The sequence below is a fragment of the Kluyvera sichuanensis genome (assembly GCF_014218705.1).
GTDB classification, from domain to species: Bacteria; Pseudomonadota; Gammaproteobacteria; order Enterobacterales; family Enterobacteriaceae; genus Kluyvera; species Kluyvera sichuanensis.
Genome location: NZ_JABBJF010000004.1, coordinates 286,791 through 338,731, shown reverse-complemented (window position 1 = coordinate 338,731; position 51,941 = coordinate 286,791). Strand labels below are relative to the sequence as shown.

Sequence of the window (51,941 nt, the reverse complement as noted above, 5' to 3'; positions counted from 1 at the left end):
GTGGGCATGCGGTAATGGTGCCATATGCCGCAGGACACTGGTTTAACAAGACGGCGATTTTGGAAATGCTCGCCGCCGCTGGCATCCAGGTTATCAAAGGAGAAGGACAATGAGCAAAGCTATCGAAAAAATTGTAATGATGGATAGTGATGAAGCCGCCAGCATCAAGACTTTAACTGGTTGGGTTGACCGTCATGGGCGATTCTGGGGCGATGATGAATATCAGGCTCGTTGGTGCGGCGCAACACATCGCAAATGCAAAAATAAGCCAGATGAGCACCCGATTCACAGTACCCATGGTTATTGCGAAGAATGCCATCGCGAAAGCCGCCAGGCTAAATTTGCTGAAATTGAGCGCGCGGTATGGGCTGGTGAGCCACTAGTTTTATTCGACGATGACCATTACTTCTTCGATGTCGAATCGTTGGCTGACTACTGCCTGGAGCACTCCGTACTACCTAGAGAATTGCAGCTGCTTATCTGTGAGCCGAACTATCCGCCAGAGTTCGACATTGAACAGCATTGCGAAGAGATAATTCCAGACGGCGGCGATTACTACTCACTTCCGCAAGCTGTTCTTGATGCTGCTGATGCGCTAAATAAGGCCATCAAAGAAAGCGCGGCTGTTTCCTGGAGCGGCGGTAACCGTGTGGCGATTGTGTCTGATGACATTCTCGACGATGAGCAGAAAGCAGAAATCATGGCGGAACGTGCAGCATGACAATCAACTTAACAGACCCAGCTAACCACCCGGCAAACGGGCCTCTCACGGCTGAGCGTATTGAACGCGTTCGTGACGAGCTGCAGCGTTCCATTCAGTACCAGAACGGTGGTGATATGGCATACGTCATCGCTGATGCAATTAAAGGGCTAGAAGAGCTGCTGGTGAGTCGGGAGGCGGTGCCGGTGGCTCAAGAAGACCTGCTTCACATGGCCGCATCAGCGATAGAAGACTTGCTTGACCATTGTGACCCTAATACTGATTACTACTCTGGCGTGTGGGCTGATGTTCCGGAGAAGTTGCGCCGCGCCGCTATGCTTCAGGCTGGGAATCCTCCGTTGTGGGTTGGTGTAGATTGGGCTAAAGGGTGCGAGCCTGGAAACTCTCCGGTAACTCCGGATGGTTGGATTCCGGTAAGCGAGCGGATTCCGGAACGCGATGTTGATGTGCAGGTTTACTGCGCTGATAAGAAAGAGCAGATGGTTGGCCACATGGAACTAAATGAAACAGAGGGGTGGTTTAGGTTTGCATCGCTTCCGAATGGTGGGGGCGTTTATTGCAAGCCAACTCACTGGCAGCCACTGCCGGCAGCACCGAAGGAGGTGAAGTGATGGGCAAGTTAACTTTCGTCATTGAGTTTAAGGATGGAGAAGAACCGGCAGTACATGCACACATGGAAGCGTTCGGCGGCAAGGTTGTTGCAGTTGCATTTCGTGATGCTCTGGTAGATGTTGAGCAAGTTCAATACAGTCATGAACCGCTCAACGGTATTCGATGCTATCTCTGCAATGGGCATCATCCTGTAGGTGTGGCGTGTCCGCTGAGCAAGATTACATCGGTGATAAGTAATGCCTAAATCCTCCGCAGAACGCAAAGCGGCGCAGTGATGTATAATGCCTGGAGTAAAATTATGGTGAGAATATGAATAACTGGATAAAAGTGGAAGACAAGAAGCCAGAAAATGAAGTCGATGTCCTGTGCTTCGACGATAGTTCTGGAGAGCAATACGTTGCGAGAATGTATTTTGGTGGCTGGTCTATTTTAAGCGGCGTTCATGTTGTCAGCGATTCATATGAATGCCAGCCAACCCACTGGATGCCGCTACCTGAATCTCCGGTGAAATAATTCTCAACGTCACGCAACATCGTTTGATTTAGTCATATCACTGGTTATAATTGCATTGCCGTCGGAGTTGAACGCCCGGCGGTAATGCATCCGGCGCATTAATGGGGACATTAATGTGCACCAGTACTACGAAGTAACATATCACCTGTCACAGATGCTTTTCGGCACCTGTGCTTTTCTGCATTCTGCGTTTGACCTCTGCGGAGGTGAAGCGTGAGCGTAAAATTCTATCTTCGTGACGAGCAGATTCGTCGCAACCTCATCGACTACATCAACAAACAGCCTGTAAGTGATTCTATGCCGCTTGTGGTTAGCTTTGCTGACCCTAAGCGCACTCTTCCTCAAAATGCTTTGTTCCACGCTCTGTGCGGCGATTTTGCGAAAGCAAGAATCCGCTGGGCCGGTTCTGCATGGTCACTTCCATCGTGGAAATCAATTCTGGTATCCGGGCACTCCATCGCTACTGGCGGGCAGGGAAAGGTTATCGCTGGCCTTGAAGGCGAGCTTGTAGCTATCCGGGAAAGCACGTCATCAATGGGCGTGAAGCGCATGAATAGCCTGATTGAGTACACCCAGGCATTCGCAGTAAGTCAGAATATCCAGCTTCGTGATGTGCGCTACCGCGGTGACTACTTCGGGAGGGCTTCATGATGCGTAAACCATCCCGCCGAAGCTGCAAAATCTGCAAGACCAAATTCACCGCTACCTATGACAACGTCTGGTGGTGCTGTCCTGAGCATGGATTCGAGTACAGCCAACTCCTGTTAGCCAAGAATAAACTGGCGGCAGAGCGAAAGCGCAAGCAGGAAGCGCAACAGGAGCGCCGTGAACTGAAAATTCGCAAGAAAGCCTTGCAACCACTTAGCCAATACCACAAACGCGCTCAGGCAGCGTTTAACGCGTTTATTCGCCAGCGTGATGCAGGTCAGCCTTGTATCAGTTGCGGTCGCAACTCCGGAGCGAAGATGAACGCCGGTCACTTCCGTACTGTCGGCGCATCGCCAGAAACCCGCTACGACGAAACCAACTGCCATATCCAGTGTGAGGCCTGTAACTCCTACTTGTCAGGGAATATCGGCGAATACCGTCCACGGCTGATCGCAAAGATTGGTCAGGCCGCTTATGACCGCCTGATGGGTCCGCACGAAGCAAAGAAATGGACACGTGAAGAACTCGACGCACTGGCATCGCACTACCGCGTAAAGCTCAAAGAACTGAAGCAGGAGATTGCAGCATGAATAAAATCCATTACCCATGTGAAACGGCGGCAATCTTCCAGGATGTGCTTTTCGTTATCCGCGTTAATCACTACTCAGAGCTTCTGTGTGCCTCTGGCAGGGCGACTGAGTTCTATCTGGACTACTTCCCTTATGCAACGCTAGAAAGCATCCGTGAAGGCATCCTGTATAGCTTCGGCGGCCTTTACCTGAATGACTTTGAGCTTATCAGGGAGACCGCATGAGTCATCACAACACACTCGCATTGCTCAACTGGTACCGCAGCAAGAACGTAGCTGCTGTCATGACACCTGCAGGGATTGTTTTCATGGGCATGAGAAACATTACCGCGCAGCAGCGCGAAACACTTCTGGCGATACCACAGACGGAACTCGAATCAGCGCTGAGGTGGCAACAATGACCCCACAGCAAAGAGAGCGTTACGAACTCGAAAGCATCAGGCGAGCCAGTCTTAAGCCGATCGCAAAGCACAGCAAACCGAAGCAAGCCAAACAGCCTGAAGGAACATCAGCATGAATCTCGAAAACACAGTGAAATATCACTTCGCTAAGTCAACGATGATTAGCGATTCTCCCCGCGCTACGGCATCAGAATCTTTAACCGGTACCGATATCATGGCAGCCATTGGCATGACGCAGAGCCGAGCATCTCTCGGGTTCAGTGCATTCCTCGGGAAGATGGGTATCAGCGATTACGATCGCTCCCGCGCCATTGAACTGCTCACCCAACACGCCCTGACTCACTGCGACAAGATAGCCGCCATTCGCAAGCTTGAATCCGATGTTAAACCGAAGGTGATTCAAGCGCTCGCAACCTTCGCCTTTACCGACTACTCACGCAGCGCCGCCAGCACCAGAACGTGCGATTGCTGCGGTGGCAATAAGTTTGTCGAAGCCGAAGTGATGACCATGAAGAGCATTGGCCGGCCACACATGGAAGAGCGCAAAGAGACTGTTAAGGCTCTCTGCCACAAATGCAAAGGGAAGGGCGTATTAACCAATGCATGCCAGTGCAGCGGGAAAGGTGTTGTTTTAGACAAAGAGAAAACAATTCTCCAGGGTGGCGTTCCGGCATATAAAACCTGTTCACGCTGCAGTGGCAGAGGCTACGCCAGATTGCTTCCAGATAGCGTACGTCAATACATCAGCGCTACTATTGTAGATATCCCGGAAACCACGTGGCGTAGGTCTTACAAGGACTTCTTCGAGAGTTTGGTTGGTGAGTGCATTAAGCAGGAAGAGTATGCAAACCAGATGTTGAGCAAAGTCACACGATAATAATGATTTTCTACAAATTAGGATTAATGGAGAAAACGTGCTTTACAAAGTGGCGATATTTGCTTAATCTGAACTCAATGATGGAGTAGTGCATTCATTCGACGGCCCTGAGTTAATAGCTCGGGGCTTTTTTGTATCTGCAATCCGGTCAGGGCTTTTGAGTGAATACGTGCTGCACGACACGTTGAAGCTCATACGCGAGAGCCCTGAGCCAGATTGATACTGCACAACAGGTAAGAGCATTGAACAAGGCGAAAACCGGTAGACGCGACTAAAGCCACCCGGGCAGCCAGTGCTCTTTCCGTTGTGGTGAAAGAACATATCGGCTAATACCCGGCCAATAACATAGCGGAGCGAAACCTCCGATTGATGTTAGCGAGAGATGGGCGCTCGCCACCACACACCAAATCCCTACCAGGACCATAAGAGCGAAAGCTCAACTCAACACCCTCATATTGCCAGCCTTCGTGCTGGCTTTTTTATTTTCAGGCTCCGGGAAAAATCCTCGACGTGTGTTGTTGTTAAATCAGCCCGAGAGCCTGAACCCCTTTACACACAGCACCCCGTAGCTCCGGAGGTGTGGAATGCAACGTATGAACCCGACAGATGGACATAACCTGCCGTACTGGTGGTCAACCGCTCTGGGGGTATTTTCCTTGCTCAGTTTACAGGACTACGTATTTATCCTCGGCGCACTGATATCGGCGTACTTCACGATAAAGACCTATTACGCGAAGCGCAAAGAAGAGCGGGAACGCCTCGAAGAAGAAAAGAAACGTACACAGCTGCTGGCTGATTACCTGGCTGATGTGAGTCAAAAACCACACTCTGATCGCCCGGCGTCCGCTGAGGTGGTGACGGAGGCAATGCGGAGAATTACCAGTGGCCCAGTTGAAGCTGAGTAAGAAAAGCGGTGCGGTGGGCGTTGTGTGTTCCGTCGGTACCATCATTGCCATAGTGCTGAACGCCGGTCATGTGCGTACGAACGAGAGAGGCCTCGAGCTTATCGGCAATGCTGAATCCTGCCGCCGCGATCCTTACGTATGTCCGGCTGGTGTGCTGACTGACGGCATCGGAAATACCCACGGCGTTGAAGCTGGTGTCCGCAAAACGGATGAGCAGATCGCTCGCGACTGGGAAATGAACATTCTTGAAGCGGAGAAATGCGTTAACAGCTACGCCAGCGGTAAGCGGCTCAGCGATGACACATTCTCCGCTGTCACCTCTATCACCTTCAATGTCGGCTGCGGCGCGATGCGGAAATCCACGCTTTACGCACTGCTGCGTGACGGTCCCGCAGCGTGGCCTTCAGCCTGTAACCAGTTTACGCGGTGGGTATACGACGGAAAGACCATTTTACCGGGCCTCGTTAAGCGCCGTGACGCGGAGAAGCAACTCTGCATGGATGGACTGAAATGATCACGCTGGCGGATTTGAAAATCGGCTGGCGCGCTATCTTGCTGGTGGTCATCGTAACCATCATTGCGGTGCTCTGTGTGCTGCTGGTGCGCAGCAATGCGGCACTGAATACATCCGAGAGTGAAAACCAGGTGCTGCGCAGCGACAACGCACTACAGGCGACGGTAATAACCACTCAAGCCTTCAACTTTAACCGGTTTAACCAGGTGGCGGAGAACGCCAGCCGCCTCAACTCGCTGATAGATGCTGGTGCCGAGAAAACTGTCATCGAATACCGGGAGATTCTACGCCGTGAAAAAACCTGTGATCTGCCTGTTCCTGCTGATGTCGCTGGTGGGTTGCTCAACTACGCGAACCGTTTACGTGCCAGCGCAATGCACACCGATACCGGGAACGCTGACACAGCCAGTGATAGCCCCGCTACCGCCAGCTCAATAACGTACTGCCAGGCTGTTCTGTGGATTAACCCGCTGCTGTCAGCCATTGAGAAGGCGAATAACCAGTTGGCGGGGATACGGGAAATCGAGAATATCAGGTCCGCGCAATAGCGGATCTTAATATCACCACTTAGAGGTCATTATGGAAGAGAAACAAACCAGCTTCGAACAAGCAGCCGAACCGCTGATTAAATGGCTGGCGGAAAACGTTCACCCACACCACACCGTCATTGTTACTGCTACCGGCGCTGAGTTACTGGAAGGCGAGATGTGCCACAAAACTGACAAGTTCCTGGTCGATTGACATTACAGAGGCCATTCACTGAGTGGCTTCAATAATGACAACCTGAGGAAACAGTAATGGCAAAACCGGACTGGGGCGAGCTTCAGCAACGGTTCCTGTCCGAACATGCCAAATCCGGCATTTCCCCAAAAGAATGGTGCGAAGCGCAGGGACTGAATTACTCGACCGCAAAGCGCTACATAAAAGTTACGAATTACGGTGCGAATTCGCAGAAAGTAAGCGCGAAAAAAAATGCGAATTCGCAGAAGGGAAAGAGCAATAAGCAAAGGTCATCAGCAAAAGCAGATAAACCAGCAAATCGCAGCAAACCCTCAAATTCTCCAGAAACGAAACCGATACGTGGCTCCAGGCGGTCACCACCAACAAACCCATTCCAGCCCGGTAACCAGCATGCACTGAAACACGGTGGCTACGGCCGCCGCATGCTGCTCTCTGATGCTGTGACGGAAGATGCTCAAGCGCTGACGCTGGATGATGAGTTGTTCTGGCTGCGAGCTGCGAGCCTCACCGCTGCGGAGAATATTGGCCGCTGGCGAGAAGAACTGGAAGGTAAGGATGGCGATGAAGCCAAGGCGCTGCACGACCTTATTTCTTCCGCTGAGAAATCCATGCACCGAAACACGGCGCGCATTGAATCCCTCGAGTACACGAAGGGGAACCTCGCGAAGATGCAGGTTGATTCAGCGTACCGAGAAGCAGCTACTGAGAAAATAGAGCTTGAAGTGGGCGTGTTGAAAGACGGCGGCAGCGATAACGCGATCGTCGTGCATAACGCATTGCCGATACCGGGAAGATGATATGGCTGATATTCACCTGCCTACGCTGCATGACGGGCAGCTGAAAGTCTGGTCTGATGCCTGGGATTACCCACTTAATGCAGTTCGCTGCGGAAGGCGTTGGGGTAAGACCTTTATGCTTTCCAGTGCTGCCGTTACGTACTCCACCGCGCCATTTAAACGCCCGGGAATGGATATTGAGCTCGGCGGCCGGGTGGGTATTTTCACTGCTGAATATCGTCAGTATCAGGAGATCTACGACAAGCTCGAAGAAATCCTGCTCCCCCTGAAGAAAAGCTTTAGCCGGCAGGAAAAGCGCCTGCTGCTGAAGAACGGCGGAAAGGTCGACTTCTGGGTTACCAACGACAACAAACTGGCCGGGCGCGGTCGTGAATATGATCTGGTTCTGATTGATGAGGCCGCATTCACCAAATCGCCAGAAATGCTCACGGAGATATGGCCTAAGTCCATAAAGCCGACGCTGCTGACGACAAAGGGCCGCGCCTACGTATTTTCTACGCCTGATGGTGTTGATGAAGACAACTTCTTCTACGCCATCTGTAACGACCCCAAGCACGGATTTCATCAGCACCACGCGCCGACATCTTCAAACCCGTTTGTTCCTCCTGATGAACTGGAGAAAGAGCGGGAGCGATGCGAGCCTCGAGTATTCCGCCAGGAGTTTCTCGCGGAGTTCGTAGACTGGTCCGCTGATGCTCTGTTTGACGTGAGTAAGTGGTTTGTCGACGAGCAGCCGGTTGATTACCCGGAAATGTGCCAGGCGGTATTTGCCGTCATGGATACTGCGGTTAAAGGCGGTGCTGAGCACGACGGAACCGCTGTTGTCTATTACGCCGTTGATATGCGTCCAGGGCTGATGCGCCTAACCATCCTTGACTGGGATGTGGTACAGATTGATGGCGCGCTGCTTGAAGTATGGATGCCTTCAGTGTTTGAGAGGCTCAACGAGCTTTCAGGCCAGTGCGTGGCCGTCAACGGCAGCCTGGGCGTTTTTATCGAAGATGCCAGCATGGGCAGCATCCTTCTGCAAAAAGGCGAAAGCCTCGGGTGGCCGGTCAATAAAATTGAATCAGCACTAACCAGCAAAGGGAAGGACGAGCGCGCCATTATGGCATCCGGTTATCACTACCGTGGGCTCGCGAAAATATCCCGATACGCCTACGAGAAAACCGCCGTATTCAAAGGTGAGACCGCAAATCACTTCCATAAGCAGGTTTCCCGATTCCACCTGGCCGACAAGAAAGCACAGAACCGCGCTGACGACCTGCTCGATGACTACACCTACGGGCTGATCATCGCGTTCGGTAACGGCGACGCACTCTGACGAGAAAACCAATGAACGAAGATGATTTCGAAATCGGCAGCAGTTCGCCGGAGCTTGTCACGCTCCTTGAAAGTGATGACATCCAGCCGGGGATGACGGCGGGCTATCAGACCTGCAAAACGATTTACCTTTATCACCCGCTCGGCGGGAAGATGGTCGACCGGCCGGTTAAGATGGCGATGAATGAGCCGCGTACCGTCCACATCGCTGGAACGTACTCGCTTGAGCAGCGCCTGCGGGATGCATTTGAAAAAGAGTGGAAAGCTCTCGGCGCGGATCGTCACATCGCTAACGCGTCGCGCATTGCTCGTATTTACGGTACTGCGGCAATCGCGATGCTGGTGGATAATCAGGAGCCATCACAGGCTATTGACTTTACCACTCTGTATAAGCACAACGTCAGCTTCAACATTCTGGACCCTCTCAACACCGCCGGCAGTATCGTGTTGAATCAGGATCCGAATGCTCGCGACTTCCAGAAAGTTGATGGCATTACCGTTGCCGGGAAGCCGTACCACAAATCGCGATGCGTCGTTATTCAAAACGAAGACCCGATTTACCTGGCTTACAACCCGGCTGCATTCGGTTTTACCGGGCGTAGTGTCTACCAGCGCGCTCTGTTCCCGCTGAAATCGTTCATCCAGACCATGCGTACCGATGACATGGTTGCAGTGAAAGGCGGCCTGCTGGTTACCAAAATCAAAGGTCCAAGCTCTGTCGTCAACAACATGATGCAGAAGCTCAGCGGCATTAAGCGCATGATGCTGAAGCGCGGGAAAACGGGGGAGGTTCTGCAAATTGGCGATACCGATACGGTGGAGTCAATCGACCTGAGCAACCTCGAAAAACCGCTCGACTCAGCACGTAACCACATCCTGGCGAACATCGCCGCCGCTGCTGACATGCCAGCAATCATCCTGAATAGCGAAACCTTCACCCAGGGGTTTGGCGAGGGTACGGAGGATGCCAAGGCTGTCGCCGTGTACATCGACGACATGCGCGCCTGGATGGAAACTTTGTACAACTTCTTCATCCGCATTTGCCAGTACCGGGCATGGAGCTTTGAGTTCTTCCAGGCTCTTCGCGCTGAGATGCCGGAATTGAAGGTTACGTACACCGCCTGCTTCACCAAGTGGATAAACAACTTTGAATACCGCTGGCCGTCCTCCCTGAAAGAGGCGGAAAGCGAGAAGGTGAAAGTTGATGAGATTCGCTTCAAAGCGATTATCAGCATGGCTGAGGTGTTGCTTCCTCAGTTGAAGGATGACCCTACGAACCGGGCAGACCTCATCGAGTGGATGCAGCAGAACGCCAACGCGAACGAACGTCTGTTCCCGCAGCGTTTGGGTCTGGATTACGACTCCCTCGAGGCAAATCCCCCAAAAGGGGAACCAACAGAGACTGAGCCCGGCGGCGGGATGATGCTATGAACACCTTCACCAGAACCGTACGCGATGCGGTGAAGTTCTTTCTGCGTAATGGGTATTCGTCGCGTGAAGAACTGGAACGCTGGCAGGCTCTAATCCGGCAGGCTGCTGAAGGGGAAACGGCTGACGATTACCTTGCGATGGTCACCAGGAGTCTGACGAAATCCTACGACCTGCAGGTTACCCGAGCGGGGGCACTGAAGCGGCACAAGGGGTTAACGCGTTTCACGATTAACTACCTTGAGCCGAAATTGCGCGCCGAGCTCGACCGCCGGATACTTTCCAGCATCGACCTGATTCAGCTCAACCGGCGCAAGGCCATCGACACCACGCTATCCCGCTTTAGTGGCTGGGCGAGCAGTATCCCTACGGCTGATTCCATCGCTCTGACGGGCGTGCAGGGAACCATGCTGGATACCGCCCAGCACATTCAGAAGTCTGCCGAACAGGTCGACTTCGAAGCGCGGCGGGTGATGATTGACCAGAACCATAAGCTGATAGCCAACATCGACAACGTGATCGCAACCAGTAATAACGCGATCGCGGCGATTTGGCACAGCCACTGGCGGCAGTCCGGGTATGACTTCCGAGAAGACCACAAAGAACGTGATCAGTTGTTCTATCTGATACGCGGAAACTGGGCGCAGAAAAACGGATATGTGAAAGCCGGTCCTGCGGGTTATCTCGACGAAATCACGCAGCCAGGTGAAGAAGTCTTTTGCCGCTGCTATGTCACCTACATCTACAACATCCGCAGTATCCCTGAGTACATGCTGACCCAGAAGGGTAGCAAGTTTATGGAGTCGATGAAGAAAGCAGCATAGGAGCATTGAATCGTGGCTATTTTCGCTAGCGGTATCATGTTCCGGCAGGGGAAGAAGATATTTCTCATCCAGCGCTCTGACGATGGCACCTGGTGCCCACCGGGCGGAAAGATTGAGCCTGGAGAAATGGCAGCTGACGCGGCAAGGCGTGAGGTGATGGAAGAAGTGGGTTATCAGTACGATGGCCCTCTGACACCGTACAGCGCTGCGAATGACTATCTCACCTACCGGGCCGACATTGGCACCACGTTCGAACCAACCATCAACGATGAATCTCTGGCCGCTGGCTGGTTTGACATCAACGATATGCCAAAACCGTTACACCCTCCATTTGCAGAGGTGATGGCGGCGCAGGCGCTCAATGAAACGCAGGTGGCGGCGCTTATTGCCGACGGTACGCTGAGCAGCCCGCAATTCTTTACCAACATGTGGATGTACGCCATTCGGGTGACCGGAACAGGCGTTACCTGGCGTTCCGCAGACCAGCAGATGGCATTCCGTAACCCGGATGACTATCTCACCCCCGAATTTCTCCAGCGCGTGGCCGGTGTTCCGCTTATCTGGCTGCATCCGGAGAAAAACAAGCTCGATAGCGATGAATTCGCCAGACGTGTAATCGGCACCCTGACTAACGCCTGGGTTGCAGATAACGGCGAGGTGTGGGCGATCGCCCGCGTGTATGACGCTGAAGCCGCCGAGATTATGGCGACCAGGCAACTGAGCACATCACCGACGGTCACGTTTAGTGAAGTGCCAGATTCAATCATCAAAGTCGACGGTCAGCCTCTGCTGGTGGAGCCATCCCCTCAGCTGCTAGACCACGTTGCAATTTGTGAACAGGGCGTATGGGACAAACTCCTTGACCCCACCGGCGTTAAATCTGATTCCATACCTAGTGAGGCTGAAAAGATGGACGAGGAAAAAATCGTAGCGCTTATCAACAAAGCGATTGATGCGCGAATGGCTAAGGCAGACGAAGAGAAGGATGCCAAAGCCAAAGCTGATGCAGAGGAAGCCGCCAAGAAAGAAAAGGCTGATGCAGAAGCGAAAGAGGCTGAAGAAGCCAAGGCTAAGGCCGACGCAGAAGCCGAAGAGAAAGCGGCAAAAGAAAAAGCCGACTCCGATCTTCGTCGTGAAATCGCCGAACTGAAAACGCGCATCCCAACTGAGTTGAATGATGAAGAGCGCAACGAACTGGCTGATGCACAGGTGAAAGCGGACAGCGTATTTGCGGCATTCGGCAATCGCGCCCCGCAGCCGCTGGCTGGCGAAAAGCCGATGGCATATCGCCGCCGCCTGATGGTTCAGTTGCAGGAACACTCTGCTGACTACAAAGGCGTTGACCTGTCATCTATCGCTGATGCTCAGGTGCTCAAAATTGCTGAGAAGCAGATTTATGCGGATGCGCAGTCGGCCGCAAGCCTGTCTGTTGGCCCTGGCCAGCTTCGTGAAATTAAACGCGCTGACGCCACCGGCCGCCAGATTAGCACCTTTGAAGGTGATCCGGCTGCTACCTGGGCACCCTTCCAGTCTGGCAAGCGCCAGGTAACCCGCATCAACAACCAGGCTTAATGGGAGCTTTAAAGCATGGCTAATTTATCACTCAACCCGATGACCACCACGAATGCACTTGGCTCATTTAGCGTGCAGTCTGACGGTTATATTCAGGGCGTGGCCCTGGACGATCCTGCAAACCGTTTCAACCTGTCCTCCGGTACCGTCGTATCAACGGAAACGAAACCCATGTGGGGCGGCCTGGCTATCGCCGAACTTTTGCCTGGCAACCAGTCAAGCCCGCGCGGCTCGAATATCCGCCGCGCAGCATCTGTCGATGAACTGGAAGGGTTTACGGTGTTTAACCAGGCACATAACGGCCTGACCACGCCACAATCTCCGGTGCCTCAGTTCGCATCCGGTATGAGCGTGTCTTACTACCGACTCGGTTCTAACATGCGCGTCCCGCTTAAAGCGTCTGCTCAAGTCGTTGCGCTCGGCACATCTGGTGCCTCGGTGCGTACTCCGCTGGCATGGAACTTTGTGCATGACGAAGTGACTACCGCTGCGGCTGCTGGTTACTCAGGCGCTGATATCGACACCACAGCCGTGGCATACGCTTCTGGTGTAGCGACTGCAACCACTGCTTCCGCGCACGGGTTGACCGCTGGTCAGTACGTAAAAATCAGCGGCGTGGTACCGGCTGCCTATAACGGCACTGTCGTTGTGTTGTCGGTCCCATCCACAACCACCTTCACCTACGCACCGGCAACTGCACCAAGCGGCGCAGCCACGACGCAAGGCACGATTGGCGCAGTAGATATTGCAGACATCACTCTTCCTGTGAAGCTGCTCGCCGTTGGCACGGAAAACGCTAAAACTGTCAGTTATGACAGCACTACCGGATTCCTGACCTGGGGCCACAACGACAGCATTGCGCTGGTCTTACTTTAATAGGGAGTTGACTTAAATGGCTGCAATTACCCCCAGCTACACCATCGTCAATCCGTCGTATGTTGCGCCGGAATTGATCATCAGTTACCAGCAGGCGTCCGGCGCGTTTGAAACCATCGCAAGTGGTAACCCGCAAGTTCGCCTTGGAACTGGCGACCAGTACGTTTACATGCGCAGCCTGGATATCCGCACCCAGGTTACTTCCAGCCAATCTGGTAACGGCAACCAGTTGCCGAGCGTGGCGCTGGATGCGCGCATGATTTCCACGCCAACCTACATGTTCCGCGCCCGCGGTATCTATGATCATCACGATACTGCCGCCGCTGGTAACTGGAATGTGGCATTACCCGAGGCTCAACGCCTTGGCATGCGTCAGGGCATCTTCCAGCAGCTCCGCAACGCGCTGCTGTTTGGTATGAATCCGGCAGGTGGCGAGGGTATGCTCAATACTGTTGGCGCAACCACTGAAACACTGCCGGCTGACAGCGACGGCAACACCACCGTTCTGACCTATGACCATGGTCAGATGGCGGTTTACCTGCTGGGCCATGTGCAGGCTGCGCTAACCCGCACCATGCAACTCGGCCGCCAGCTTCGCGTCGTCATCCTCGGCCCTCAGCGTGTGCTTGGCGCTATGGAAATTCAGCAGATTGTCCAGCTGACTTCATACCAGCGTCCTGGCGGCGGTACAGCGACCGTGAAAGGAACCATGGCTGGTGTGCTCTCTGATGCCGGTATTCAGATTGACTGGGTATATGACGACACCCTGATTGGCGCCGGTGCTGGTGGCACTGATGCGGTGATGATTACCATCCCTGAAGTTGAGGTGCCGGAGGTTAACCCGACCATCAACACGAACGAATTTGCGAAGCTGTCTCCATCTCTGGCGGCAAACGCACTGATGTTCTGCGATATGGCAGCGCCTCGCGAAATCCCGACGCCAATCCCTGGCGGCGCGGTGGATGTTCTTTCTGAACTGCGCTCCACTTCTGGCTGGGCTGTTCGTCCGGAAGCTATCACCATCCTGTCGATGGCCTATCAGTAATAATACAGTCGCAATCAAAGAGCTCCTTCCGGTTCCCGGAGGGGGCTTTTTTTTGAGGGAAATCCAGTGAAACTCTATATCGCCAATACAACCAAGCAGCGCCATATCTTCACCTTCCGCGTTCTGGAATCAGGCCGTCTGCGCCAAATCCCGATTACCCACGGCTCACAGATGATGGTGCATGACGGTTCCACCGAAGAACTGAATGCCATCATCAGCCACCATGCTGTTTACGGCCTGGTTGATGCGTCGAAAATCGACCAGAACAAAGAATTTATCGGCCTGTGCTACAGCATCGACAAGCCGGTTCCAGCGAATCTCATCGAAAAAGCGCTGCGTGATAACGACAGCTTCCTCACCCGCAACGCGCATAACCGCCGTCAGGCCTCCGTAGCGGCGTTGGATAGCTCTCTGCGTGAAAGCGGTACCGGTTACTCTGGCGACATGGAAATCAGCGCAGAGCAGACAAAAGGGCGTGACGATACCGACGATACCCCTACGGTGAGCGAAACCATCGCGACGGAGAAGCGGGGTAAAAAATAATGACCATCAGTCTGTCGGGTTTTATCGAATTCGTTCGAGCTGACATGGGGATCACTCCTGACCAGGTTCCCGACGACTCGCCGTCATTTTCTTTGGCATATGGCGGCGCGGTTGAGTGGGTTAACCAGGATATCGCGATCGTCATGCCGAACTTTTACACCGTTGCTGTGTACAACCTTGGCGCTTCGTTCCTGGTTAACTATGGTACCGAATCTGTTTTCGCAGAGTTCAGGAAGCAATACGGCCTCAATGACTTTAAAGCTGGTGTCATCACTGGCGCTGGTGATAACTCAACGAGCTCGCAACGCCTGGTCCCTGATTTCTTCAAAGACCTTTCTCTGGCGGATCTGCAGATGCTGCAAGACCCATGGGGCCGTCGTTATCTGATGATTGCGCAGCAGTTCGGCAGCTTGTGGGGGCTCTCATGATCACCCTGCATCTCGGTGTAATGGACATTCCCTACGAGGACGAGAACACCACCACTGGTGATGTGGCTGAGTTCCTCGAGGGGAAGTACAAAATCATGCAGACGTTCTTTGACCGACACGGCCAGGATATTGCTGCGCTGATGGCTGATGACCTGGCTGGTGGTATGGAAAATATGCTGGCCGGCGCACCGACGCCGCGAGATCCGTTCGCTGAATCGATGTCTCGCGTGCATGACCTGTTTGTCGCGTTCCTTGATAACGAAGAGCTGAACGGAATTGATGGTGTTCCAACCCGTCGCGCACTACTGGGCATCAGCAAGCGATTCAAGAGTAAAAAAGGTAATCCGAGACCCTCATTTATCGATACCGGAACATACCAGGCAGCGATGCGCGCCTGGGTAAGCGGGGTGCTGAATGCCTTCCCTCAGTGAACTGCAGCAAACTGCTAAGACCGAGCTTAACGCCGCTCTGACGCAGGGACTTGACGATCTAAGCCGCTATGAGGTGGTTCCCTTCACGAAGTACATCCGCAAGGTATTGCCGCTGGATGGCTTCGTTTTCTGGGTAAAAGCCTCTGTGCTGACTGATGATCCTGACCCGGCGCCGGATACGAAGGATGTTAAGGGCTTTTTGCACCTAACCACCGAAAGTATTCAGGACGACGAGCAGCTATACGACCGCAACGTGGTGACGTTTACCGCGCAATCGGATATCGACCCGTTCAATGACATTGGCGGCGACGTTCTCTACATTGGCGAGTTCTTTGGCATCCAGTTCTCGTTCTCCCGGCGTACTGGTTTGAATGAGTCGGCTGGACTTTTCCACTACACCGGCGAAGCGATTTTCCCGCATATGCGGTCGCAGATTATCAAATCTGCAGACGACATCGATCTAAGTGATGTTGTGGTGTCCAGTTCATTGCCTATCTGGTTGGCTCTCAACAAGTATATGCCCATGTACCCGGCCATGCTGTCGTTGCAGAACCTGACGCCGCCTTACGCAACCGTGAAGTGCTCAAACCCTACTGGTGTGGCCTCTGGCGCTTACATGGATGATTACTCAAGCCAATGGCAGCTCGTCAGCGAGGAAGTGACGATTTCTATAACCGGGTTGAGAAATTCCGCTGCGGAAGATTTCCTGACGTACGTTCACCAGTACACCATGAGCGATAGCGCTGAAATGGGGGTGATGAATATCCCTGTAATTCAGGATGACCGCATTACCCAGAACGAACTGAACATCATTGCGATGCGTAAAACCATCAAATTCACAATCAACTATTGCCAGCAGCGGATGCGAAACGTCGCGCGCCAGGTGATCGCTAAGTCAATTCCGTCCATTTATCCGGAGAGTTAATTAAATGGCAATTGTTAACATCAACGTATCGGTAACCAATCCGCCGAAGCCGCCCCAATTGCTGAAGTCCGGCGCGCTGGTCTCGGTCGGCGGCACCACACTAACAGCGGGCAGCTACCAGCTACTTTCTACGAAAGATGACCTGAAAAGCATTCTTGCTCCGGCGAAAACCATCACAGCTCTTGCCTGGGCGACGAACGTGGTTACGGTTACGCTTTCTGCTCCGCATGGCTGGACCACCGGTGATACCGTCCCAGTGGTTATCTCTGGCGCAGCGCCAACCGCGTATAACGGGGCATTCACGGCGACGGTCACCAGTTCAACAGCGTTTACCTATCCGCTCAGCTCAGATCCGGGTGCTGCGACAACCATGGGGACAGTGACTACGGTTAATGCCCTGGAAATTCAGCAGATGAACAGTGCTTACTGGACCCAGGGTACAAACCGCGCCGTGTATGTGCTTGAGCTCGGCGACGTCAGCAATACCGCTGCAGTTGCCGCACTGAGCGACTTTATCGACGAAGATATTGCACTGGGTAACACCTACCAGACGTTCTTCTCATACCTTGTTCCGCGTGAATTTGCTGATGAAGCGACATTCAAAACCCTTACCGGCCTTTATACATCGCCGAGCTCACTGGTTTACTTCTTCGTGACCACTACTATCGCAAATTATGCTGATTGGGTGGCAACCGAAAACAAGTCTGTGTGCGCAGGTGTTGAGGCTCCGGCAATTGCCGCAAGCGAGTTCTCTATGGCTGCGGTATTTCAATCATCGCTTTCGAATGACCCAGGATCCTCAAATCAGGTTCCGCCGATGTCCTGGCGCTTCATGTACGGTGTAACGGAGTATCCACCGGCAGGTAACAGTACACTGCTGAAAACGCTGCAGGATAACAGCATTAACTACATCGGCTCGGCAGCTGAAGGCGGGCTGAGCAACAAGATGCTGGTGGCGGGGCACATGCTGGATGGTAAGCCATTCAACTACTGGTATTCGGTAGCCTGGGCCGCCATCAACCTCGAGCTGGATTTGGCGAACGAAGTAATTAACGGTTCCAACACCAACATCAACCCGCTCTACTATGAGCAGGTGGGCATTGACCGTTTGCAGAACCGCGCCCTGAAGACGTTGCGCAATGGCATCAGCTACGGGCTGATTCTTGGTCAGGTAGTGGGGACAAAACTCACCCAGACCGATTTCAATGCTGAATATGAGAAGGGCACTTACGCAGGGAATGCCGTTATCAATGCCGTTCCGTTCTCCAGCTACACTAGCCTTAATCCATCGGATTACCAGGACGGCAAATATAACGGGCTTAGCGCCGTTATGACTCCGCGCCGCGGCTTCGAATCCATCACGTTCAACCTGAACGTAACCAACTTTGTAGGGGCGTAAAAAATGGGAAACCCAATGGTGCCTCAGGGCTTTTTGAACCGCGTCAAAGGGGCTATCTCGGTTACTGATAACCCCAATCTCAACATCACCGCGCCATACCTCGGGAAAGAGATGATTAGCCTTCGCCCTGATGGGGTTGCGACAGACATCATCCCAACAGCAACCGGGACGGTAGGTAGTCAGGTTCCATATCAGCAGGTGACGCTCACTGTACATCTGCTGAAAACTCAGTCCATCGGCGCGAGCTACCAGCAGCGCTTTCTGACCGATACCTCCCTGGGAGAGGTTGTGGTGACTCCGGACGCGACGACGTTCAGCAACTACACCCTGCAAAACTGCTATCTGGTCAATTTTAATGAGCTTTCATTCAGTGGCTCGGACGCTGGGTATGTTGTGACGATCTCTGGGTATCTGCCGATTAACGACAACATGTGGAACTGACCGTGAAAATTGACCGCAAACTAAATTTTGTCAGCACAGTTATTCGTGAAGATGGAACGCTGCTTTACCTGCACGCCGTACCATTGCCTTATGAAGTTGTTGAGGAAAACTGTGTGCTGCTTGGCAGCATGTTCAATAACTTCTTCTCAATGGTTGGTGGTATTGGTGCGCCGCGCGTGGCCGCCATGATGCTGCGCAAAGCGTTAAAAGCCCAGCAGGAACGAGAGCCTGGTGCGCCGACAATCATCGATGATATGCAGCGCCTTACCACTGTTGTCTGGAACGACGATGGCACATGGAAAACGACGCCTTTAGACACCGCATTCAAACAGGGAATTATCTCCCAGGATGAATACCGTGAAGTCGAAGGTGAGGTTGTTTTTTTTATGGTGGCCTCTGCTATTCAGAAGGCGAATCTGATCGCCGGAACAGTGGGACAAGCGCTCGATGCGTACAATGGTCAACTTACCTCATTGACCAGTACGGGGTATCGCGATTCTTTACCGACATCGAAAACGGATATCGATACCCAGACCCCGATTCCCCAGCAGGAACTGTCACACATACCCTCCTGACCTGGGCCTCCAATGAAGGCTTCCGCGAGCTCTGCCGTGAATTAGATATGGGCGACTATGAAAGCCCGTTGCAGTTCCGGCAGCGCTTCATCCTGGAAGCAATAAAGCAGAAGGGATACTTCAATGGCAGCTAAGGCGATTGTCGATATTGCTGTTAATGACGACAGCTTTAACTCATTTCTCGACAAGTTTAACGGGTATAAAAAAGCGGTCGATGAATTGCCAGAGGCCTGGCGGATGTCGTCACGTGGAATCGGTGATTCTGCGAAAGAGACCGAAAAAATGCGTCACAGCATGGATGCTGTCACCAAAGCCTTTACTGATGGCGTGGCCTCAATATCCGCGCTGAATGGCGGTCTGGATCAGTTAAACCAGAGCCTCGATAAAGCCGGTAAAACGCAATCAGACCTGAATAAGAAAACCAGCGGTGCCAGCAACTTTCTGAGCAAAGCCAGTAAGGATGCGAAAAGCCTGGCGGGGCACCTGAAGGACGCGACCACGAGCCTGTTGTCCTGGGGTAGCATCGTTGGTGTCTTCACTGGCCTGGCTGGCGCTGGTGGATTATGGGGCATGAATCGCCTGGCGGGTTCTGCTGCTGCTCAGCGCTTTACCGCCATGGGATTAGGGACAACTGCCGGCGGCCTGAACTCGGCAGCGGTGAACTTCCAGAGCGCGTTAGGTAACCCGGTAGGAACACTGGGGGCTATCCGTGACGCTCAGGCCGATCTCAGTAAGCGCTGGACCTTTAACGCCATGGGCGTTGATGCCAATCAGGACCCAACGAAGCTGTTGCCTCAGATGATTAAATCTGCGCGCGATATTTACGTGAAGAACGGCAGCACCCAGCAGGGGGCAGAGGCTTACGGGTTAACGAACTATTTCACTATTGATGACCTGAACCGCTTCAAAAAGATGAGCGATGCGGAAATTGACGCTATGGCGAAACAGGCCGCCGTCGATACGCAAAAGCTTCAAGTATCAGACCGCCAGTTGAAGCAGTGGCAAGATTTCAACATCCAGCTGGACCGCAGCAAGGTCAGCATCAGCAATACCTTTATCCGTGGACTGGCACCACTGACGCCGGAGTTAACCAAACTATCCGATGCGTTTTCAGGCGCCATAGATACCGTGCTGAAATCTCCTGAGCTGGGCAAATGGATAGACAGCCTGGCGGGCGGAATTCAGAAATTCGGCAATTACCTTGCTTCACCTTCGTTCAAATCTGACGTAGATGCATTCATGTCCGCAGTGGAAAAGCTGGGCAAGGTCATCATGAGCGTCATTGGCTGGATCACTGGTGACTCTTCATCTTCTGCTGGTTTGCAGGCTAATTCCTCATTCCTGAATAACACCGTGAAAACGGACGCGTCCGGAACTCACTATGTGAAGGGCGGATTGAGTGACCCTAACACTCCCGCGTTTTCTAAGTGGGTGACGAGAAAGCTATACGGGATGACCGACACTGCGCCTACGGAGTATGACCAGTACTTTGAAGAGGCAGCGAAAAAGTATGGTGTCGATTCAAAAATGCTGAAGGCCATAACTGGTGCTGAATCATCCTGGGATCAAAATGCAAAAAGTAAGGCCGGCGCACTTGGCCTGATGCAGGTGATGCCATTCAATTTCCAGAACGGTGAAAACCCGTATGACCCGCGTGACAACATCATGGCTGGTGCCAGGACATTAGCTTGGGCGAAAGGACAGGCTGGTGGTGATGTTGATGAGATGCTGCGTTATTACAACGGCGGAAGCCGCAGAGGAAGCAAAGAGAATGTCAATTATCCAGGCCGGGTTCGCGAGCAGTATATGGCCCTCTACGGGAAGAATATTCCAGCCATGGATCCTAACCAGCATGATGCTTATTGGCAGCGACAGACAGAAGCTAAAAATAATCAGCTTCTCCAGCAAATAGCTGACAACACTAGAGGCGACAGTAAAGGACTTACCATAAATAACAACACTGGCGGTAACGCCGTTGTGACCAGTACGCAGCTCGGAGGGTTTGGCTGATGGCATTTACGCGTGAGCTTTACCGGCTTGGCTTCGAGATCTCCCCGGTTATCCTCTGCGAAGGTATTGCGCAGGCGATTCCTGGCGGGATGCTGCCTATCGTAGCGCTGACGCAGAGCGCCAGCTTTGTCACAGGACTGCTTAGTGGTGCCTCCAACCTCACGAACATGGATAAGTACTTCTGTCACTGGCGGGCGCCGCAGGGCGGCACAATGCTGGACTATGAAATTGGCCGGTACCCGTTTGCAAACCAGACGGTGGCTGCGAACGCTCTGCTGGCTATGCCTCTGCAGATCTCGCTGATTATGGATGCACCGGTTAACGAGAACACTGGGACGATGACGAAGCTTGTCACCCTCAGTGCGCTACAGGCGGCACTGCAAGCCCACGCCAACCTCGGCGGTACATTCATTGTCGCCACGCCAGCGCTGATTTACAGCGGCTGTATCCTGAAGAGCGTCAGAGATGTTACTGGGGGCGGTGGCAGCGACCCCACTCCGCAGCGCCAATGGCTCTGGAGCTTTGAGCAGCCTCTCGTTAGCGAATCGCAAGCTGGTCAGGCGGTAAACAACTACATCAGCAAGATTGATGCTGGTGACGTTACAAACAGCAGCGCCTGGACTAACACCGTAGCGGCATTGGGTAACACCTCCCTTGGAGGTGGTGTATCCGATGCGATAACCGGCCTGATTGGGAAATTGAGCGGGACATTCGGCATATGAGCACAGACCTGTATCCCTTTTCAGGGAATGAGAAAACCAGCATGGTTTTCACTCCTGTTCTGGACGGTTCCGTTTATAACTGCCAGATAAAATGGAATATCGCTGGCCAGCGCTGGTACCTGAACGTAACTGATAACTCCGGGGCCCGTCTTCTTACTACCCCGATGATCGGCTCTCCCGTCGGTACCGATATCAACCTTCTATTCGGAGTTTTTTCTTCAACGAAAATGGTCTGGCGCTATCCGAATGCTCAGATAGAGGTGATCAGCTGATGCGGTATTACGATGTTAAAATCTCCTACCCACCAGATAGCAAAGGTAATCCCGGAAAGCTCTACAAGCAGTACTCAAGTCTGCGTAATGGGGTTTTTAATCCAGGCAACCTCATGGTTGAGTTTGATATCCAGAGATTCGGTGAGTCCACCCCGAAAGGCCAGAGCATTATTACCATTTGGGGAATAAGCCCTCAGGAAATGCAGCAGTCCCGACAAGATATGTTCGGTATGGTCATCGAAATGTGGGTTGGTATGTCCAAGGGATTGCCTTTGGCGAAACCAGGGCAGTCTGGATTGGTCATGAAAGGGACCGTATGGCAGGTGCTGGGGAACTGGCAGGGAGCCGAGTTGAGGATGGACCTGATCGTTACGGCAGGGGCAGTGTCTCCAACTAATCCAGCGCCGCTAGCCCCTCTAAACCTAACATTGCCGTGGAATAAGGGAATAAAGCTCTCTGTGGCTCTGACTCAGTGCCTTCAGAATCTTGGTGGTGGTTATCGATTCAATATCAGCATCAGTGACCGACTGATCAACAGCTACGATAGCCAGATGATATGCGGCAGTCTGACCGAGTTAGCCAGCCGGCTTAATTCACTAAGCCGCGGGATTATCCAGGACTCCAATTACACCGGCGTTGAAATCTCTGTCGTTAATGGCAATGAGATACGCGTCTTTGATAATGACTTCTCTAATCATTCAGATGGTAGTGAAAGGGGCAGCGCAAACTACCGCAGGAATAATCCAATCCAAATTGAGTTCACTGATCTTGTCGGGCAGCCGACATGGGTACAGTTTGGCGTTGTTACGATTCCCTGTGTCATGCGAAGTGATATTCAGGTTGGCGATTACATTCGCATGCCGAAAAAGCTAAGACCAATGGTCCAGGCATCCTCTTATTCGCAATTCCGCAATGATGCGACATTTACCGGGGACTTCCGCGTTTCTTCTGTTCGTTTATTGGGTAATAGTCGCCAACCAGATGCTAACTCCTGGGTGACCATTATTGAGGCGCAGCCGGCACCGGAGAACACTTCATCATGAGCACTGAGAAAAAGCTCAGCTTCGCAGGCAATATGAATAATTTTGCCGCGAACAAGATCGCCCAGGCCCAGTTAATGGCTGGGAAAGTTTTGCCGGCCGATGTTGTAGAGCGCAACGGGAATATGGTGGTTATACAGGTTCTTCTTCGCAACGTGCCTTATGTCGTCCCTCACCTGACAGTACCGCTGTTCGGACCGGAGTATATCCGCTATCCAATGCGGCCTGGCAACAAAGGCATTTTAATCCCGGCAGATACGTATATCGGTGGCATCAGTGGGCTCGGCGGCGGTACTGCTGACCTGACGCCACCGGCTAATCTCAGTGCGCTGACGTTCCTCCCAATTAGCAATACTGAGTGGGAGAACGTCGACCCTAACGTATTGACGATGTATGGCCCGGAAGGAGTTACTCTCCGTGATTCCGGAAGTAAAACAACCTTCCTGCTCACCCCTACGAGCATAACGATTGCTACACCTGAACAGTTCAAAGTTACTGTCGGCGGCACTGAGCTTACGCTCACCGGCACTTCATGGGCATTAACTGGGCAATCTGGAACCATTCAGGACAGCGATGCCAGTACCAGCCCGTCAATCATGCATACCGGCTGGCAGCAGTTGCTGGCTTGGCTGAATGCACACGAGCATACAAATGGGAATGGCGGGAGCAACACTGGTGCGCCAACAACTCAGTTTAACGGGAGCATCACGCAATGAGGACATACGGACGGGATGAGAGCGGGAAGTGGCTGAAGGTTGAGACGGACAGTAACGGGTTTAATGATTCGGTTTATCTGACAACGCTCATTCAGAACCTGAAACTGGCACCTCAGGAGTCGCCGTTTTTTGCGGAAAACGGGATACCGGCAAACGGCTCTGTGATCCAGCAGATTCTGCCAACATTTTACGTTAACCGGATTCAGCAGCAATTCAGTCAGTATTTTTCCTCGCTGCAGATCGCTCTGACAGAGAGTGACCCTCCGGCCTACACCATTACAGCCATTACGAACTCGGGCTCAAAAATAATAACGCAGGTATATGTATGAGTGATTTACCAGTCATTTATGATGAATCTGGCCCGGTCCCGCAAACCGCCGAGGAGTTGCGCGCCAAAATCGTATCTCTGGCCACTACAATGTCTCCGGGCATTACTACTGAACTTCCTGGTTCATTAATTGAGGACATGGTCAGCACCACTACCGGCGGTGCGATTGTCTGCGACCAGGCCCGCGTAGATCTCCTTAACTCAGTCGGACCGCTAGGCGCGAACATTTTACTGCTGAACTTACTGTCTCAACAGTACGGTGTTCCTGGGCAAAAATCAGAAGGGCTAACGACGGTTCCAGTGTCGTTTTCTGGGCCCGCAGGATTTGCCATCCCTCAGGGGTTCCTGGTATCGGACGGAAATTACCAATACGCATTGGATGATGCGACGATCATCCCGTCTTCAGGAACGACATCACCTGTAACCTGTAATGCCACGGTGGGAGGGGTATGGGCTGTTCCCGCTGGCACGGTGACCAATATAGTAACGAGTTTGCCTGCGGACATAGCGCTGACCTGCACAAATCTCACCGCTGGCGTACCAGGTAGTGAAACCGAAACCGTACCAGAGTATAGAGCTCGAGTGTGGGATGCTGGAATGATGACCGTCCAGGGCTATCCGGGGTTTATCAGAACAGGGCTTAACGCGGTAGATAATATCGTGGCCAGACTCACCTCTGTCGTTCAGGATGGTGAGCGCTGGGTGATCATGTGTGGTGGTGGCGACATTTATTCAATGGCGGGCGCTATCTATAAAGCAGCGGGTGATATTAGTCGATTGAAGGGAAGCACCTTGAATGTGACGGGTATCAGTAATGCCAACCCAGGAGTGGTTACCACTGATTTAACTCACGGATTTTCGTCTGGGCAAGTTGCCAGAATCACCGGAGCGAATGGCATTACTGGCGTGAATGATGTCGATCTGACGATTACCGTGATTAACCCTCATTCGTTCTCGATCGGTATTGATACCAGCAGCTCAGGAACATGGACGAGTGGTGGGGAAGTTACGCCAAACCTCAGGAATCAGACGGTAACGATTAATGACTGGCCTGATAATTACGCAATTCCTTTCGTAACGCCATTACAGCAACTAGTTACTATAACGTATCAATGGCGTACTGAAGGCGTTAACTATCTGACGGATGCGACCATCTTGTCTTTGGTTTCTACTCCGACAATTAATTACACCAACGGAATATATTCAGGAAAGCCGTTAAACATTAATACTCTCAAGGATGTTTTTCTTGACTCTGTTAATAGCACGCTTAATAAAGACCTGTTTAGTGTTCTTAATGTTGTTGTGACAGTTAACGGAACAATTACGGATGTTGATGTCAATACCAACATCATTAGTGGTGACCCATACAGTTATTGGTTTATTCCTGATGATGGGGTTTATGTTTCCGGAGCATAATGATGCTTGAAGATATTATCCGTGCTTATCTTTACACCCAGTATAACGATGATGAAAACCTGCAAGCATTTATTGATGCGTACAACACCGTAGCAAAAAGTGTGTATGACTGGATGGTCAATGCTAACCTCCCTGTATTTATTGGGCCTTATAATTCTGGCGACCAGTTGAAATGGATTGCTGCGGGCATCTATGGCGTAAGCCCGCCAATACTCATCAGTTCGAAGCAGAATATCTACGGTCCATATAACGCATTAACCTTCAACACGATTGAGTTTAACGGTAGAAAGCTCGTAGACCAGTCTGAGCAGGTTGTGGCATCCGACGACTTGTTTAAGCGAGTGATGACATGGAACTTCTACAAAGGTGATGGGTTCTACTTCACCATTCCATGGCTTAAGCGCCGTGTTTTGAGGTTCCTTACTGGTGTTGATGGTGTCGACGTTGTCAACGACCAGCGCTGGAGTATATCCGTGCTGTTCTCGTCATCCGGTGCAACGATCTCAATCATCAAGGGTTACCGAAAGCTTACCGATTCAGCGATGTTTAATGCCAGCGCATTCAATACGCGCGCCTTTAACCAGAAGAGCAGCGTTCTGATTAAAAGCACGGAGTACGAGTATGCTACGTTGTTCAAACAGGCCTTTGATAGCGGCCTGCTGCATATGCCATTTTATCAGCCAGTTACCGTAACGATAGTTGGATAATTACACCCTGATATCTTCATTATCATGCCTTACAGAAACTTTGTTCTTTTTTATTTCATTGATGGTCCTGTTGTCTGACACTATTGATAAATATATCTTTAAACATGTGCATATTATCAATGAAATAATTGTAAGGCTGAATATGAATAAGCTCAGTTTAATTGTAAGGAGTGCTGGCATGCCATCTTGAGTCCACATTTCAAAACAAAGAACAAGCAATATACAAGATAGCGCTATTGTTAGCGTCGATAGTGATGCTAGTAATATTTTAATTAATGCTGCTGCAAAATTATTCATTAGTAATCCCTTTATGTTTTGATAATCAGGAGGACAAATGTCCTTAACCTTACTGGCATCAAACAATGCCTCAACAGTGCTTGCCTCGTCAATCAATGCTAGCGCCACGACGCTTACGGTAAACACTGGCGCGGGTAGCTTATTCCCTAGCCCGGTAGCGGGAACCAGTTTCTTTAAGCTTACTCTCATCGACGCGGCGACAGGGCAGTTAACAGAAATTGTACACGTCACAGCCAGAACTGGCGATGTGATGACGATTGAACGAGCGCAAGAGGGGACTGCCGCGCGAGTATGGTCAGCGAACGACATCGCCGCAAACATGATGACTGCAGGTACGCTCTCTTACATCCTTGCGAGTTTCCAGCCTCTTGATGCCACACTGACAGCTCTGGCAGTGTTAACTGGTGCTGCAAACAAGTTGCCGTACTTCAACGGCATCGACACTGCTGCGCTAACTGACCTTACTGCTTTCGCCAGGGAAATTCTGGCGCAAACTGATGCTGCTGGCGTTCTCTCAAAGCTTGGCGCCGGTAACTCAGCAACCAGAAACGTAGGAACAACAGCGGGAACGGTGGCTGCTGGCGATGACCCGAGAATAGTTAATGCTATTACGGCATCATCACCAGCTGCATGCACTGCATGGGCTAATTTTAATGGGATCTCCCCGGTAACAATAAAAGACTCGATGAATGTTAGTTCGATTACCAGACTAAGCACTGGCAAGTATTTGGTAAACTTTACTAACCCAATGGCAAACACAAACTACTGTCCAGTATTATCATTTGGCGATGGAGCTACCGCAGGGACGGGCTCAGCAGTGATATCAATGGATGGTAGTGGGGTAAATGGCAATCCTCTTAAAACAACAAGTAATGTTACTATATATTCTCGCAGTACGGGAGGTGCCCTTGATTGTGCTGAACTTAATATTATTATATTCGGAGGTAAATAATGCAGGAAGTAATTGTTTTTGAATTTCAAGGTGGAACGGCAGTAATGTCTGTGGCATCAAATATTGGAATGACGACTCTGGAAATTGGAAAAAAGGATGTGCCTTCTGGAGTTCCATTCTGGATTGTAGACGCTGCCCAGGTCAGTGATTCTTTTAGCGTTGACCAAGAGTCAATGGGGGAACCATCTGGCTTTGGCAAGGCAGGGGATGTGTAATTAGCCGGGAAGGTAATAATATTAACGCCACCCGGCAAAGATGATAATTAGCTTTGAATTGAACTTTTAGCTTGTTTCATTAGTATATCTTTACCTATTTGAATAAAAGGCTTCTCAATTAAATTATAAGTCACAATAGATGTGAGTATAACAATTGCCAGTGTAGCAATGGACAGGGCGGTGTTCATGTATGGGCCGCCCGCGTCGATAACTCTAGAATTGTCGATTATCTTTGTCAGTTCGATCCCAGTAAACTTCTGCGTAACTATAAATATTGATGTGATGACCAAAAGAACTGCGGCATGAGTCATATATATAGAATATGATAATTTTCCAGCCCAAACTAAAGGTGTTGCTGTCAACAGCTTTGATATAGGACCTTTTTGAAAAGAAAATATAGATATGCAGATTGCAAATACAAAGCTTAGCATTATGTTTTTATGCTGCAGATCAGAAGTTATTAGTGAGTATATAATCACAGGGATTACAATCTCAAGTGAAATAAAAATGCAAGTTAGCCTATCATTATCAATGCGGTTGTGTATGCGCCTTATCAAAACATAGGTTAAAGAGCCAAGGAAAAAGCAGGAAAGCCCCCTCACCACATTAGGAGTAAAGTAGTAGTAATTATAAGCGATAAATAAAAATGCAGTTGCTGATATGGCGACCCATGAAGCAACTCTTAGCCTCCAGCTTAACATCAGAGTAAAGAAGAAAAGGATATATGTATAAAACTCAATGCTAATGCTCCATGCAGGGCCATTGAAACTTTCGTTTTGAGTTAAGTGTGTCCATGCCTGAACAAGAAAGAGATTAGGCAATATTTCACTAACATCCTTTGTTATTGTGAATGAATGTATCTGAAAGCTTACACCATGCTTCTCCGCTACTAGTTTACCAAACTCTAGAATGATCATTACTGCTAGTGTGAATACATGAAGAGGGTAAATCCTGAAAAACCTTGCCGTTATATATTTTTTAAAACTAAGGTGTTGCTTGTATGCGAATCCGTGGGTCAAAACGAAGCCACTTAATACAAAAAAGAATTCTACAAATACATTGCTCCCTCTAAAAAATGGTAGCGTGGATAATCCATTGATAATAGTCATATGGAAGAAAACGACACAAATGGCACAGATCCCCCTGAAGCTATCTAAAACCTCAAATCTGTTTTGCGCTGGATTTCTTTCAATCATACATTCCTCATAATATATTTATAATTGTCTTATTTTTTTGGTGAACATTCTAATGAAATACTTTTGTATTATCAATGCTAGATTATTAAATTGACATGCTTTCTTCGTGGATAGAAAAATATTGTCATAACAATGCGTGAAAACCTTTTGTTGTTGATTTTTTTTGTGACTAGCGTTGTGTTTTTCTGTTATCGAATGATGTAGGAGGGTGACTGGCGTGGGCAGGAAAAAATTGGCGCAAAACAACTCAAAACCGGTGAAGGTGGTGATGAGTCTTGCGCTAATGCTCTGTTGTGCCATGGATGTGACACGCACATGGCAACACCTTACATCAACATTCTTTTTGTGCCATCAACATAACCATTGTGAATGCGGCTAATGCTTGTAAAAACAGATAGTTAAAGTAGGTGCTTCTGATTCGTAATGCGAAGGTCGTAGGTTCGACTCCTATTATCGGCACCATTTCAAACTCCTCCCAGGTCTACCGAACTCAACTAAAAGCCCGTATACTGCGGTTCCTAGCCCGTATTTTATCTCCTGTTATCAACTGTACTCAACCAGAATCAAGTCACAGTTGCGGGCATAAGTGGGGGCATTCTGTGTTCGGTCCAGAGAGATGCCCCCAATGAAGCTTAATGCCCGACAGGTAGACGCTGCTAAACCCAGAGAGAAAGCCTACAAGCTGGCAGATGGTGCTGGTTTGTATCTTGAAGTCGTTCCCTCTGGTTCTCGATACTGGCGAATGAAATATCGCTTCAATGGAAAAGAGAAGCGTATGGCTTTTGGTGTTTATCCTGCAGTGTCTCTCGCACAAGCGAGGGTACTACGTGATGAAGCCAAGAAAAAACTGGCCGAAGGTATCGATCCATCGTTTGCGAAGAAAGAAGAAAAGCTGGTTCGAGATGTGCAGCTCAATAATACGTTCCAGTCTGTGGCGCTTGAGTGGCACGGTACGAAGGTGAGCCGGTGGTCAGAAGGCTATGCCTCGGACATTATCGAAGCTTTCAATAAAGATATTTTCCCCTATATTGGCCAGCAGCCGGTGAATGAAATCAAACCGCTGGTTCTGCTTAATGTGCTGCGTCGAATGGAAAGCCGTGGCGCGACAGAGAAGGCCAAGAAGGTTCGCCAGCGCTGCAGCGAAGTTTTTCGTTACGCCATCGTTACTGGACGTGCGGAATACAACCCTGCAGCAGATCTAACCAGCGCGATGTCAGGGCATGAATCAAAGCATTATCCCTTCCTGACTGTTGAGGAGTTACCAGACTTCTTTAAAGCTCTCTCTGGTTATACAGGCAGCCCGCTGGTTGTTCTTGCCGCACGTTTGCTGATACTTACGGGAGTTCGCACCGGCGAGCTTCGAGGTGCTTTCTGGAGTGAATTTGATCTTGAGAAAGCGGTGTGGGAAATTCCTGCCGACCGAATGAAGATGAAACGGCCTCACCTTGTGCCCCTCTCTACCCAAGCTCTGGAAATCGTACAGCAGCTCAAAGTGATGTCAGGGCAATATCCACTGGTGTTTCCTGGAAGGAATGATCCCCGCAAAACAATGAGCGAAGCGAGTATTAATCAGGTGTTTAAGCGGATTGGATACACGGGGAAGGTAACGGGGCATGGTTTCCGCCACACGATGAGTACGATTTTGCATGAGGAAGGGTTCAATACAGCGTGGATTGAAACCCAGCTTGCGCATGTCGATAAGAACGCGATTCGAGGGACGTACAACCATGCGTTGTATCTGGAAGGACGTAGGGAGATGATGCAGTGGTATGCGGATTATATTGATAACATTGGGAAATATAAAATAATCATGGCCTTATGATACGAACCTTAAATTGGTCCTTTATTAGTAGGTAGCGTGAAATCTAAAGCTTAGCTCCTCCGTTTTTGGAGGAGTTCAACCCCCGTAATTTTTTGTACTGATTTACATTTGCGTCTGACTGTTTGCTTAGTGCCAGGAACGGACATAGAAAACACGATGTTATAAGATTAGGTGCATCTATCCGATCGTATTCATTGGACGTAATTATCGTACTAAGCCGATCTCAAAGGAAAGGATTAATCAGGTAATTGAGTTATTAGGATAAAAAGGAAGGCTGACGGGGCATGGTTTTCGTCTCACAATGAGTATCATTCTGCACGAAGAAGGATTCAACTCTGCATGGATCGAAACACAGCTTGCACATGTGGATAAGAACGCTATTCACGGGGCTTACAATCATGCACAGTATTTGGAAGGGAGACAACAGATGATGCAGTGGTATAGTGATTACATAGATAGTTTGTCTAGAAATAAACGTCCGCAATTTTTTCTTCAAAAAAGGCAGTATGAACAATAAATCTAGTTGATGCATACAAAGGTTTATTGTCGATAGCAAGAGGAGCGTCAAAATCATGAATGTACAGGAAACCAAATTTTCATCTAAAGAATTTCTAAGGCGCCGTCGCCCTGAAAAATTTTCTGATTCAACAATCAGAGAGACTGGTACTTTAGATAGAGTTGTACTGGAACACTTCCTCTCTACGCTAAATACAAGAAATCAAGAACTACAATTCGAAGATTTTGCAAAAAAAATATGTGAAAAAATAATTTGCCCTAATCTCCTTGAACAAACTGGTCCTGTAGCAGGGGGGGATGGTAAAACTGACACACAAACATTCCCTGTTTCGGAACAGAATAAACTTCTTTGGTTCGAAGGTGTTAATGAAGCATCAAATAAAGAACGTTGGGCCTTTGCGGTAAGTACACGTAAAGACTGGAAGAAAAAATGCCATGAAGATGTACTTAAGATAAAAGAAACAGATCGTGGGTATACTAAAGTATTTTGCGTAACGAATCAATCTGCAAAGTCCAATATTCGTTCAGAGGTTGAGGATACATTAAAAACAAAAACTGGAATAGATGTTCGTATATTAGATATTAATTGGCTATTAGATCAAATTTACAAAAATAATTTTGAGCAATTGGTCATTGATTCATTGTCAGTTCCAACGCAATATAAAAGAGAAGTTGTTTTTGGAGAAAATGATTATAAAAAGCATAAAAAATATGAAGAATTAATCGAGTATATTAGAGATAAAATAAACCCTGCTGAAATTTCATATGAACAGGTGGATATGTTTTTAGAAATTGCAGAGTTAAGCGCTGAACTTGAGAAACCACTAATTGAAACACAAGGTCTATTTGAAAGAGCTATAAAAATCTCAAAGAAATTCGGGACTAATCAACAATTGCTGGATGCGTATTATCAATATGCCTGGAAGTCTCATTTTTGGATGGAAGATTTTAATCTCTTCGAAGAAAATCTTCAATTTGCATATGAAAGTATTGCATCATCAACTAATTCCTCAAAATGGGAGAAAGTTTTAAATTTAGTAACCGTTCATAAAAGTTATATTAGACTTAACAACGCAACATCTACAATCGACATTGAGAATATTGAACGTAACATGCTCGCTAAACTAGATGAGATAGCTGAAGATGAATCACGTCCCAGTAATGCACTCACAGCGAGAACTCACAAAGCTATTTATAAATTGACAACGTTTTCAGATGTAGAAGATGCTTCGGTTGTATTTGAAGAGTTACATGAGATTTTTAAAAATAGTGGGAATTTAATAGGCTATCCCTTTGAAAAAAACTTCCAACTTTTGAACGAACTAGATGACATTTTTTTCGAGGTAGATGCATATGAAAATTTATTAGACTATATGACTGAGCAATCTGCTGTTAGAGGCGGTGAAGTTAAAGGAGCATTATTAAATCTACGAAGAGGTATAAAGAGGATTCAAAATGGTCACCCTTATCAGGCAATCAAGTATTTAGGAAAATCTTTTATTCCACTTTATAAAGAGGAATCACGAGATAAATTTATATTAGCATTAAAAGCTATTGCTTATGCTTACGAATCCATTGGGTTGCTATGGAGTTCACGTTCATGCTTGCTTCTATCCGCTTCTTTGATTACAGATAACTACTGGAAGTATGATGAGATATCATTAAAGCAGGCTGATATTTATTATAGTTTATGCCTAGCAGAAATAAAACTAGGGAAATTAGCACATGCTCTTTTATGGTATGAACTGTTTTTAATAATTAACCAAAATATCAGTGATAGCCCGTTCGGCGATAAAGAAAATCAGCAAGTTGATTTTTACATAAGTCAACTCATTTTGAACACTGACCTAAATGGAATAAATCGACAGAGTAATATTCCCGATGAACTCGATAGATTAGGTCTTTTTGTATCATCGGGATGTCTTAAATATGCTTTAGGTTATATTGAAGATTTTGAACGTGAGTACGAAGTTACTGCCGATAAAGATCATAATGATTTTTTGCAAAAAATACGTGACTTTGATGCTGGATTCAATAGTAAAGGCATAAAAGATAACTATGATAAACGAGGAATATATACATCTTTTATTTTTGGATGCACCATAGAAATTAACTTTCCGAATCGGTCACCATTTATAGAGTTTTCAACTAGTATCTTAGCACTTTTAGAGAGTGCTTTTGCAACTTGTACGATTGATAACATCCATCTGAAAGAAGCATTCTTAATTATTGAAGTAATAGCAGATGATGAAGATGAATTATCCTTATCACATGAAATAAACAGCAATAATGGAAAACTAAACCTTACTATAAATTGCAATGGTTTTGAGACAAGTGCATTTAGAATCGATGCTCAACAAAAAATCACTAATGAATTCAAGAAAATAGTATTTGATCTTCTACCTGAGTTATTTTTTATAAAAAATACAGAATACATTGAAAGAATGATATTCGAAGATGCTGCATTTGACAGGGCAATTAGTTTCGGTGCCTGTATCAAAGCGATTGAAAATGTTCTTGGAAATGATATTGATCAACAAATTAAGAATATTTATTCCACCAGTGCTGAAAAGAAAACTTACTCTCTTTTAAGAGATAAATCCTGGGATAGTGAATTTCCGAAAGTGTTGGAGGTCGAGGATATAAATGTTCCAACACCTGGTAAAGGAAGAATACCTGAAGAGGAACTTAATTCCGAAAATATTACGCATAAAGATTATTCAATACAAAGCCTAATCAAACCTCGTCTATGGGATAGAACACGCTGGCAAGGAGTAGGCTTCGCTCAATTAAAATCGTGTTATCCAGGGTTATATCTATTATTTAAACACCCCGATATAGGTGAGGATATTTTTAAAGATCTTATATCATCAGTAGGCTTGGTAGATAGTAAAGCCAGATTACGGGTTTGTATTGTCAAGGGTATTTCAGTTAAAAACCCAACTCATTATAGAGTACTGATATCTGAAAATATGATGACAACGCCATTAACTAAAAGAATGACAATGATCAGTAGAATTAATACGATGACTCCTGATAGCAATGTCAATTTAGAAAGATTTCTTGCTGCGTATCAGGCCTGTGGAAAATTCTATCTTGGATGTGATGCGATGTTAAAAAATATTGTTCCTGAGCATCCACAAAGAGATAGTTTAGGGATAGAAATGAGTACGTTAGATGTTAGGTGGGCTTGGGAAATTGGGTTAAATGATGTTGATTGTATTGGGGTTAATTTAAAAGAAGATGACCCCTATATCCCTAGTGATGTAGCTGAGATCCCATTATTGCAATTGATAAACAGTAAATAAAATGTTTGCTAAGAATACCGCCTCTTAAGGGGGCGGGTTCTAAACAAATCTTTAGCCTCTTCACTAATGCTATTAGTGTTATCGCTTTCACAATAAATTGCCGACCTGCCCCCCATTGCTTAACACACATCGAAGTAAGTATGCATTCTGAATGACCCTGACCCCGAATATGCTCCAGTCATAATCAGGAATAACCGGCTTCATGTTGGTTGCGTATTCTGGCAACCGGCAGACTTTTCAGCAAATTCGGACGGGGCCATCCAGCCCAGCGCAGAATGGGGACGTCTCTGGTTATAGTGTATGCGCCAGGCCTCAATTTTGCACCGTGCATCCTCCAGGGACATAAATGGTCGTTCTTCCTGAATATGGTCTTAGGCGGCGTTCTGGGGCGATTTATCACCCTTCGCGTGTGGATCGGCTGGTGGGTTTTTCAGTAGCCGTGAAATGCATTCTCTCCGCGTTGCGCGGCGCTCATCTTCGCTTAATGCGCGAAACTCCCCCATGTTCAAACGGGCGTTGATGCTCAGGTAAACGCGGTACACGAAATCACTCACGCGAACGCCTGCCAGGTGTGACGGTGTGCCGAGCGGCTTGCTGTATTTCGGACGACTTATCGACTCCATCGCTCTCTCAATCATGTACCCGGGCAGATCGGTTTTCTTCAGCTCGCGCTTACGGGCGCTTTCAGATTTCTTGGCCTCGCGGCTCTCCTTCTTCGCTGCTCTCTGTTCCAGTTTTGCCTGGTATGCCCTGTCCTTTGTCTTCCCTCGCGGCTTATCAGGGATGCCGGTTAGCTCCGCCACCTCACCAGGGGCGAATTTCTCCCGCGTGTTTGCTGGCTTGCGGGTGCCGTCTGCTTTCCATGCCCATCGCTTAACGGTCGCGATGCAGGAATCATTGCGTGGCTCTACAACCCAGTCGAGCAGGTGCAGCACCTGGTGCTGCGGTACCGTCACCCATAGCAAGTTTTCCGGGACGTGTGCTGCCGGGTCTTCACGCTTGAGCGGAAACCGGTGGCACGGTATCACGTGGTGATTATGGTAGCCGGGGCGCTGCTGGGTGTGGCGGGTGGGTCTGCCGTTCCGCTGCTCACACTTGTGGATAAGCAACGCCTTCAGCTCACCCACCGGCAGTTGCTCATAACCAGGTATCTCGAATCCGATATGCGGCATGACCTTGACTACACGGGCGAACCGCTTACGCGCGATCAAACAGAGTGGTGTGATCTCCTTGGCCTTTCGCGCCGCTGCCAGGTTGGCTTCGTGGTTGACCTTCCTCTTTTCCGCGTTATTCGCCATGGGGCACCGCCACCAGCAGTAACACTTCAACTGTTCTCATCAAACAGCCTCCTTGTTCATGCGCTGGAATCGCTCCCAGCGTGCTACCAGGTTCGCCGGGTCGATCGCTCGGCGCAGCTCGGCGATCGGCTTGCTGTGGTACTGCTGTAAATCCGGGTCATCAGCCAGCGCAGCGGGGTTAACGTGAACGGTCAACGTCTCCGGGCAGATAGCAATGATTCCCGCGTCAAACAGCCGGTGCAGGTCAACGCGCAGCAGCAGCCCGTTGCTGTAGTGGTCAAGGCCACCGGCGCTGTGCTCCACCAGGTGCGCCGCCTCGGTGCGCTGGCGCAGGCTCGCGCCGGTAATCACGCAACGGTCGAAACAATTGCGGCGAACCGCTGCGGCGAAATCAGCTTGATCCGGGCGGCTGGTAACCGTCACTTCATGACCTTCGCGCTTAGAGCGCGTAGGAAGCGTCAGGACGGGCGCAGGCTCTTTCCGCTGTACTGGTTCAGGTTTAACGGCGATCGGCTCAGGCTGAGGCGCTGGCTGCGGCTCCTGCACGACTTCCGGCACCAGCTCCACTACGGGCACCTTTTCCGGCTCCGCTTTCACTACCGGCGGCTTACTCATACCCATAAAGCGAACCGCCAGCGCATCAGCAGCCAGACCGCTATCGCGGTGCTTATACAGGTACTGACGGAACTCCGGCAGGCGTGCGCCCACCAGCTTCACCGCACGCACCATGCCGGACTTGTTCACCTGCGGATTCTTCATTTGCAGGTTCGGCAGGTCATACGTGCGCGGGTTCTTGTGCGCCGTGGTGATTGCGCCTGCACCGGTCAGCGTGCGGGGGGCTTTATGACGCGGAACGACATCAACCGGCTGCACATCTTCACGCTCTGCGGGCGGGACATACGTTGTGCCGTTCTTCTTCGCCAGGTACGCCAGCACTTCACGCATATCAACGCGCGTTTTCTTGCGCTCTTCAATGCCACTATCAATCTGGCGTTCCATTTCCGCGCGGCGCTCAATGTAAAGGCGGCGTGACTCTGTTACCACGGGGTGCGCGTCCAGCTTCGCGGCAACATCTTCAGCAGTCAGATTTGTCTCTGCCAGCCCATTCACCAGCGACCGCACCTTGTCATAGTTCGGGTGGCGGCTGGTGATACCCAGACGACTAAAGGCGTTACGGATCACCACGTCCCAGCGCTTACGATTCTCCGCCTGTTGGGCTTTTTTGTATAAATGACTCTCTCTTAGGTCGCGAGTGATTGCTTCCAGACTAAACCCCTTATTCAGCCTGGTGCGGATGTACTGGGCGATGGCCTTATAACTGGCGTAACCCTCGTTAACGCGCAGCTCAGAAAGCGCCTTTTGCACACCAATCCTGATCGCTTCCGCGCGTTCATTCGCCCTTTTTTGGGCTAGGGTTATCGTTTTGGCTTTGGTCTTGGCCTTTTTTTTCTTCGCCATCGTTTAAATCTCCCGCGCCAGCAGCGCCAACACGGTACGCTGCGACAGTCCGCACCAACGCGAAATCACCGTGTCTTTGAAACCAGCAGCGTGCAATGCCTTCACCAATTCCGGCATCGCTCTCTGGCGCTCCAGGCTATTCAACCGGCGGCGATACTCAGGTTCGCGCCAATGGGAGGACTCCAGCACCTTATCCACCAGTAGACGGGCGGTCTGCTCTTCAGTTAAGCCAGCGCGGAAACACAAGGGGATCAGCGATTTCTTTTGATTGCTATTCATCGTCACTTTTTTCTTTTTGGGTCGCTCTATGGCGGTTATTTGCTGTTAGCGGGCGCTGGCTCTTCAGAAAGTGGCTTGATGTCGCTAATGTCTATCTCACCGCGCAGCTGCGCCAGGTCATGCGCCGTCTGGAGCTGCATGAAAAATTCCGGCGTACTGCCCATCGCGGCGGAAATGCGGATCGCCAGTGATGGCGTTAATGCTGTTTTACCGCTCAGGAAGCGGGAAATCGTTGCCGGGGTAACGCCGATATTCAGCGCAAATTGACGGGCGCTTATGCCCATGTCTGCCAGGTCGCGGGCGATCATTTCGCCCGGGTGTGGAGTTTTAAAAATACCCATAATCAATTCCGTGTTACGTGTCGTGTAACATCATGCGATGACATTACACGGCGTGCAACACTGTAAGGAGGATTGATTGATTACCGTCAATTTAGCAGGGATGCTGGCGTTCCACCTCGGCTTTGGATAGACTGCGCGGCTGGGTTTTCGCCAGCGACAACAGCAGGCCAGGCAATGAAACGACCACGTAAACCCTTCAGTTCTCTCCCCCGCTCTCGGCGCAAAAAAGAAACCTTCCACGTTAAGCAGCAGATCCATCGCGAACGCGAGCGCTGCGGCGGGCTGTTTTACGACCATTGCGATATCGAATTGATGACTGAAAGCGGGCTATGGACATGGAGTGACATTCTTTTCCTTTCCGCCGACCGCGCCACGTTCTGGAATGCTACTATCAGCACCGCCAATGATGCTCTTGCTTGCGCCGTCGAAAATCAGGCGATAGAACGCGCCACCGCGATCACAACAGTCGCTGCGGACATTGCAGATGACGGTGTGCTTGACCTTTCACCACTCCGCGATACACAAACGGCAGCCCGCAGGCCACGCTTAGTTATAAATCAAACTAAACGTGGCCACTCCATCGAACTCAACTAACAGCCCGTATATTGCGGTTCGTTGCCTATATTTTACCGTTAAGGCAACATATTGGACGTTCCGTGTTTATCGTCAGGCCCCTTTGAATACCGCGTCAAAATCTGCACCGCTTAAGTCTGGGGAAGCACAGAGCATATCTCTTGCCAGGGCTCGCCTGCGGTTCAGTAACTCGTCCAGCGTTTCCTCAAACGTCGTAATATCAGCGTCTCTTACCGTCGGATAATAAACATAAACATCCTTCGTCTGGCCGATACGGTAAGCGCGGTCGGTGGCCTGATCCTCTTTTGCCGGGTTCCAGCAGCGGGTGAAATGAATCACATGGTTGGCTTTTTGGACGTTAACCCCAAAGCCAACGGCAACGGTGGAGAGAATAATCACCCCGAAACCGGGTTGAGCCTGGAAATCATCAATTAATCGCTGGCGGCTGTTCTGGCTTTGGCTTTTGGTACTGGTATCGCCATTGATAATCGTTGGACGAAAACCGAAACGCTGCTGAATCGCATGCTGGATTTCGCGCTGCAGATCGCGCAGCTCGGTAAAGATAATCACCTTGTCTTTGCTGGTATGTTTAATTTCATCCAGGGTTTTCAACATCCAGTTGAGCTTTGGCGAGCCTTCCTGGTAGCGAGGTTCTGGATTCACCACGGCAGGGTGAGCACAGATAAGTTTGAGTCGATGTAATAAGCCCAGCATCCCCGTCCCGGCCTGCTGCATTCCTTCGCTGAGCGCTTGTTGCTGCTGCCAGTTCGCAATTGAAGAAAGGTATAGCTGCTTTTGAGGGCCAGAAAGTGGCAGCTTTTTACAGCTGGTTACCTCAATTTTATTCGGCAGATCGCGCGCGACTTCTTCTTTAGTTCGACGCAACGTTTGTGGTTCGATCAACGTGCGTAAATTCTCTAATTTTTCGGTGTCACGACCGGTTTCGCTCTCGATGGGGCGAACATAGTGTTTACCAAACTCATTGAGTGCGCCTAATAAACCTGGCTGGGCGAAATCGAACAGGCTCCAGAGGTCTACCAGGGTATTTTCGACGGGCGTACCGGTGCAGGCCACTTTGAATCTTGCCTGTACGGCATTGGCGGCATGGGTGATTAAGGCTGCTGGGTTCTTTATTTTTTGTGCCTCGTCGCACACCATGATTGACCACGGCTGCCGCGCCAATGAAAACTCCTGATCGCGGAGCGTTTCGTAGGTCGTCAGAATGATTTTTGCTTTGCCCGGCCAGCCGGGTTTGAGCAGGTTTTTAATCCCCTGAGATTGTAGATGCGCTGGAATGGCCTGTTTTGGGTATTTTACGGCTTTAATCGTCTCGCCATACAATTTCAGTACTGAAATACCTGCGGTGTAGAAGAAGTTTTCCAGTTCACGTTCCCAGTTATCTAAAAGAGAGACCGGAGCAACGATAAGGCTTGGTGGTTCATCCGGAAACTTTTCAATAAACCAGACCAGAAAACTCAGGATTTGCAGCGTTTTACCCAGACCCATATCATCTGCCAGCAGGCAGCCGGCTGTTTCCTGAGGTGAACGAAGGAACAGTTGTTGGAGCCAGGCCACACCTTCGCGCTGATGATCTTTGAGTTGAATGTGTGCTTTCAGGCTGAGCGGAATTTCAGGTTCTGCATGACGCGCACTGAGGAGCGAATCGCGGCGTTGCTTGATATAGGCTGCTTCTTCGATATTTTGTTCAATTTTGAGTACAGCTCTGGTGGCTTTATCTGCCGCATTGCCAGGTGACTCCTCTTTTGCGCTTTGCTGTTTTTCCCAGTTCTTACTGAATGTTTTAGCGGTATCCAGCGATAATTCAGTGTCATTCCAGGGCGCGGTAATATGCGTTTCGCCAGCGGCTTCCGCGTGGGTAATTCTCACCTGCAGTTCATCAAAATGGTGCTGATTTTCAGGTTGCCAGCCATTTAGCGTCTCGACCGAAAATGCGGAGAAGTCGAAATCCTCAGGAAGCCAGTTTTCACTTTGCGCCTTGGTCAGCCAGGGTGACGATATTTTCTCAAATTCCCCAATGCCGATGACGCGATCGCCATATTTCCCGATATCCAGAACATCGCTAAATTCTTTACCTTCCACTTCCTGCTGCCAGCGCGTCAGCAGTGACTGGCAATCATGCCACTGCTGTTCAGTGAATTGACTCAGTTCTAGTTCGTAACCCTGCCAGGAGCCCGCGGGCATGTGTGCGGCAACGCTTATACCCAGAGCTTGAATAAATTTATCCAGCTCCCATGGAGCGGAGAAGATGAATGATACTTCGGGTTGCGGTACGGGTGAGATGGGCTCCAGAACCAGAGTTACATCCTCTATTTTGTTCTCATCATTGACGCGAGGTTGCAGCCTGAAGTGATGGAAGAAAATATGGGCATCAAACAGTGCCTGCTCGTGCTCTTCAGGGGCAATCACGTTCGCGGCATCTTCACCCAGGAAGGTATAGGGGTTGCGAACAAAGGAAAGCGCTTCGCTACCCGCCACTCGACGGCCTGGAATTGAGCGTATCGAGCTCAGCACCTCTTTCACTTCAGGGGGAATGATGACATGGCTGAGTTCGCCATTCTCGCCGGGGATGCGGTAGCTATCATGAACCTGCGCATTCTTATCAAAGCTACCGAGCCAGTTGGCGGGTTGGTCTTCGAAGTGGGGCTCAATTTCGATAACGGCAGTATCAGCAACGGTTGCCTTACGCAGGCGCAAAGACAATGAAGTTGGTTTGATGACATGCGTTTTTTCCAAATAATCATCAAATTTTGCAGCGGCCAGTTTTGCGCACTTACGGATAGCGGCCCATCCTAACTGATTTGTGGTTTCGCCTGGATCCTGGATTTGCTGTGTGCTGAGTTGTTCCGTTGCCTGCAAGAGGTTCCAGTTTTCCCTGGATAGCAGATATTGTTGATTTTCATAGGTAAAAATGGCACCGGTGCGGCTAAAGCGGATGGCGTTACGCGCTGGGAGCGTGACCCACTCGGCAATCCAGACACGAAAATCACTATCGCTTAACGCGCCCTGGGAGCGTAGCCCTGCGCGTAATGGCAAGACCTCTGGGACGCCAATCAGAGGCAGACTGCTGGCGTGCTCCTCGTCTTCCAGCAGGTGATACAAGGCATTCCAGCTTAATAGCCAGCGGTCTGTTAGCGATATCAGATAGTCTTCTTCGGCCAACTGCTCCAGCCAGGATGCCAGAGCCCAAAGCGCCGGGTCATCAACCAATGATTGCGGAAAACTGAGTCCAGTTTCCTCAATCTGGTACTGATTCTTCAGGTGGCGTTCTATCTGCTGACGGTTTCCAGTCAGTTTACTTAACAGACGTTTCAGCATTATTTGATCCAGTAACGATGAGGTTCTTTAGTCACGGGGGTGAAGCCGAGTCGGAGTAGTTCTCTTTCCGTCGTTTCATCCGCTGTTTTGAGCTGTACGGACAGGACCCCACCTTTTTGTCGATTATCGCTGACGATACAGGAGGCGTTTTCAACCAGGCGCTGTATCGCCGTATCACGCAGCGGGTTGATAATTTTGACATCAGATACTGTGGTGAGGGGGGACGCTTTTTTATCCACAAATTTGACGGGTTCTTCAGCCATCCAGCGGATCCCCAGTTTGCGCAGCTCTTCGTCGTATTTCAGCATCCAGCCAGTGATGCGGACCTTGTTATAGCCTTCCGCCCTTGGCGTATGAGGCATGCGGAGCGCACAGCGTCCCTGGTCTTTTAGATGTATGTTGATGTCCAGGGTTCGTGATTCTGGGTTAAATGGCGCATGTCCAATCCTATAGGCATACATCGCATTACCTGTTCCCGAAAACTCGACAAACAGGTAATCGTTAATCTGCATAATCATGGCATTATCAAGGCTACGTCCGCCGCGAAGATGGCTCAATCGTCCTTTATTCTCCTCGCGGAATTTAATAAAGTCGCTGCCTCGGTGTTGCCAGGCATCTGGCCCCATCACGATACGGGTAAATCCCATCTGATTTGCGAAACGCAGCCAATAGTGCAGTCGAGCTTGATCCACATCGCCGTTTCCACGCAGCAGATCGAAAAAATGCATTAAGTCCTGTTTTGCTAACCAGCCCCGTACCATAGCGGCAACGGGTTCAGAAACATACTGATGCCACTTATTCTGCTGACTCTTCAACTGAGGGTTATCCCAGTACTCGAGCGCGGCCTGTTTCAGAGCAGAATGTGCCTGATCGCGGTAGGTCGAATGGTAATAGCGGGTGAGCGTCGCTGTGATGATGTCATCACGAAAACGCACCCACTGTGCCGCCAGACCTAATAGCCAACTGATTTTGTCCAAATACTGCGGATCGTCCAGAGTATCAAGCTGCGCCAATAGCACTGTGAAAATACGTTTCCATAACCAGCTGCTATCGGGGATCTGGGCTATCTTCTCCAATGCTGAGAGAGAATGGCTTTCGCCTGATAATAGCTGTTTTGAAATGACGCCCCCCGCCTGAGGGGTAAAAATGTCGTGGTAAAATTCTATGGTTTTCATCCACGACTTTTCTCTGCGGATAGCCGCTTTGACCACGGAATAGCCCTGGCCGATATGCCCACGTAGCGCGCACCAATTCGGGTTTGTTTCTGGAGATTCATGCCGGTATGCAAAGTAGCTTGAACACAGCGCAGCCCAGTCCCGGCGCTTTAGCGTTTTAGTTTCAATCCGACTTTTAATGGCGCGGTCTACTTCGGGGAAAAACTGCGCGTCCTCCAGCAGTATCGGCTGGCCGGGGTACTGTGGATCATTATCGGCAAGACCATAAAACACCATCCGCCACTCTCGATCGTTAAGTTTCTCTGCAAGGCGAAAACGACGAAGGGCCGCTAGCCGCATTTCATGCGGTGGAGTGGGGATCTTTTCAGCCTTATCAAAACGTTTTTCCATGTCCAGGGCCGCAGAGGCCAACGCGTGAAAATCATTTTGCAGATAATGGTCATTCTGCTGGCCGGAAGAAAGCTTAGCCGCGATGCGTTGTGATAGAGCGTTCAGCGCGGGGATCATTGCGGCATGACCAGCTGACAAACTTCTTTATTGACGACCGGAGGGAAGTCCACCTCATCGGTCCCATCGCGTTTATCTTTCAGCCCGAAGAATTGCATGCGTAGCTCGACGCGACGGCTGGCTTCCTTGCTTTCTTTTGCATTATTGAAAGAGACGCCACCCGCCAGGAAAAGCTTACGAATTTGAATCTGTTGTGCTGCAGAAATGCTATTTTGCAGAGGACTGCGGCTATCGAGCAGGCTGCACATTACCCATTCAGAGCGCTGCAGGGAAAGATGCAGGTTATAAAGGTAAGAACCGTCCGTGTCGGTAAAGCCTTCAATGACGATTTGCTTAAACCATTTCTTGCCTTCGTCGCTATCGGCTGCCTCAAGCACCAACGGCACAACATCCTGCAATGCTTTTTGCCCGTCGGCATTCAGGAAAAATCGGTTGTGATCAAAACGTCCCGCCTCACCGAAGCTGATGCGATTATCGTGGCAATCCACCACGATGGTTTTGTTCACGTTACGGGCATGCAGTTCCAGGCGTTCGCACAGCCTGGAGATATCTTGTCCCCGTACCTTTTCACCTTGTTCCGCACGTTGGATGCGCTGCGTAACAGAGCTTAACGATGCCACCATCACCACCAGAAATAACACCATCATAGCGGTCATCAGGTCAGCGTAGGAGATCCAAAAGGGTTTCTCTGCTTCATCGCCGCGGCGCTTTTTAACGCCAAATGCATTTCCAAACATCTGCCGTCACCCCTTAAGCACGTACGCGTGACAGGACATCATCAAGCTCGCTGACGCTTTCTCCAATCTGCTCGACGGAACCCGCAAGCAGAGTAGAGGCTTTCGCCATTTCAACGTCCAGTTTACCGAGCGTTTTATCGAGGCTGCGCGTAACGCCTTCAGAGAAGTCTTCAAACCCTTTTCCAAGCACATCGCTGACGTTTTCAATAAATGTCTGCGCTTCACGGTTATAGCTCTGCAAGCGCTCACCGTGCTGCTTAAGATCGGTAATGAATTGACTGCGGGTGGTCTGTTCCGATTGGGTATTGGCCGCAAGTAGTTCCAGCATAGCAATAGATTTGCTGACGGCTTCTCGATTATTACGGTAATCCGCGACCACCGAAGAGAGTTCACTGGTGGCTAGTGAAAGCGATGAACCCGCTGATTGTGCTTTATTCAGGACATCAGCGGTGAGGTGGTTGGCTTCCGATACCCGTTCGCCCGCATGTTCAAAACGCTCCGCAGCCGCACGCATTTTCTCTGCGCCGTTTTGCATATCCTGAATCTGTCGGTTGGTTTGTTCTGCGAGTTTGTTAAGGGTCTCTGTCGTGCCCTGATGCTGGCTGGCAACGGTGTCAATCAGCTGTTTGATCTGATCGTCAACCTCACTCATTACCCGCTGTGTCTGTTCATGCAGAGATTGCTGATTAGCCTGCTGATTGGCTGAAATCTGCTGCTGGCCCTTATCAATCTGGCCAAACAGACTGCCCAGTTGCTCCCCGAGTGCTTCAACAGATGTGGCCATTTTTTCCATCGTTGCGCTTTGGCCCTGCTGCACTGAATTCTGAATGGCTTCAATAAAGGCGGACATATGTTCTGCCTGAGCTTTTTCCCGCGCTTCGCTGTCGGCGAACATTTTCTCGAGCTGGCGTGCCATACGCTCACCAGCGCCTTCACCCTCAGCACCAATTTTGGCGACAGAGGCCTGTAAGCTGGTAAGCATGTCATTCATACCCGCCTGCATGGCCTGCTGGCCCGACTTCATTTCAGAGAGCAGCTGTTCAATCAGCTGCGCGCTACCCTGACGAGAATCGTCGCTGACCTGACGCATATCCTGCAGCAGAGTAGAGAATCCGCTTTGCATCGTTTGAATGGCGCCAACGGTTTGACCCATCATGTCGTTGAGATTGGTAAACTGCTGGCCAAAAGTGGTATCGAGCTTTGCCATAAACGCCGTTAGCACATCCTGCAGCATGTTCTGCACCATGCCGCTTTGATCGCCGCTGGCGGTTTGCACTGCACCGGCAATTTTATCCAGCGGTGACTTCAGGCTGTTTTCAATTGCACCGCTCACCTGATCGGCAAACTGCGAGCCTGTTTCGCGATAGGTGGTGCTTAACGTATTCGCCAGACGTTCATTTTCCACTTTCTGGCTTTCGGCGAGATGCAGCAGCATGTCGCGAAGATCGGTGACCAGGCTCTCTTTTAGGTGGCGTGCCTGAGTAGCACTTTCGTTGCTCGATTTCACCAGTGAGGCAAGGTATTCCTCACCCACGCCGCTGTCATACAGTGCATCGAGGGCCGCGGTGAATTTTTCGAGGTGTTTGTAGCACCTGGCAATGGACAGTTTTTCCATCCAGGTGATGAGAATAGAGAAGAAAATAGCGAATGCCGAGCCGAGGAAGGCGTACAACACATCATGCAGCAGGTTGTTAACGCTGCTGGTGACCTGCTCAGGTGTACTGGGATCAAAGTGGTTCAGACCGATCATCAGCCCATAGAATGTCCCAATAATCCCGACGCCGGTCAGTATGCCGGGCAGGTGTTTAAAGAATTCGGTGTTAAGGGGAATATCCACGAGCTGTTGTTCAGAGAAGTAGCTGGCGCTGGGGGCGGTGGCACGAACTTTGACAATTTTCTCTTCGCCACCGATCAGCTCATGCTGAGGATGCAGAGACTCGGCAAATTCGCTCCAGGCATGCTTAAGCTCAGGCTGAACAAACAAATTTTTCAGATAGTTGAGCTGATTCTCAGGATCATTATTCTCAATGCTATTAATTGATTGTGTATATTTTTTCAGACGGCGAACAATGGTTACCGACTTATAAAAATAAAAGAAAATAAAACAAAGGAAAGCAAAACTGACGAGGCCCATAACGGTTGCTGGCACCATATAAGGTTGCACAGAGGTGAGCGCCAATAAAACGGAATTAAGCCAGGACATAGTTTTACCTGTGAAATATTAAAAAACACATACGATAGAATAACCATCGACAACATTTTGATTACCTTTAATCAAAATCGACGCGCAGTCACTCACTCTTCACATCTATTAGATTTTCGTTTTGATGTTGCAGGACAGGCCTTACAGCGCTAAAGGTAGGCTGCGGATGGAGACAAAAGGGCTGATTTATGCAAACTGAACGGTAGTTTAGTTTCCTATTATCTGCCGATCAAATGCAATTTTCTTTACTTGAGGTTATTTGTCGTCATGCCTATCACGACGATTTTCTGGCGATTCTGGATGGCAAGCTGGAAAGCTTGAACGTGCAGCGACTAACAGCGCTATAAGTCAGCAACAATAAGGGAGCGGCACGCGCCGCCCCCTGAATCATCAGGATTTCGGGAATACCCAGACGTGTTTTTCCGGCAGTGACAGGTGGCAGTGCTGCGGGTCGCGCACCTCGTTGCCGTAGGCGCGGATAGCAAAATCATCCCCAGCGGTGCGGAACAGATACTCCCAGCGGTCGCCGAGGTACATGCTGGTGACCAGCGGCAGCTCAAGCTGGTTATCGCCCGGCCCGTCGACCAGCGCTACGCGCTCAACGCGGATCACCGCCGTGCCCTCGTTGCCAACCTGCACACCTTCTCCCGCCTGGCCCCATAGCGCCCAGCCACTGCCTTCTACGCGCGCTTTGCCGTCGCGGATCTCAGTCACTTTGCCGTGCAGGCGGTTGTTGCTGCCCATAAACTCGGCGGTGAACAGCGTTTTCGGCGAGCCGTACATCTCCTGCGGCGTCCCCTGTTGCTCGATTTTGCCGTTGTTGAGCAGCAAAATACGGTCGGAAATCGACATCGCTTCATTCTGATCGTGCGTTACCATCAGCGCCGAGAGGCCAAGCTTGATGATTAGCTCACGCAGAAACACGCGAGCTTCTTCGCGCAGCTTGGCGTCGAGGTTGGACAGCGGCTCATCGAGCAGGATAACCGGCGGGTTGTAAACCAGCGCACGGCCAATCGCCACGCGCTGCTGCTGGCCGCCGGAGAGCTGGTGCGGGTGGCGTTTGCCAAGGTGCCCAAGACCCAGTTGATCCAGCACGCCCTGCACCCGTTGGTTGATCTCCTGCGTAGGTACTTTGCGGAGTTTCAGCGGGTAGGCCACGTTCTCAAACACCGTTTTATGCGGCCATAGCGCGTAGGACTGGAACACCAGCCCCAGGTTGCGCTCCTCGGCGGGAATTTCGCTGCGGGGGGTGCCGTCGTAGACCTTATTGTTGCCGATAGTAATCGACCCCTGCGTCGGTTTTTCTAATCCCGCGACCGCACGCAGCAGGGTGGTTTTGCCGCTGCCGGATGGCCCCAGCAGCGAGACGACTTCACCGCGCTTGAGGTTCATAGTCACGCCTTTTAACACTGGGTTATCGCCGTAGGTTAAGTGCAGGTTCTCGACCGATAATTCAATCATGTAATTTCACTCCAAAACGAAGGGCAATACCCAGGCCAATCACCACCAACACAATGTTGATAAACGAGAGCGCCGCGACGATGTCGATAGCGCCCGCCGCCCACAGAGAAACCAGCATCGAGCCGATGGTCTCCGTGCCCGGCGACAACAGATAGACGCCCGTTGAGTACTCGCGCTCAAAGATCAGGAACATCAAAAGCCAGGAACCAATCAGCCCGTAGCGCGACAGCGGAATCGTCACATGGCGGGTGATCTGTCCGCGCGTCGCACCGGTGCTGCGCGCCGCTTCTTCCAGCTCTGGCCCTACCTGCAGCAGAGTGGAAGAGATAAGCCGCAGACCGTAGGCCATCCACACCACGGTGTAGGCCAGCCAGACGCTGAACATGGTGCTGCGTAACGAACGCAGCCAGACAATCAGGTTATCGCGCAGCCACTGCGACCACGGCATGCCGGAGAGCCAGCCGGATTTCAGCGCGTTATCAAGCCACATCGGTAAGAACAGGAACACCCACAGGAACGCCAGACCGGCGAGCAGGCCAGGCACCGCGCGGGGAACCAATACGCTGTAATCGAGGAAGCGGGTGGTGTTGTCCGGTTTACGGTGCATGGCGATACCGATAAACAGATAACAGCCCACCGCCAGTGCGCCGCCGATCACGCCAATCGCCATCGAGTTGATGATAGCGCGCAGCAGGTTCGGCTGCTCCCAGATGGTGCGGAAGGTACTGAGCGACAGCTCATCCCACAGCGAAACGCCCACGCCCCAGTTGGAGATAAAGGCGCGCAGCACCACACCCATTAGCGGCACGCCGATGGTGATGGTCAGCCAGAACGCCACCACGGCACCCGCTATCCAGCGCCATTTGCCGAGCGGCAGCGCACGGGCCTGCGAGGCCTTGCCCTTCATGGTGACGAAGCGGTTGGCGGTGCGCATCAGGCGGCGCTGCAGCATCACCAGTGGGATGGTCAGGCAGATCAGCACCACGGCGACCGCCGCCATCAGGTGGTACGACGGCGTGCCGAGTTTGTTGGTGAGCTGGTACAGGTAGGTTGCCAGCACCATGTTGCCTTCCGGGTCGCCCAGTACCAGCATCAGGCCGAAGACTTCAAGCCCGAGGAAATACAGCAGCACCACGGCGTAAAGAATCGATGGCCGCACCATCGGCAGGCTGACCGAGGTCATCACCTGCAGCGGGGAAGCCCCGGAAATACGCGCGGCTTCTTCCACGTCCGAGCTGACGCTACGCAGCGCCGATGAGATATAGAGATAGGCATGCGGCACGTGGGTCAGACCCGCGATCACCACGATGCTCGACATGTCGTAGATGTTCCACGGCACGAAGCCAATCAACGACTGCGCCCATAGCGACAGGAAGCCCACCGGCCCGGCGGCGACCACATAGCCAAACGCCAGCACCATCGGCGAGACAAAAATCGGCACCAGGATCAGCGGCTCAATCAAGCGTCTGCCGGGCAGGTCGGTACGCACCATCAGGAAGGCCAGAATACCGCCCAGCGGGATGGCGATGATGACCAGGCCGAAGGCAAGAATAAAGCCGCTTTTCAGCGCTTTATAGAAGTCAGGGTCGGTAAAAATAAAGCCAAAGGATTCAAGGCTCCAGGCCTTTGCCGGGGAGAAAAACGGCGCGGACAGGAAGCTTTGGATCACGATAAACGACAGCGGCGTATAGATAGCCAGCGCGGTTATCAGCACGACGACGCCGCGCGGCAGGCTCTGCCACTTTCTACGTAATGCGTTCATAAGCAAAGAGATCCGATAACACGAATTCAGGAAGCGAGAACACAGCGCGCCAGCGAAGGCGCGCGTGGTTCAGGCGCTTATTTGGCCGCGGCTTCACGCCACTGTTTGATGTAATCCAGACGTTTTTTCGGCTGCAGGTATTCCAGCAACGACTCATCAACCGGGATTGGCTTCAGCGCCGTGCCCAGCATTTTGGTCATACCGTCGATGTCGTTTTTGCCTTCGATATCGTTACGGATAGAGGGGATATCCGCCTGATTAGCCAGAATGTTCTGCCCTTTTTCAGACAGCACGTAGTCCATCCACAGCTTGGCGGCGTTGCTGTGCTCGGCCTGCTGGCTGATGAAGGAGACGCGTGACAGCACCAGGGTGTAATCCTTCGGATAGGAGATGCCCAGCGATGGGTCGGTTTTGGCGCGTGCTTCGGCATAAGAACCGAGGATGTTGTAGCCGATCAGGTTTTCGCCCGACGAGACCCTTTCCATCATCGTACCGGTGGAAGACTGCACCGCTAAGCCGCCTTTGGCCACGTCGGCCAGCGTCTTGAAGTAGTTAGGATCGGCTTTGTAATCCATCACCGACAGCATAAAACCAACGCCGGATTTTTCGATATCGTAGGTGGTGACTTTGCTTTTGAATTTATCGACCTGCCCGGCAACCAGCTTCGCCAGCGCGGCGTGTGAGTCCGGCACGTCAGCTGCTGGGATCAGGCGCTTGTTATAAATAAAGACCACTGGCTCATAGGTGGTGCCGTAGGCTTTGTTGTGCCAGACCGCCCATTTCGGCAGCTGTTTTTGTTCAGCGGAAACGTACTCCATGGCGTAGTCGGTCGCGAGCTTCATCGCGGTGTCCATGGAAGAGCTCCAGACCACATCACCGCTGCCGCCGCCGGAGGCCTGCTCGCTGATGAAGCGGTTGTACAGTTCGGTGCTGTTCATATCGTTGTATTCAACTTTGATGCCCGGATAGGCGGCCTCAAAGCCCTGAATCAGCGGCCCGGCCGCTTTGGTGTCGGTGGTGGAGTAGATAACCACTTTGCCTTCTTTGGTCGCAGCATCGACGACCTTTTGGTAGTCGGCCGGGTAACCCTGAGGCAGTGCGGACAGGGCGGAGAACGACATGAAAACGGTAGCAGAGAGTAGGGAGATACGGAATGTGTTCGACATTATTATTAACCTTTTAGTTACGTTTGAAGAACTAAAAGTCAACATAGCGGATGGGGGGAGGGAGACAAGAGGGGGGAGGAAGTAGGCTGGTGGAAATGTGATTGTTGGCGTTGTTTCGGCAATTAACACCATAGAAACCGCGAGCGCGGGGATTTGAGAGAGTGGAATATTCGGCGTTGTAGGCCGGATGGTGCTTCGCTTATCCGGCCTATGGAGTCATCACTCAGCCACCCTCCGATACAATCGCCGCGGATGCCCAATACTCCCATACTGAATCTCAATCACAATAAACCCAATCTCCACGCAGTACTCCAGATACCGACGCCCCGTCGTCTTACTGCTCCCCGCCTCCTCGACCACCTGCTCAACCGACCAGTTCACCTCTGGGTGCTCGCTAAAAATCCGCTGCACCCGCGCCAGCGTCGCAGGCTCAATCCCCTTGGTGGAAGGCTGCCCCGATGCCTCACCGGCGGGCAGATTGAACAGCTTATCCAGCGCGTGTTGGTCCACCACCTTCACCTGCCGCAGGGTGTGCTCCAGCAGCATAAAGCGCTCCAGCGACGCCTGTAGACGGTGGGAGAAAACCGGCTTAATCAGATAATCAAAGGCTCCGCTGCGCATCGCGTGGCTACAGGTCTGCATATCGCTGGCGGCGGTGATGAAAATCACCGAACACTCAAACTGCTTCAGCAGCGGGCTGCCAATCAGCTCAACGCCCTGGCCGTCCGGTAAATAGTTATCCAGCAGCACCAGGCGTGGTCGATGCTGGAGGATTAGCGCATGCGCCTGCGCCAGCGTGCTGGCGATCCCCACCACGCGCAGACGGAAGTTTTGCTCAATAAACTCCCGATGCAACTGCGCCAGATGCGGCTCATCTTCAACAATAACAACCTCAAGAGGGCGGATATCAGTCATGGGAAGGTCCTGCGGTAAGCGTGGTCTGGAACGGGATGAAAACCGAAAATACGGTACCCTGCGGAACGTTATCGTTGATTTCGAT

At 50.8% G+C, this 51,941-nt stretch carries 55 protein-coding genes and 1 pseudogene (1 of these 56 only partly in view); 41 read left to right on the top strand and 15 right to left on the bottom strand.

Annotation, left to right across the window (positions count from 1 at the left end; translation table 11 throughout):
• Window positions 1-109 precede the first annotated feature (109 nt).
• From HII27_RS07555 to HII27_RS07380, 37 genes are all read left to right on the top strand, one after another.
• The gene (locus HII27_RS07555; protein ID WP_185667308.1) at window positions 110-721 is read left to right on the top strand and encodes a hypothetical protein; all 612 of its coding nucleotides are present in this window, start codon (window positions 110-112) and stop codon (window positions 719-721) included.
• A complete protein-coding gene (locus tag HII27_RS07550) occupies window positions 718-1,332 on the top strand; it encodes a DUF551 domain-containing protein (RefSeq protein ID WP_223883168.1) in 615 nt (204 codons plus the stop codon). The genes HII27_RS07555 and HII27_RS07550 overlap by 4 nt, the downstream gene beginning before the upstream one ends.
• Window positions 1,332-1,577 (top strand): hypothetical protein, encoded by a 246-nt coding sequence (locus HII27_RS07545; RefSeq protein WP_185667307.1) that lies wholly within the window; start codon window positions 1,332-1,334, stop codon window positions 1,575-1,577. Before HII27_RS07550 ends, HII27_RS07545 begins: the two co-directional genes overlap by 1 nt.
• A 65-nt stretch (window positions 1,578-1,642) precedes the next feature.
• A complete protein-coding gene (locus tag HII27_RS07540) occupies window positions 1,643-1,846 on the top strand; it encodes a DUF551 domain-containing protein (RefSeq protein ID WP_185667306.1) in 204 nt (67 codons plus the stop codon).
• 213 nt (window positions 1,847-2,059) lie between these two features.
• The gene (locus HII27_RS07535) at window positions 2,060-2,497 is read left to right on the top strand and encodes a recombination protein NinB (RefSeq protein WP_185667305.1); all 438 of its coding nucleotides are present in this window, start codon (window positions 2,060-2,062) and stop codon (window positions 2,495-2,497) included.
• A complete protein-coding gene (locus HII27_RS07530) occupies window positions 2,494-3,084 on the top strand; it encodes a recombination protein NinG (RefSeq protein WP_185667304.1) in 591 nt (196 codons plus the stop codon). The genes HII27_RS07535 and HII27_RS07530 overlap by 4 nt, the downstream gene beginning before the upstream one ends.
• Window positions 3,081-3,308 (top strand): hypothetical protein, encoded by a 228-nt coding sequence (locus HII27_RS07525; RefSeq protein ID WP_185667303.1) that lies wholly within the window; start codon window positions 3,081-3,083, stop codon window positions 3,306-3,308. Before HII27_RS07530 ends, HII27_RS07525 begins: the two co-directional genes overlap by 4 nt.
• The gene (locus HII27_RS07520) at window positions 3,305-3,484 is read left to right on the top strand and encodes a hypothetical protein (protein WP_185667302.1); all 180 of its coding nucleotides are present in this window, start codon (window positions 3,305-3,307) and stop codon (window positions 3,482-3,484) included. The genes HII27_RS07525 and HII27_RS07520 overlap by 4 nt, the downstream gene beginning before the upstream one ends.
• 112 nt (window positions 3,485-3,596) lie before the next feature.
• A complete protein-coding gene (locus HII27_RS07515) occupies window positions 3,597-4,361 on the top strand; it encodes an antitermination protein (protein ID WP_185667301.1) in 765 nt (254 codons plus the stop codon).
• A gap of 584 nt (window positions 4,362-4,945) precedes the next feature.
• On the top strand, window positions 4,946-5,266 hold the full coding sequence (locus HII27_RS07510) for a hypothetical protein (RefSeq protein ID WP_185667300.1): 321 nt from the start codon (window positions 4,946-4,948) through the stop codon (window positions 5,264-5,266).
• Window positions 5,244-5,780, top strand: a complete 537-nt coding sequence (locus HII27_RS07505) for a lysozyme (RefSeq protein ID WP_185667299.1) — start codon at window positions 5,244-5,246, stop codon at window positions 5,778-5,780. The genes HII27_RS07510 and HII27_RS07505 overlap by 23 nt, the downstream gene beginning before the upstream one ends.
• A complete protein-coding gene (locus HII27_RS07500; RefSeq protein WP_185667298.1) occupies window positions 5,777-6,328 on the top strand; it encodes a hypothetical protein in 552 nt (183 codons plus the stop codon). The genes HII27_RS07505 and HII27_RS07500 overlap by 4 nt, the downstream gene beginning before the upstream one ends.
• A gap of 31 nt (window positions 6,329-6,359) precedes the next feature.
• Window positions 6,360-6,521 carry a hypothetical protein gene (locus tag HII27_RS07495; protein WP_185667297.1) on the top strand — a complete coding sequence of 54 codons (162 nt, stop codon included), beginning with the start codon at window positions 6,360-6,362 and terminating at the stop codon, window positions 6,519-6,521.
• Between the two features lie 56 nt (window positions 6,522-6,577).
• Window positions 6,578-7,318, top strand: a complete 741-nt coding sequence (locus HII27_RS07490; RefSeq protein WP_185667296.1) for a hypothetical protein — start codon at window positions 6,578-6,580, stop codon at window positions 7,316-7,318.
• 1 nt (window position 7,319) lies between these two features.
• A complete protein-coding gene (locus tag HII27_RS07485; protein WP_185667295.1) occupies window positions 7,320-8,642 on the top strand; it encodes a terminase large subunit domain-containing protein in 1,323 nt (440 codons plus the stop codon).
• A gap of 11 nt (window positions 8,643-8,653) precedes the next feature.
• The gene (locus HII27_RS07480) at window positions 8,654-10,072 is read left to right on the top strand and encodes an anti-CBASS protein Acb1 family protein (protein ID WP_185667294.1); all 1,419 of its coding nucleotides are present in this window, start codon (window positions 8,654-8,656) and stop codon (window positions 10,070-10,072) included.
• The gene (locus HII27_RS07475; RefSeq protein ID WP_185667293.1) at window positions 10,069-10,893 is read left to right on the top strand and encodes a hypothetical protein; all 825 of its coding nucleotides are present in this window, start codon (window positions 10,069-10,071) and stop codon (window positions 10,891-10,893) included. The genes HII27_RS07480 and HII27_RS07475 overlap by 4 nt, the downstream gene beginning before the upstream one ends.
• 12 nt (window positions 10,894-10,905) lie before the next feature.
• The gene (locus HII27_RS07470; RefSeq protein ID WP_185667292.1) at window positions 10,906-12,465 is read left to right on the top strand and encodes an NUDIX hydrolase; all 1,560 of its coding nucleotides are present in this window, start codon (window positions 10,906-10,908) and stop codon (window positions 12,463-12,465) included.
• A gap of 15 nt (window positions 12,466-12,480) precedes the next feature.
• Complete coding sequence (locus HII27_RS07465; protein WP_185667291.1) at window positions 12,481-13,341, top strand: hypothetical protein; 861 nt, start codon at window positions 12,481-12,483, stop codon at window positions 13,339-13,341.
• A 16-nt stretch (window positions 13,342-13,357) separates the two neighbouring features.
• Window positions 13,358-14,386 carry a DUF2184 domain-containing protein gene (locus tag HII27_RS07460; RefSeq protein WP_185667290.1) on the top strand — a complete coding sequence of 343 codons (1,029 nt, stop codon included), beginning with the start codon at window positions 13,358-13,360 and terminating at the stop codon, window positions 14,384-14,386.
• A 66-nt stretch (window positions 14,387-14,452) separates the two neighbouring features.
• The gene (locus HII27_RS07455) at window positions 14,453-14,929 is read left to right on the top strand and encodes a hypothetical protein (RefSeq protein WP_185667289.1); all 477 of its coding nucleotides are present in this window, start codon (window positions 14,453-14,455) and stop codon (window positions 14,927-14,929) included.
• Complete coding sequence (locus tag HII27_RS07450; RefSeq protein ID WP_185667288.1) at window positions 14,929-15,357, top strand: hypothetical protein; 429 nt, start codon at window positions 14,929-14,931, stop codon at window positions 15,355-15,357. Before HII27_RS07455 ends, HII27_RS07450 begins: the two co-directional genes overlap by 1 nt.
• The gene (locus tag HII27_RS07445) at window positions 15,354-15,788 is read left to right on the top strand and encodes a hypothetical protein (RefSeq protein WP_185667287.1); all 435 of its coding nucleotides are present in this window, start codon (window positions 15,354-15,356) and stop codon (window positions 15,786-15,788) included. Before HII27_RS07450 ends, HII27_RS07445 begins: the two co-directional genes overlap by 4 nt.
• Entirely contained in the window at window positions 15,772-16,713 is a 942-nt protein-coding gene (locus tag HII27_RS07440; RefSeq protein WP_185667286.1) for a hypothetical protein, read from the top strand. Before HII27_RS07445 ends, HII27_RS07440 begins: the two co-directional genes overlap by 17 nt.
• 4 nt (window positions 16,714-16,717) lie before the next feature.
• A complete protein-coding gene (locus HII27_RS07435; protein ID WP_185667285.1) occupies window positions 16,718-18,112 on the top strand; it encodes a hypothetical protein in 1,395 nt (464 codons plus the stop codon).
• A gap of 3 nt (window positions 18,113-18,115) precedes the next feature.
• The gene (locus tag HII27_RS07430) at window positions 18,116-18,553 is read left to right on the top strand and encodes a hypothetical protein (RefSeq protein ID WP_185667284.1); all 438 of its coding nucleotides are present in this window, start codon (window positions 18,116-18,118) and stop codon (window positions 18,551-18,553) included.
• Window positions 18,550-19,128 (top strand): hypothetical protein, encoded by a 579-nt coding sequence (locus tag HII27_RS07425; protein ID WP_185667329.1) that lies wholly within the window; start codon window positions 18,550-18,552, stop codon window positions 19,126-19,128. The genes HII27_RS07430 and HII27_RS07425 overlap by 4 nt, the downstream gene beginning before the upstream one ends.
• Before the next feature lie 123 nt (window positions 19,129-19,251).
• Window positions 19,252-21,138, top strand: a complete 1,887-nt coding sequence (locus tag HII27_RS07420) for a lytic transglycosylase domain-containing protein (protein ID WP_185667283.1) — start codon at window positions 19,252-19,254, stop codon at window positions 21,136-21,138.
• The gene (locus HII27_RS07415; protein WP_185667282.1) at window positions 21,138-21,860 is read left to right on the top strand and encodes a hypothetical protein; all 723 of its coding nucleotides are present in this window, start codon (window positions 21,138-21,140) and stop codon (window positions 21,858-21,860) included. Before HII27_RS07420 ends, HII27_RS07415 begins: the two co-directional genes overlap by 1 nt.
• On the top strand, window positions 21,857-22,132 hold the full coding sequence (locus HII27_RS07410) for a hypothetical protein (RefSeq protein WP_185667281.1): 276 nt from the start codon (window positions 21,857-21,859) through the stop codon (window positions 22,130-22,132). Before HII27_RS07415 ends, HII27_RS07410 begins: the two co-directional genes overlap by 4 nt.
• Window positions 22,132-23,175 (top strand): hypothetical protein, encoded by a 1,044-nt coding sequence (locus HII27_RS07405; RefSeq protein ID WP_185667280.1) that lies wholly within the window; start codon window positions 22,132-22,134, stop codon window positions 23,173-23,175. The genes HII27_RS07410 and HII27_RS07405 overlap by 1 nt, the downstream gene beginning before the upstream one ends.
• Entirely contained in the window at window positions 23,172-23,888 is a 717-nt protein-coding gene (locus HII27_RS07400; RefSeq protein WP_185667279.1) for a hypothetical protein, read from the top strand. Before HII27_RS07405 ends, HII27_RS07400 begins: the two co-directional genes overlap by 4 nt.
• Window positions 23,885-24,217 carry a hypothetical protein gene (locus tag HII27_RS27105; RefSeq protein WP_223883167.1) on the top strand — a complete coding sequence of 111 codons (333 nt, stop codon included), beginning with the start codon at window positions 23,885-23,887 and terminating at the stop codon, window positions 24,215-24,217. Before HII27_RS07400 ends, HII27_RS27105 begins: the two co-directional genes overlap by 4 nt.
• Window positions 24,214-25,632: a ubiquitin-activating E1 FCCH domain-containing protein gene (locus HII27_RS07395; protein ID WP_185667278.1), complete on the top strand. Its 1,419-nt coding sequence runs from the start codon at window positions 24,214-24,216 to the stop codon at window positions 25,630-25,632. The genes HII27_RS27105 and HII27_RS07395 overlap by 4 nt, the downstream gene beginning before the upstream one ends.
• Window positions 25,632-26,339, top strand: coding sequence for a hypothetical protein (locus tag HII27_RS07390; protein WP_223883166.1), 708 nt, complete (start codon window positions 25,632-25,634; stop codon window positions 26,337-26,339). Before HII27_RS07395 ends, HII27_RS07390 begins: the two co-directional genes overlap by 1 nt.
• A 334-nt stretch (window positions 26,340-26,673) precedes the next feature.
• Window positions 26,674-27,588, top strand: coding sequence for a hypothetical protein (locus tag HII27_RS27435; protein WP_185667277.1), 915 nt, complete (start codon window positions 26,674-26,676; stop codon window positions 27,586-27,588).
• Complete coding sequence (locus HII27_RS07380; RefSeq protein WP_185667276.1) at window positions 27,588-27,803, top strand: hypothetical protein; 216 nt, start codon at window positions 27,588-27,590, stop codon at window positions 27,801-27,803. Before HII27_RS27435 ends, HII27_RS07380 begins: the two co-directional genes overlap by 1 nt.
• Before the next feature lie 47 nt (window positions 27,804-27,850).
• Here the strand turns inward: HII27_RS07380 and HII27_RS07375 are convergent, their stop codons facing one another.
• The gene (locus HII27_RS07375; RefSeq protein ID WP_185667275.1) at window positions 27,851-28,999 is read right to left on the bottom strand and encodes an acyltransferase family protein; all 1,149 of its coding nucleotides are present in this window, start codon (window positions 28,997-28,999) and stop codon (window positions 27,851-27,853) included.
• Between the two features lie 625 nt (window positions 29,000-29,624).
• On the opposite strand from HII27_RS07375, the gene HII27_RS07370 reads away from it, so the two are divergent.
• The 3 genes and pseudogenes from HII27_RS07370 (at window position 29,625) to HII27_RS07360 (ending at window position 34,645) form a co-directional block, all read left to right on the top strand.
• Window positions 29,625-30,821, top strand: coding sequence for a tyrosine-type recombinase/integrase (locus tag HII27_RS07370; protein ID WP_185667274.1), 1,197 nt, complete (start codon window positions 29,625-29,627; stop codon window positions 30,819-30,821).
• 178 nt (window positions 30,822-30,999) lie between these two features.
• Window positions 31,000-31,338 (top strand): annotated as a pseudogene (locus tag HII27_RS07365) (tyrosine-type recombinase/integrase); the annotation flags it as partial.
• A gap of 55 nt (window positions 31,339-31,393) precedes the next feature.
• Window positions 31,394-34,645: a hypothetical protein gene (locus HII27_RS07360; RefSeq protein WP_185667273.1), complete on the top strand. Its 3,252-nt coding sequence runs from the start codon at window positions 31,394-31,396 to the stop codon at window positions 34,643-34,645.
• Window positions 34,646-34,845: 200 nt separating this feature from the next.
• Here the strand turns inward: HII27_RS07360 and HII27_RS07355 are convergent, their stop codons facing one another.
• The 5 genes from HII27_RS07355 to HII27_RS07335 are packed head-to-tail and all read right to left on the bottom strand — an operon-like array spanning window position 34,846 to window position 38,021.
• Window positions 34,846-35,010, bottom strand: coding sequence for an integrase core domain-containing protein (locus HII27_RS07355; RefSeq protein ID WP_317983841.1), 165 nt, complete (start codon window positions 35,008-35,010; stop codon window positions 34,846-34,848).
• 6 nt (window positions 35,011-35,016) lie between these two features.
• Window positions 35,017-35,943 carry a hypothetical protein gene (locus HII27_RS07350; protein WP_185667272.1) on the bottom strand — a complete coding sequence of 309 codons (927 nt, stop codon included), beginning with the start codon at window positions 35,941-35,943 and terminating at the stop codon, window positions 35,017-35,019.
• A gap of 39 nt (window positions 35,944-35,982) precedes the next feature.
• Window positions 35,983-37,401: an HNH endonuclease signature motif containing protein gene (locus HII27_RS07345; RefSeq protein ID WP_185667271.1), complete on the bottom strand. Its 1,419-nt coding sequence runs from the start codon at window positions 37,399-37,401 to the stop codon at window positions 35,983-35,985.
• Between the two features lie 3 nt (window positions 37,402-37,404).
• A complete protein-coding gene (locus HII27_RS07340) occupies window positions 37,405-37,680 on the bottom strand; it encodes a hypothetical protein (RefSeq protein WP_185667270.1) in 276 nt (91 codons plus the stop codon).
• A gap of 35 nt (window positions 37,681-37,715) precedes the next feature.
• The gene (locus HII27_RS07335; protein WP_185667269.1) at window positions 37,716-38,021 is read right to left on the bottom strand and encodes a HigA family addiction module antitoxin; all 306 of its coding nucleotides are present in this window, start codon (window positions 38,019-38,021) and stop codon (window positions 37,716-37,718) included.
• 174 nt (window positions 38,022-38,195) lie between these two features.
• Here HII27_RS07335 and HII27_RS07330 point away from each other — a divergent pair, with 174 nt between their 5' ends.
• Entirely contained in the window at window positions 38,196-38,615 is a 420-nt protein-coding gene (locus tag HII27_RS07330) for a hypothetical protein (protein ID WP_185667268.1), read from the top strand.
• Between the two features lie 72 nt (window positions 38,616-38,687).
• Here the strand turns inward: HII27_RS07330 and zorD are convergent, their stop codons facing one another.
• From zorD to HII27_RS07280, 9 genes are all read right to left on the bottom strand, one after another.
• Complete coding sequence (zorD, locus tag HII27_RS07325) at window positions 38,688-41,930, bottom strand: type I Zorya anti-phage system protein ZorD (RefSeq protein ID WP_185667267.1); 3,243 nt, start codon at window positions 41,928-41,930, stop codon at window positions 38,688-38,690.
• Window positions 41,930-43,612: a type I Zorya anti-phage system protein ZorC gene (gene zorC, locus HII27_RS07320; RefSeq protein ID WP_185667266.1), complete on the bottom strand. Its 1,683-nt coding sequence runs from the start codon at window positions 43,610-43,612 to the stop codon at window positions 41,930-41,932. The genes zorD and zorC overlap by 1 nt, the downstream gene beginning before the upstream one ends.
• Window positions 43,609-44,349, bottom strand: a complete 741-nt coding sequence (gene zorB1, locus HII27_RS07315) for a type I Zorya anti-phage system protein ZorB1 (protein WP_185667265.1) — start codon at window positions 44,347-44,349, stop codon at window positions 43,609-43,611. The genes zorC and zorB1 overlap by 4 nt, the downstream gene beginning before the upstream one ends.
• 13 nt (window positions 44,350-44,362) lie before the next feature.
• Window positions 44,363-46,552: a type I Zorya anti-phage system protein ZorA1 gene (gene zorA1, locus HII27_RS07310; protein ID WP_185667264.1), complete on the bottom strand. Its 2,190-nt coding sequence runs from the start codon at window positions 46,550-46,552 to the stop codon at window positions 44,363-44,365.
• Between the two features lie 390 nt (window positions 46,553-46,942).
• Window positions 46,943-48,013, bottom strand: a complete 1,071-nt coding sequence (locus HII27_RS07300; protein WP_185667263.1) for an ABC transporter ATP-binding protein — start codon at window positions 48,011-48,013, stop codon at window positions 46,943-46,945.
• Window positions 48,006-49,775, bottom strand: a complete 1,770-nt coding sequence (locus HII27_RS07295; protein WP_185667262.1) for an ABC transporter permease — start codon at window positions 49,773-49,775, stop codon at window positions 48,006-48,008. Before HII27_RS07295 ends, HII27_RS07300 begins: the two co-directional genes overlap by 8 nt.
• Window positions 49,776-49,852: 77 nt before the next feature.
• Complete coding sequence (locus tag HII27_RS07290) at window positions 49,853-50,941, bottom strand: ABC transporter substrate-binding protein (RefSeq protein ID WP_185667261.1); 1,089 nt, start codon at window positions 50,939-50,941, stop codon at window positions 49,853-49,855.
• Between the two features lie 219 nt (window positions 50,942-51,160).
• Entirely contained in the window at window positions 51,161-51,856 is a 696-nt protein-coding gene (locus HII27_RS07285) for a response regulator (protein WP_185667260.1), read from the bottom strand.
• Window positions 51,849-51,941, bottom strand: partial view of an ATP-binding protein gene (locus tag HII27_RS07280; RefSeq protein ID WP_185667259.1) — the 3' end only. 1,560 nt of this gene lie beyond the right edge of the window; only the last 93 of its 1,653 coding nucleotides appear in the window; the start codon falls outside the window, past its right edge; it ends in the stop codon at window positions 51,849-51,851. The genes HII27_RS07285 and HII27_RS07280 overlap by 8 nt, the downstream gene beginning before the upstream one ends.

Bases quoted from the DNA above. Each gene is read 5' to 3' on its own strand.
- HII27_RS07555 (WP_185667308.1), top strand. From the start codon at position 110: ATGAGCAAAGCTATCGAAAAAATTGTAATGATGGATAGTGATGAAGCC.
- HII27_RS07550 (WP_223883168.1), top strand. From the start codon at position 718: ATGACAATCAACTTAACAGACCCAGCTAACCACCCGGCAAACGGGCCT.
- HII27_RS07545 (WP_185667307.1), top strand. From the start codon at position 1,332: ATGGGCAAGTTAACTTTCGTCATTGAGTTTAAGGATGGAGAAGAACCG.
- HII27_RS07540 (WP_185667306.1), top strand. From the start codon at position 1,643: ATGAATAACTGGATAAAAGTGGAAGACAAGAAGCCAGAAAATGAAGTC.
- HII27_RS07530 (WP_185667304.1), top strand. From the start codon at position 2,494: ATGATGCGTAAACCATCCCGCCGAAGCTGCAAAATCTGCAAGACCAAA.
- HII27_RS07525 (WP_185667303.1), top strand. From the start codon at position 3,081: ATGAATAAAATCCATTACCCATGTGAAACGGCGGCAATCTTCCAGGAT.
- HII27_RS07520 (WP_185667302.1), top strand. From the start codon at position 3,305: ATGAGTCATCACAACACACTCGCATTGCTCAACTGGTACCGCAGCAAG.
- HII27_RS07515 (WP_185667301.1), top strand. From the start codon at position 3,597: ATGAATCTCGAAAACACAGTGAAATATCACTTCGCTAAGTCAACGATG.
- HII27_RS07510 (WP_185667300.1), top strand. From the start codon at position 4,946: ATGCAACGTATGAACCCGACAGATGGACATAACCTGCCGTACTGGTGG.
- HII27_RS07500 (WP_185667298.1), top strand. From the start codon at position 5,777: ATGATCACGCTGGCGGATTTGAAAATCGGCTGGCGCGCTATCTTGCTG.
- HII27_RS07495 (WP_185667297.1), top strand. From the start codon at position 6,360: ATGGAAGAGAAACAAACCAGCTTCGAACAAGCAGCCGAACCGCTGATT.
- HII27_RS07490 (WP_185667296.1), top strand. From the start codon at position 6,578: ATGGCAAAACCGGACTGGGGCGAGCTTCAGCAACGGTTCCTGTCCGAA.
- HII27_RS07485 (WP_185667295.1), top strand. From the start codon at position 7,320: ATGGCTGATATTCACCTGCCTACGCTGCATGACGGGCAGCTGAAAGTC.
- HII27_RS07480 (WP_185667294.1), top strand. From the start codon at position 8,654: ATGAACGAAGATGATTTCGAAATCGGCAGCAGTTCGCCGGAGCTTGTC.
- HII27_RS07475 (WP_185667293.1), top strand. From the start codon at position 10,069: ATGAACACCTTCACCAGAACCGTACGCGATGCGGTGAAGTTCTTTCTG.
- HII27_RS07465 (WP_185667291.1), top strand. From the start codon at position 12,481: ATGGCTAATTTATCACTCAACCCGATGACCACCACGAATGCACTTGGC.
- HII27_RS07460 (WP_185667290.1), top strand. From the start codon at position 13,358: ATGGCTGCAATTACCCCCAGCTACACCATCGTCAATCCGTCGTATGTT.
- HII27_RS07450 (WP_185667288.1), top strand. From the start codon at position 14,929: ATGACCATCAGTCTGTCGGGTTTTATCGAATTCGTTCGAGCTGACATG.
- HII27_RS07445 (WP_185667287.1), top strand. From the start codon at position 15,354: ATGATCACCCTGCATCTCGGTGTAATGGACATTCCCTACGAGGACGAG.
- HII27_RS07440 (WP_185667286.1), top strand. From the start codon at position 15,772: ATGCCTTCCCTCAGTGAACTGCAGCAAACTGCTAAGACCGAGCTTAAC.
- HII27_RS07435 (WP_185667285.1), top strand. From the start codon at position 16,718: ATGGCAATTGTTAACATCAACGTATCGGTAACCAATCCGCCGAAGCCG.
- HII27_RS07430 (WP_185667284.1), top strand. From the start codon at position 18,116: ATGGGAAACCCAATGGTGCCTCAGGGCTTTTTGAACCGCGTCAAAGGG.
- HII27_RS07420 (WP_185667283.1), top strand. From the start codon at position 19,252: ATGGCAGCTAAGGCGATTGTCGATATTGCTGTTAATGACGACAGCTTT.
- HII27_RS07415 (WP_185667282.1), top strand. From the start codon at position 21,138: ATGGCATTTACGCGTGAGCTTTACCGGCTTGGCTTCGAGATCTCCCCG.
- HII27_RS07410 (WP_185667281.1), top strand. From the start codon at position 21,857: ATGAGCACAGACCTGTATCCCTTTTCAGGGAATGAGAAAACCAGCATG.
- HII27_RS07405 (WP_185667280.1), top strand. From the start codon at position 22,132: ATGCGGTATTACGATGTTAAAATCTCCTACCCACCAGATAGCAAAGGT.
- HII27_RS07400 (WP_185667279.1), top strand. From the start codon at position 23,172: ATGAGCACTGAGAAAAAGCTCAGCTTCGCAGGCAATATGAATAATTTT.
- HII27_RS27105 (WP_223883167.1), top strand. From the start codon at position 23,885: ATGAGGACATACGGACGGGATGAGAGCGGGAAGTGGCTGAAGGTTGAG.
- HII27_RS07395 (WP_185667278.1), top strand. From the start codon at position 24,214: ATGAGTGATTTACCAGTCATTTATGATGAATCTGGCCCGGTCCCGCAA.
- HII27_RS07390 (WP_223883166.1), top strand. From the start codon at position 25,632: ATGATGCTTGAAGATATTATCCGTGCTTATCTTTACACCCAGTATAAC.
- HII27_RS27435 (WP_185667277.1), top strand. From the start codon at position 26,674: ATGTCCTTAACCTTACTGGCATCAAACAATGCCTCAACAGTGCTTGCC.
- HII27_RS07380 (WP_185667276.1), top strand. From the start codon at position 27,588: ATGCAGGAAGTAATTGTTTTTGAATTTCAAGGTGGAACGGCAGTAATG.
- HII27_RS07375 (WP_185667275.1), bottom strand. From the start codon at position 28,999: ATGATTGAAAGAAATCCAGCGCAAAACAGATTTGAGGTTTTAGATAGC.
- HII27_RS07370 (WP_185667274.1), top strand. From the start codon at position 29,625: ATGAAGCTTAATGCCCGACAGGTAGACGCTGCTAAACCCAGAGAGAAA.
- HII27_RS07360 (WP_185667273.1), top strand. From the start codon at position 31,394: ATGAATGTACAGGAAACCAAATTTTCATCTAAAGAATTTCTAAGGCGC.
- HII27_RS07350 (WP_185667272.1), bottom strand. From the start codon at position 35,943: ATGGCGAATAACGCGGAAAAGAGGAAGGTCAACCACGAAGCCAACCTG.
- HII27_RS07345 (WP_185667271.1), bottom strand. From the start codon at position 37,401: ATGGCGAAGAAAAAAAAGGCCAAGACCAAAGCCAAAACGATAACCCTA.
- HII27_RS07340 (WP_185667270.1), bottom strand. From the start codon at position 37,680: ATGAATAGCAATCAAAAGAAATCGCTGATCCCCTTGTGTTTCCGCGCT.
- HII27_RS07335 (WP_185667269.1), bottom strand. From the start codon at position 38,021: ATGGGTATTTTTAAAACTCCACACCCGGGCGAAATGATCGCCCGCGAC.
- HII27_RS07330 (WP_185667268.1), top strand. From the start codon at position 38,196: ATGAAACGACCACGTAAACCCTTCAGTTCTCTCCCCCGCTCTCGGCGC.
- zorD (WP_185667267.1), bottom strand. From the start codon at position 41,930: ATGCTGAAACGTCTGTTAAGTAAACTGACTGGAAACCGTCAGCAGATA.
- zorC (WP_185667266.1), bottom strand. From the start codon at position 43,612: ATGATCCCCGCGCTGAACGCTCTATCACAACGCATCGCGGCTAAGCTT.
- zorB1 (WP_185667265.1), bottom strand. From the start codon at position 44,349: ATGTTTGGAAATGCATTTGGCGTTAAAAAGCGCCGCGGCGATGAAGCA.
- zorA1 (WP_185667264.1), bottom strand. From the start codon at position 46,552: ATGTCCTGGCTTAATTCCGTTTTATTGGCGCTCACCTCTGTGCAACCT.
- HII27_RS07300 (WP_185667263.1), bottom strand. From the start codon at position 48,013: ATGATTGAATTATCGGTCGAGAACCTGCACTTAACCTACGGCGATAAC.
- HII27_RS07295 (WP_185667262.1), bottom strand. From the start codon at position 49,775: ATGAACGCATTACGTAGAAAGTGGCAGAGCCTGCCGCGCGGCGTCGTC.
- HII27_RS07290 (WP_185667261.1), bottom strand. From the start codon at position 50,941: ATGTCGAACACATTCCGTATCTCCCTACTCTCTGCTACCGTTTTCATG.
- HII27_RS07285 (WP_185667260.1), bottom strand. From the start codon at position 51,856: ATGACTGATATCCGCCCTCTTGAGGTTGTTATTGTTGAAGATGAGCCG.